Below are 56,414 nucleotides of genomic sequence, written 5' to 3'. Positions count from 1 at the left end.
GGCGCTGCTCCACGCCGCGGAGGTCGCCGACGCGGCACGCGACGCGAACGCCTTCGGTGTCCAGGCGACGTTCGAGGGCATCGACATGCCCGCGGTCCACGCGTACCGCGAGGGCGTCGTCGACCGCCTCTACCGCGGTCTGCAGGGCCTCATCCGCAGTGCCGAGATCGAGGTCGTCGCGGGCACCGGGCACCTGGTCGGACCTCGGTCGGTCGCCGTCGGCGACACCGTGGTCACCGGCAAGAGCCTCGTGATCGCCACCGGCTCGTACGCCCGCACGCTGCCCGACGTCGAGATCGGCGGCAGGGTGGTCACCTCCGACGGAGCGCTGACGCTCACGGAGGTCCCGCGGCGGGTGGTCGTCGTCGGAGGCAGCGTCATCGGCGTCGAGCTGGCCTCGGTCTGGCGCTCGTTCGGCGCGGAGGTGACGATCGTGGAGGCGCTCCCCCGGCTCGTTCCGGCGGAGGACGCGACGCTGTCGGCGCAGCTCGAGCGGGCGTTCCGCAAGCGCGGCATCGCCTTCCGGACAGGCACCGCCATCACCGGCGTCAAGCAGGACGAGTCGTCGGCGTTCGTGACCCTCGAGGGCGGCGACGTCCTCGAGAGCGACCTCGTCCTCGTCGCCGTCGGCCGCGGCCCGCGCACCGAGGGGCTCGGCCTCGCCGACCACGGGATCGCCCTCGAGCGAGGGTTCGTCGTCACCGACGAGCGTCTGCGGACGTCCGTCGAGGGTGTGTACGCCGTCGGCGACGTCGTGCCGGGCCTCCAGCTCGCGCACCGAGGGTTCGCGCACGGCCTGTTCGTCGCGGAGGAGATCGCGGGCCGCAACCCGCGGCCCGTCGTCGACACCGGTATCCCCCGTGTGACCTACTGCGAGCCCGAGCTCGCCTCCGTCGGACTGACCGAGGAGCAGGCCCGCGCCGCGTACGGCGACAGCATCACGACGTACGAGTACAACCTCGCGGGCAACGGCAAGACGCAGATCCTCCGGTCGGCGGGCCTCGTCAAGGTCGTCCGTGAGGCCGAGGGTCCGGTCCTCGGCGTCCACATGATCGGCTCCCGGATGGGCGAGCAGGTCGGTGCAGCGTCCCTGTGGGTCAACTGGGACGCGTTCCCCGAGGACGTCGCCGCCTACGTCCACGCCCACCCCACCCAGAACGAAGCCCTCGGCGAGGCCGCACTCGCGCTCGCCGGGTCACCACTCCACGCACACGCCTGAGATCAAGACAGGGGTCACCCATGGCAACGCCCGTCACGCTTCCAGAGCTCGGAGAGAGCGTCACCGAAGGGACCGTCACGCGCTGGCTGAAGCAGGTCGGCGACACGGTCGCTGTCGACGAGCCGCTGCTCGAGGTCTCCACCGACAAGGTCGACACCGAGATCCCCTCCCCGGTCGCGGGAACGCTGCTGGAGATCGCCGCGGCCGAGGACGAGACCGTCGAGGTCGGCGCCGTGCTCGCGACGATCGGTGAGGAGGGCGAGCCTGCGGGCGACGACGCGCCTCCGGCCGAGGAGCCCGCGGAGGCCCCCGCCGAGACGCCTTCCGACGCCACCGGTGGTTCGTCGCCCGAGGAGCCTGCAGGCGAGGCCAGCACCCCGCCCGAGACCGAGGCGACCCCGGCTGTCGCTGCCGAGCAGGAGCAGCAGCAGGAAGCCGCTCCGGCCGAGGAGGCGCCTGCCGAGGAGCCTGCCTCCGAGGAGCCGGCCGCCGAGTCGGCCCCCGCGGCGTCGGGTGACGCCACCCCGGTCACCCTCCCCGAGCTCGGCGAGAGCGTCACCGAGGGCACGGTCACGCGCTGGCTGAAGCAGGTCGGTGACGAGGTCGCTGTCGACGAGCCGCTGCTCGAGGTCTCCACCGACAAGGTCGACACCGAGATCCCCTCCCCCGTCGCGGGCACGCTGCTGGAGATCTCGGTCGGCGAGGACGACACCGTCGAGGTCGGAGCGCAGCTCGCGCTCATCGGCTCGGCCGGTGCCGCGCCTCAGCAGTCGAGCGCCCCCTCGCAGCCCGAGCCCCAGCCCGAGCCCCAGGCTGAGGCACAGCCGGCGCAGGAGGCGCAGCCCCAGGCTGAGGCACAGCCCGAGGCCGAGGCACAGCAGGAGCCGGCGGGCGAGGCGCAGCCCGCACCCCAGGCCGAGGCTCAGCCCGAGCCGCGCGAGGAGCAGGCCCAGCCCGAGCAGGCGCCGGCGGAGCAGGCCAGTGCTGCGACGACCGCGCCCAGCGCCGTCAAGCCGGACGGCCGCCAGTACGTGACGCCGATCGTCCGCAAGCTCGCCGAGCGTGAGGGCGTCTCGCTCGACGACGTCGAGGGCACCGGCGTCGGCGGGCGCATCCGCAAGCAGGACGTCCTCGACGCCGCAGCCAAGGCCAAGGAGGAGGCCGCCGCGGCCGCCAAGGCGAAGGAGTCCGCACCTGCTGCCGCCTCCGCACCGGCCGCCGCGTCGAGCGGGCCGGACATGTCCGGGCTCGCCGGGACGGTCAAGAAGGCGAACCGCATCCGTCAGCTCACCGCGATCAAGACCAAGGAGTCCCTCCAGGTCGCGGCACAGCTCACGCAGGTCCACGAGGTCGACCTCACGCGCATCGCCGCGTTGCGGGCGAAGCACAAGGCGTCGTTCGCCGAGCGCGAGGGCGTCAAGCTGACGTACCTGCCGTTCATCGCCAAGGCGACGGTCGAGGCGCTCAAGGCTCACCCGAACGTCAACGCGTCGTACGACGAGGACTCGAAGGAGATCACGTACCACGCCGCGATCAACCTCGGCATCGCCGTCGACACCGAGCGCGGGCTGCTGTCCGTGGTCGTGCACGACGCCGGCGACCTGAGCCTCGCGGGCCTGGCGCAGCGGATCAACGACCTCGCGAGCCGCGCCCGCAGCGGTGACATCAAGCCGAACGAGCTCTCGGGCGGCACGTTCACGATCACCAACATCGGGTCGTTCGGCGGGCTGTTCGACACGCCGATCCTGGTGCAGCCGCAGGCGGCGATGCTGGCGACCGGCGCGGTCGTCAAGCGCCCTGTCGTCCTGAGCGACGCCGACGGCAACGACACGATCGCGATCCGCTCCATGGCGTACCTGCCGCTCACCTACGACCACCGTCTCGTCGACGGTGCGGACGCGGGCCGCTTCCTCAGCACGGTCAAGCGTCGTCTCGAGGCAGGCGCCTTCGAGGACGAGCTGGGCTGACGACCTGATCAGACAGAACCGCATGCCCCCGACAGGATGGGGGCATGCGGTTCTGTCTGTCCGGCGCGTCCGGGTTCCTCGGTACGGCCCTCAAGGACCGGCTGGAGGCTGACGGCCACACGACCGTCACCCTCGTACGCCGTGAGCCGCGGGGCCCGGACGAGTCCCGCTGGGACCCCGACTCCGGTGAGCTCGACCAGGCGGTGATCGACGCCGCCGACGTCGTCGTGTGCCTGGCCGGCGCACCGATCGCGCACTGGCCGTGGACGTCGTCGTACCGTCGCGAGCTCGTCGACTCGCGGGTGGCGACCACCTCGACGATCGCCGAGGCGGTCGCGCGTGCGCCCCGGCCGCCGGTGCTGCTGGCCGGCAGCGGCATCAACGCGTACGGAGAGGACCGCGGCGACACGCTCCTCGTCGAGGGGACGCCCCGCGGGCCGGGATTCCTCGCCGACGTGGTCGAGGCGTGGGAGTCGGCCGCCGCTCCCGCGGTCGCAGCGGGGTCGCGCGTGTGCTTCCTGCGGACGGCGCCCGTCCTCGACGGCTCGGGCGGGCTGCTGCGGGTGATCGCGCTGCCCTTCAGGCTCGGCGTGGGTGGGCGGCTGGGCTCCGGCAAGCAGTACTTCCCGCTGATCAGCCTGCGCGACTGGCTGGAGGCCGTCGTGTTCCTCGCGGAGGACGCGGACGCCTCGGGCCCGTACAACCTCGTCACGCCCGAGCCGGCGACCAACGCCGACCTGACGCGTGCGCTGGCCGGCGCGCTCCACCGACCCGCGCTGGTCACCGTGCCCTCGCCCGCGATGCGCCTGCTGCTGGGCGGGTTGGCGTCGCTCGCGCTCGGCTCGCTGCGGGCGGCGCCGCGCAAGCTCGAGGAGGAGGGCTTCTCGTTCGCCGACCGCGACGTCCGCGAGGTCGTCGCGGCAGCGCTCGCGCGCGGCGGGGCCGACTGAGCCGTCCAGCCGCTGGTCATCCCGCGAGCCGGTGGACGGTCTGGATGCGCCAGCCGACGGGCGTACGGACGAGCACGACGCGCCGGTCGGTCGGACCGTCGCGAGGCAGCGTCCGCCAGGCCCCGCCCGGGTGCCGCACCCGTACGGGCTCGAGCCGGTCCACCACACGGAGCACCGTACGGCGCTGGGACACCCTCTCCACCCCCAGCCTCAGCACCTCGAACCGCACGTCACTGATCTCGAGCCCGCGCGCGGCGTACCTCTCGATCAGTGACGCGTCCTGCGCACGCAACCGGCTGCCGGGCGCGTAGACGTCGTCGAGCAGGCTCGGGTCGGCGCGGACGAAGGCGGACGAGCGCCCGTCGTCGAGGACCGCCAGGCGGTCCGACCACTCGACGTGCTGCGCGACCGCGCCGGCCGCCGCCACCGCGGCGCAGACCAGGCTCACCGGATCCATCGCGCCAGCATCGCGCGATCCACCCGCTCCCCGCTCGCGTCGTCCACAGGCGCGACGGGTCCGGTGCAGTCCGCGTTAGGGTGAGGTGGTGAGCACGCTGGAGGTCCGCAGGATCGGGCTCGGGTCCGAGGAGACCGACTACGAGGAGATGTGGGCGCTGCAGCGGGCCCTCCACGCCGACCGGGTCGCCGACGCCACCGACGACGTGGTGCTCTTCCTGGAGCACTCCCCCGTCTTCACCGCCGGCAAGCGCACCGAGGACTGGGAGCGTCCACGCGACGGCAGCAAGGTCGTCGACATCGACCGCGGCGGCAACATCACGTTCCACGGTCCGGGGCAGCTCGTCGGCTACCCGATCGTGAAGCTCCCTCCCCACGTCCTCGTCGTCGACTACGTACGCCGCGTCGAGGAGGCGATGATCCGTACCGTCGCCGACCTGGAGATCACGTGCGGGCGGGTCGAGGGGCGCTCGGGCGTGTGGGTGCCCGCCGACGAGCGCGGACCCGAGCGCAAGCTGGGCCAGATCGGCATCCGCGTCGCTGGAGGGGTGACCATGCACGGCCTCGCCCTCAATGCGTGCGTCGACATGAGCTGGTTCGACAAGATCGTCCCGTGCGGCATCGCCGACGCCGGTGTCACCTCCCTCTCGCTCGAGCTCGACCGTACGGTCACGACGACCGAGGTGGCCGACGTCCTCGAGCCTCACCTGCACGAGCTGCTGTCGTGGCAGCCGTACGCACCGAGCCCCGACCTCGCCCACGCCGTCCCCGCGGGCGGCGTCTCGTACGGACTCGCGCCGCACCTCGGTTGACCGCCCCGCACCGATCACCAGCGGGCGCGTAGGGTGAGTCACGTGACGATCGCACCCGAAGGACGCAAGTTGCTCCGGCTGGAGGCTCGCAACGCCGAGACCCCGATCGAGAAGAAGCCGGCCTGGATCAAGACCCGGGCGAAGATGGGCCCGGAGTACACCGAGCTCAAACAGCTCGTGAAGTCCGAAGGCCTCCACACGGTCTGCCAGGAGGCCGGCTGCCCCAACATCTACGAGTGCTGGGAAGACCGCGAGGCCACGTTCCTCATCGGTGGTGAGGAGTGCACCCGCCGGTGCGACTTCTGCCAGATCGCCACGGGCAAGCCCGCCGCGCTCGACCGCGACGAGCCGCGCCGCGTCGCCGAGAGCGTCCGCACGATGGGCCTGCGCTACGCGACGATCACCGGCGTCGCCCGTGACGACCTCCCCGACGGCGGCGCCTGGCTGTACGCGGAGACGGTGCGCAAGATCCACGAGCTCAACCCCGACACCGGCGTCGAGAACCTCATCCCCGACTTCAACGGCAAGCCGGAGCTGCTCGAAGAGGTCTTCGCCTCGCGCCCCGAGGTGCTCGCGCACAACGTCGAGACCGTCCCGCGGATCTTCAAGCGGATCCGTCCGGCCTTCCGCTACGAGCGCTCGCTGGACGTGCTCACCCAGGCCCGAGCGTACGGGCTCGTCACCAAGTCGAACCTCATCCTCGGCATGGGCGAGACCCGCGAGGAGATCTCCCAGGCGATGCAGGACCTGTACGACGCCGGATGCGAGCTGCTCACGATCACGCAGTACCTGCGTCCTTCTCCGCTGCACCACCCGGTCGAGCGCTGGGTCAAGCCCGAGGAGTTCGTGGAGATGGGCGCGGAGGCAGAGGAGATGGGGTTCGCCGGCGTCCTCTCGGGGCCGTTGGTGCGCTCCTCGTACCGCGCGGGCCGTCTCTACAAGCAGGCGATCGAGGCCCGCTCCGCCGCCTCGCGCTGACGCCGGACCGCGTACCCTGGTAGTCATGTCCACACCCGACGTGCCGCCGCAGGGCCGCATCGCCCAGATCCGGTCCGCCTACAAGATCACCAAGCGCTCCGACCGTACGATCGGGCTCCGCCTCTTGGCGTGGTTCCTGGTCGTGGGTGGCGCCGTGTTCGCGCTCGGCTGGTTCCTCGGGGGCGGCGGCGGGCTGCTCGGCATCATCCTCACCTCGCTCCTGTCGGTGCTCACCGGTGTCCTCGCTGCGCTGATCGTCTTCGGACGCCGCGCCGAGAAGGCCGCGTACGCCCAGGTGGAGGGGCAGGTCGGCGCTGCTGCCGGTGCCCTCGGCATGCTCAAGCGCGGGTGGAAGGTCGACCAGGCGGTCGCGTTCACCAAGAGCCAGGACGTCGTCCACCGCGTCGTCGGCCCGCCGGGGATCGTGCTCGTGGGCGAGGGCAACCCCGGTCGCGTCCGCAACCTCCTCAACACCGAGCGCAAGAAGACCGCGCGCATCGTCGGCGAGGAGGTCCCGATCACGGTGATCGTCGTCGGCAAGGACACCGACAAGGGCGAGGTGCCGCTGCCCAAACTCGTCAACACGCTGCGCAAGTCCAAGCGTGCGCTCAAGCCGGCGCAGATCACGCCGATCATCAACAAGCTGAAGGCGCTCGACGCGATGCGTCCGCAGGCGCCGCTCCCCCGCGGGCCGGTGCCGACCAGCGCCAAGGGCGCCCGCCGGATGATGCAAGGCCGCTGAGCCCTCTTTTGCCGGTCGAGTAGGGCGAAGCGCCAGCGGAGCCCGTATCGAGACCAAGCAGGTCTCGATACGCCCGCGCCCAGCGGCTCGGACTACTCGACCACCCACACACGGCTGGTCGAGTAGGGCGGAGCGCCAGCGGAGCCCGTATCGAGACCGAGCAGGTCTCGATACGCCCGCGCCCAGCGGCTCGGACTACTCGGCTACTCGGCGGTGGTACGCGGGTGGATGTAGGTGATGACGGAGCCTGCGACGACGTCGTGGAGGCCGCGTCCCTCCTTGTTCTGGAGGAGCGGCGGGAGCACGAGGCACACCAGCGCCGTACGGACGAAGGCGCGCAGGCCGATCGGACGCCCATTCGGGCCGACCACGCAGATGCCCACGACGCGCTTGCCGATCGAGAAGCCGAGCGTCGCGTCGAGCACCGAGACCTCGATCCAGAACGCCAGCAGGACCCACGCCGAGGCGGTCGCGTCCGGTCCGTAGATCGGGGTCGAGGTCAGGAGCGAGACCGACAGCATCGCCACGACCCAGTCGATCAGAAGGGCGACGAACCGACGCCCGAAACCCGCGATCTCCGGCATCGACGTGGCGGCTTGCTGAGCGTTCTGGGACACGGAACCAGGGTACGTGGGGGCGCGCCCCGGGTTTCTTCGCACCCCGACAACTTCGTAACATGGGAGAAACATTCGGGTCATGGCTGGGAAACTGGCCCTGCCTACCTTTCGGGGAGACACATCGACGTGCCCCAGTTCGACCCCCGTACACGACGGCCGGTCTGCGTCCAGTGCGCTCGGCCGAGGAGGCTTCATGTTCTCTAACCGCGACGAGCTCTTGGCCTACATCAGGGACGAGGGCGTCAAGTTCGTCGACGTCCGCTTCACCGACTTGCCCGGCATCCAGCAGCACTTCACGGTGCCGGTGTCGTCGTTCGACGAGTCGGTGTTCGAAGACGGCCTGATGTTCGACGGCTCCTCGGTGCGCGGCTTCCAGGCGATCCACGAGTCCGACATGGCACTGTTCCCGGACCCGCGGACCGCCTACATCGACCCGTTCCGTCCGGAGAAGACCCTCGCGCTCGAGTTCTTCATCCACGACCCGCTGACGGGTGAGGCCTACTCGCGCGACCCGCGCAACATCGCGCGCAAGGCCGAGGCCTACCTCGCGAGCACCGGCATCGGTGACACCGCCTTCTTCGCGCCCGAGGCCGAGTTCTACGTCTTCGACCGCGCGCGCTTCGAGACCACGGCCAACCGCGGCTTCTACGAGATCGACTCCATCGCCGGCGCCTGGAACACCGGCGCCGAGGACGAGGCCCGCGGCTACAAGGTCCGTTACAAGGGCGGCTACTTCCCCGTCTCCCCCACCGACCACTTCGCGGACCTGCGCAACGACATGGTCCTCCACCTCGAAGATGCCGGTCTGCAGGTCGAGCGGGCGCACCACGAGGTCGGTACGGCCGGTCAGGCGGAGATCAACTACCGCTTCGACACGCTGCTCAAGGCCGCCGACGATGTCATGAAGTTCAAGTACATCATCCGCAACACGGCGTGGGCTGCGGGCAAGACCGCGACCTTCATGCCGAAGCCGATCTTCGGCGACAACGGCTCGGGCATGCACTGCCACCAGTCGATCTGGAAGGACGGCGAGCCGCTGTTCTACGACGAGGCGGGCTACGGCGGCCTCTCGGAGACGGCACGCCACTACATCGGCGGCATCCTGAAGCACGCGCCGTCGCTGCTCGCGTTCACCAACCCCACGGTGAACTCGTACCACCGCCTGGTGCCGGGCTTCGAGGCGCCGATCGCCCTCGTCTACAGCTCGCGCAACCGCTCGGCGTGCGTCCGCATCCCGATCACCGGCTCGAACCCGAAGGCCAAGCGCATCGAGTTCCGCTGCCCCGACCCGTCGGCGAACCCGTACCTCGCGTTCTCCGCGCTGCTGCTCGCCGGCATCGACGGCATCAAGAACAAGATCGAGCCGCCGGAGCCGATCGACAAGAACATCTACGAGCTCCCGCCGGACGAGTACAACCAGATCGACTCGGTCCCGACCTCGCTCGGCGCCGTGCTCGACTCGCTCGAGGCCGACCACGAGTTCCTCACGCAGGGTGACGTCTTCACGCCGGACCTGATCGAGACGTGGATCGAGTACAAGCGCGAGAACGAGATCGCTCCGATCCAGCAGCGTCCTCACCCGCACGAGTTCGAGCTGTACTACGACATCTGATCCGCTGATCGCGCTCACCAGCGCGGATGGCAGTGAGCCGGCCCCTGGCCTGCGAGTTGACCTCGCGGGTCAGGGGCCGGTCGCATCTCCGCCCGCACCGGCTACGGTCGCGCCGACGATCGGAGCGAGCGCCACGCGCAGCGGGGCAAGCGCCTCGGCGTACGCGACGAGATGGTCGAGCAGCTCGATGACTGCGGGCGGCTGGTGGTCGCGCGGGGCGACCTCGAACGGGCTGGCTGGGTCGGTCATGTCGGTGTAGGTGAAGTCCTCGAAGACCGACAACGTCACCTCTCCCACAGGCACCGACTTGAGCTCGAGAAGGATCGTGCGCAAATGTTGCGCGGCCCGGGTGCCGCCGACCAGTCCGTAGCTGACGATCCCTGCGGGCTTGTGGTGCCACTCGGTGTAGAGGTAGTCGAGGGCGTTCTTCAGGGCAGCCGGGATCGAGTGGTTGTACTCAGGGGTGACGAACACGAAGCCGTCACACGCCCGGATCGTCTCAGCCCACGTACGGGTGTGAGGATGCAGGTAGTCGCCGAACGCCGCCGCTACCGGCTCATCGAGGAGCGGTAGCCCCACCTCGGCCAGGTCGATCGGTCGGAGTTCCAGCCTCCCCGCCTGGACCTGCGGATGGCGCGCGGCGAGGTCGCGCACCCAGGCGGCAACCTGAGCTGCCTTGCGCCCCGGTCGCGTGGCGCCCACGATCACGCCCAGCCGAAGCGGGGACGGCTCGCTGATGCTGGATCCGATGGTGTCGATAATCGTCATGCTGTGAGGGTGGCCGGGGAGCGCCTGGTGGCGGGTAGACCGTCGAAAGGGTGGCCCTCGCGGGGCCACCCGTCTCCCCTCGCGGCCGGGCAGACTAGGTCAGGTGATGACCAACGAGCTGGGGGACTTCCTCCGCGCCCGGCGCGAAGCGGTGAAGCCCGACGATGTCGGCCTCCCGAGCGGGGGCCGACGACAGACCCCTGGCCTGAGACGTTCCGAGCTCGCCACCCTGGCGGGGATCAGCGTGGAATACCTCACCCGCCTCGAGCAGGGCCGTGACGCCCGCCCCTCGACTCAGGTGCTGGGTGCCTTGGCCCAGGCGCTGCGGCTCACCGCGGCGGACCGCGACCACCTCCAACAGCTCGCCACGATCAGCCAGGGAACCGAGCTGTGCGCACACGCGCGTCAGAGGGCCGCCCAGACGGTACGACCCACGGTGCGCGCCATCCTCGACCAGCTGCATCCCGCGCCGGCCGTCGTGGTCAACCACCTGACCGACCTGCTTGCCTGGAACGACGCGTACGACCGTCTTGCCCGGCCTCTCGGTCTCCTCGATCTCGGCCGGGGCCACGAAACGCCGAACGTGCTGAACTTCTTGGTGGGCGACCCGCGCGCCCGAGACGCCTATCCCGACTGGTCGGCGGTCCTGGACGAGCAGATCGCTTTCCTCCACACCAACCGCCGCGGGGACCCCGCCGTGGACGCGCTCGCCGAGCATCTCACCGTCACCGGCGGCGAGACGTTCGCCGCCCGCTGGCGGCTGCGGCCTCTGACCTCGGGCCAGACCGGTCTGCACAGCATCGACCATCCCGCGGTAGGTCCGCTCCGACTCACGTTCGAAAGCCTCGACCTCGCCGACCGCGACCCTCAGCGCCTGATCACGTACCTTCCCGCCGACTCCGCTGCGAGCGCTGCTCTCGATCGGCTCGTCGGCCGCCAACCCCGCAACCTGCGCTCGACGACCGGGCGCTGAAGGAGGTCACGTTCGATGCACGCCCTGATGCGTTACACCGTGAAGCACGACGAGCTGGAGACCCATCTCGACCTGCTGCAGGACGTGTACCGCGAACTCGCCACCACCCAGCCCGACGGCATCGCGTGGACCACGTACCGGGTCACCGGCACCCGCACGTTCATCGAAGTCGTCGAGGGTGCGGACCTCCCGCAGCCCCTCCCCCGGCTCAGGTCCTTTCAGCGTTACCGGGTCGGGCTCGACGACCGCTGCGAAGGCGCCCGCGAGTTCCTCGAGATGGCACCGATCGCCAGTTTCGCAGCCTGAGCCGACCGCCCCGTGACTCAGCGGGAGATCACGACCTTCAGCGCCCCTGTCTCCGCGGCGCGGCCGAAGGTGTCGTAGGCGTCCATCATCTCGTCGAGCTTGAAGTGGTGGGTCGCGAACTTCTCGGCCTCCAGCTTGTGCTGGGCGACCAGCTTCAGCAGCATCGGCGTGGTCGAGGTGCTCACCAGACCCATGGTGATCGCGATGTCCATGATCCACAGGTCCTGCAGCTGCAGCTCCACCGGCGCTCCGTGCACGCCCACGTTGGCGATGGTTCCACCAGGCCGGATGATCGTGGTGCAGGCGTCGAACGTCGCCGGGATGCCCACGGCCTCGATCGCCACGTCCACGCCGAGCCCGTCCGTCATCGCGAGCACCTGCTCCCGCCAGTCCGGGTCGCCGCTGTTGACGGCGTCGGTCGCCCCGAAGCGCAGCGCCTGCTCCAGCCGGTTGTCGTCGAGGTCCAGTGCGATGATCCGGGCCGCGCCGTACAGGGTCGCGGTCATCATCGCGGCCAGGCCGATCGGCCCGGAGCCGACCACCGCGACCACGTCGCCAGGCTTCACCCTGCCGTACCTGACCCCGATCTCGAACGAGGTCGGGAGGATGTCGGACAGCATGACCGCGGCCTCGTCGCTGACGCCCTCGGGCAGCTTGTAGACGGAGTTGTCCGCGAACGGCACACGGACCAGCTCCGCCTGGGTGCCGTCGATAAGGTGACCGAAGATCCAGCCGATGCCGCTGGCGCCCTCGTCGGCCAGACAGTGCGCGTAGAGGCCCTGGTGACAGTACGAGCAGGCACCGCACGCGCTCACGCACGAGAGCAGCACCCGGTCGCCGACGGCCACCGTGGACACTGCGGAGCCCACCTCGGTGACGGTGCCGACCCCCTCGTGACCGAGGATCCGCCCACCCGTCACCGCCGGCACGTCGCCCTTGAGGATGTGCAGGTCCGTGCCGCAGATCGTGGTCGTGTCGATCCGCACGATGATGTCGGTCGGCTGCTGGATCTGTGGATCGGGAACGTCCTCCCAAGCCTTGCTGCCGGGACCGTGGTAGACCAGTGCCTTCATTTCTCCTCCTGAGATGTCGAGGCCGCCGGGTAGGGGCCGCGAGTGCAGCGGGCTCCCTGTCTCGACCGGCGACGGGCTCTAGGGGGATCTGATCTGGGATGGCGACTCACGCTCTACTCTCCCAGTTTCCTGCCTGGGACACCTCCCGGACGTCGTCAGCGGCGAGGATCCGTTCCGCGGAGAGCACTGGCACGGAGGCGGTCGGACAGGCTCACCACCTCGTCGCGGAGCGCGTGCGGTGCGAGGACCTCGAAGTCCCACCCGAGCCCTGCGAGCATGCGAGCCATGCCGTCGAGCTGCTCGGCGCGCGTCTCGAGGAGCACGCCGTCAGCGTGCTCGCTCAGGCGCCCGACGCTCTGGGGTAGCCGCTCGCCGGCCTCCTCCAGGCTGGTCCGTAGGACCACGGAGACCTCGTGCGACCACCTGACCGCCGCGATGCCCGACACGACCTGCGTCCTGGCGTCGAAGTCCGCCGGGACCTCGTACGAGCGGTCGCCCTGGTCGACCGAGGCGATGCGGTCCAGGCGGAAGGTCCGTACGGCGTCACGTCCGTGGTCGTACCCGCTGGCGTACCAGCGGCCGGAGTGGAAGACCAGCCCGTACACGTCGAGCTCGCGCCGCGACTCCCGTCCGTCCCAGGCCGTGTAGGTGAACGCCACCGTACGCCGTGCCCGCGCAGCCGAGGCGAGGTCGAGCAACGTGTCGGCGCCTGCGGGAGCGGTCGGGCGTACCGGGGTCGTGTACTGCGCGGTCGACAACAGGCTCTCGAGGCGCTCGCCCAGGGCACGCGGCAGCACGCGCGACACCTTCGCCAGCGCGCTGGCCGTGGCGGCCGGATCGGTCGTGGCGAGCCCCGCGCGATCGGCGGCGCTGAGCCCGAGGGCGACGGCGACCGCTTCGTCGTCGGTGAGCATCAGCGGCGGAAGCTTGTAGCCCGGCAGGAGCCGGTAGCCGCCGTACCTGCCGCGCTGCGCCTCGACAGGGACGCCGAGGTCTGCGAGATGCTCGGCATAGCGCCGGACCGTGCGTTCGTCGACCCCGAGGCGAGAGGCGAGCTCGCCGACCGTGCGCTGGCCGCCCGCCTGCAGCAGCTCGAGCATGGCGAGCACCCGGGCCGTCGGGCGCGTCATGGTTTCCCTTCGTCATACCGGGCGGATCCTGTCCACAATCAAGCCTAGTGTCGTCGTATGAACACCACCACCTACGTCCTCGTCCCCGGCTTCTGGCTCAGCGCCGCCGTCTGGGGCCCCGTCGCCGAGGCGCTGCGGGAGCGCGGCCACGTCGTTCACGCCGTCGACCTCCCCGGCATGGGTTCGCGCGCCGGCCTCGCGTCGCCCGAGACCGACCTGTCGAGCCACATCGCCGATCTCGTGGACATGCTCGAGGGGCACGACCTGCGCGACGTCGTGCTCGTCGGGCACAGCTACGGAGCGCTCGTGACGACCGGTGCGGCAGACCGCGTGCCTGAGCGCGTGACGCGACTCGTCTACGTCGACTCGGGTCCGCTGCCGAACGGCATCGCGCAGGCCGACTTCGAAGGGCCCGACGCCCGCGCAGCCAACGAAGAGCTCGTGAAGACCCGAGGCGAGGGCTGGAAGCTGCCACCCCCGCCGTGGGCCGAGCTTGCCGCGGACGTGCCCGAGGTCGACGACGACGCCGTCGCCGCGCTCGTCGAAGACTCCCGCCCACAGCCCTGGCTGACGGCCGCCGAGCCGGTCGCGCTCACCGGTGCCTGGCAAGACATCCCTCGCACCGGCGTGCTCTGCAGCTTTAGCCTGCACCAGCTGCAGGAGATGGCGCCGCACGTGCCCGTGTTCGCGCACATGGTCGGCGACGGCTGGACCTACGTCGAGCTTCCGACGTGGCACTGGCCGATGGTGAGCCGTCCGGCGGAGCTCACGACGGTGCTGGAGTCGGCCGGCCTCTAGGAGGACGCCCGGACCGGGTCCGCTGCCAGACCCGTGCGAGGACCAGACACGTGCTGCCGGTGCCCGCGACGAGGAGCAGCGTCATCGCCGCCGGCCAGAGCCCGAACGCATCCACCGGAGTGGCCTCGTTGGCGTTGACCCTCGGCAGCACGAAGTACACGCCGGCGACGGCCGTCACCACGAGCAGCTGAGGCAGGAGGCGCAGGGCGAACCGCCAGGTCGGGTGGCCGCGACGCTTCTCGGTCCACGCACGGGACCGGCGTACGCCGAGGACGAGGAGGCCCAGCGCCCCCACGGTCAGGACGCCGACCGCAGCGTCGATCAGGGTGGCCACCGGGGCTCCGACCGTGGGAGCGGAGCCCTCGGTCACCTCGATCACGCCGGTGCTGAGCGAGAAGGGGTGCTGGTAGGTCGGCGTGTAGCTGTTGAGCAGGACGACGACACCGTAGCCACTCGACGCCACGAGGTCGGCCCGCGCGCTGTAGCGGGTGAGCGAGCCGTCGTGCCCCACCCTCGCCGGGTCCGCGGTGCTCGTGTGCTGCCACCCCAAGCCGTACGTGCGCGCACCGGGCTGACGACGGAGGGACTCCTCCACCAGCTGCTCGGAGAGGAGGCGGCTCCCGTCCTCGGCCACCCCGCCGCGCTGGTACATGCCGAGCCACCGCCCCATGTCGCGCGCGGTGCTGACCACTCCCCCGGAGCCGCCGACGACCGCAGCCATCTCCCGCAGCGGCAGAGCGAGCCCGTACGCGGTGACGTGTCCGTCCTCCATCCCGGCCACCGCGGCGCCGCTGCGGACGACCGCGTGCGTGTCCGTCATGCCGAGCGGCTGGAAGACGTGCGCTTCCAGGTACTCGGCGAACGTCCGACCGGAGACCACCTCCACCAGTCGCGCCGCCGTCCAGTAGTTCAGGTTGCTGTACGCGTACGCGGCGCCTGGGTCGGAGGCCAACGTGGTCTCGCCGATATTCGCCACCGCCTGCTCCAACGAGCCGGCCGGGGGTACGAGCACGGGGTTGGGAAGGCCGGAGGTGTGGCTGAGCAGGTGGCGGACGGTGACGTCGCCGACGCGGGCGTCGTCGACGGCGAACTCCGGAAGGTGTGTCCGCACAGGGTCGTCGAGCGCCAGCTCACCGCGGTCGACGAGCTGCAGGACAGCGAAGGCGGTCATCGTCTTGCTGACCGACCCGATCGCCATCGGCGTGCGATCGGTGACTGCCTCAGTACCTCGGATGGTGCCCACCGCGGTCGTGTGGACGGTCTGGCCGTCCTTGACCACCGCCACCGCCGCAGCCGGAAGACCGTGGCGTCCGGCGTAGTCGCGGACCCACCCGTCGATCGCCTCGCGATCCAGTCGCTGCTCCGACGCGGCCGCCGCGCCAGTCGGCCAGAGCATCACCGACACGACGCACGCGAGCAGGAACGTCAGGAGAGGGTTCTTGGTGGGCACCCGAGGACGCTATCGGCGGGGCGCAGGAGCGCGGTATGGGTGACGCCCCTGAGCGACCCCGGACGGGTCCTTTAGCCGGCTCAGGCCGCGGCCGGGCTCTGGCGGGCGTCACGGCGGCCGACGGCGCGGTGGACGGTCAACGCACGCAGCGCGCACGCGATGGCCAGCAGGTCGACGACCTCCTGCAGCAGCGCCCCGACCACGGCGGGCAGGTAGCCGAAAGCGGCGACGAGCATGAGGCCGATCGAGATGGCGATGCCGAGCCAGATCGCCTGGAGCGCGATGGAGATCGTGCGCCGCGACACCTCCATCGCGTCGGCGACCCGTCCGACGTCGTCGGACGTCACGACCGCCGACGCGGACTCGCTCGCGGCGGTCGCTCCTCGGCCGGCCATCGCGATGCCTGCGTCCGCCACAGCCAGCACGGGCGCGTCGTTGATCCCGTCGCCCACCATCAGGGTCGGCCGGGGCTCCAGGCCGCGGACGATCTCGACCTTCGTCTGCGGCGTGGTCTCGGCGTGGACGCGGGTGATCCCGACCTCGTGCGCGATCGACTCCGCCGTGGGAGCGACGTCCCCGGTGATCATGACGATCTGATCGACGCCCGCGTCCCGCATCCGGGCGACGGTCTCAGCCGCGTGGGGCCGTACGGGGTCGGACAGCACGATGACACCGGCGAGCGCGTCGTCGATCGACACGTAGACGGCCGTCTCGCCCGGTGCGAGCGCGGTCCTCTCCAACGTGCCGACCGCGTCCTCGATGAACGCGGGCTTGCCGACGCGTACGCGTGAGCCGTCACCGATGACCGCCTCGACGCCCTGGGTCGCGACCTCCTCGGCCGACGTGACCGCCCAGAGGTCAAGGCTCTTGCGGAGGGCGACCTCGACGATCGGCTGGGCGAAGACGTGGACCGACTGCTGCTCGGCGGACGCCGCGAGTCTCAATGTCTCGTCCGCCGACCGCTCGGCCGCCCGGATCTCGACGACCTCGGGGCGGCCCTGGGTCAGGGTGCCGGTCTTGTCGAAGGCGGCCGACCGCACCTTGGCCAGGACCTCCAGGACTCCACCATCCTTGATGATGACGTTGAGCTTCGCGGCAGAGCTCATACCGCCCATGAATGCCACCGGCGCCGCGATCAGCAGCGGACAGGGTGTCGCGACGACGAGGACCTCGGCGAAGCGGACAGCGTCCCCGCTGACGTACGCGGCGACGGTGGCGATGAGCAACGAGACGAGGGTGAACGGGACGGCGTATCGGTCCGCGAGCCGGACCATCGGAGCGCGCGACTCGACGGCGGCCTGGACCAGCTGAACGATCGTCGCGTACTGGGAGTCGGCGGCTGACTTCTCGGCCCGCATCCGGAACGTCGTGGTGCCATTGGTCGTACCGGACAGCAGGGTGTCGCCCGCCACGTACGACACAGGGACCGGCTCGCCGGTCACCGACGACTCGTCGATGAGGGCGTGGTCGGAGAGCAGTGTGCCGTCGACCGGCAGGATCTCGGAGGAGCGGACGAGCAGCTCGTCGCCGACGGCCACGTCCTCGACCCGGACCTGCTCCGTGTCTCCGGTGCGCGGGTCGATGCGCTGGGCGAAGACCGGCGCCCGCGTGAGCAGAGCATCCAGCTCGCGTGTGGCCCGCCGGGCCGCCCACGCCTCGAGCGTCTCCCCGCCGGTGAGCATGAGCGCGATGATCAGGCCGGCGACGTACTCGCCGACGACCAAGGTCGCGATCATCGCGACCACGGCCAAGATGTCGAGCCCCCAGCGCCCGGACATGAGATCCCGGACCATGCCGACGCCCGTCTGGAGGATCACCACCCCGAGCACCACGTACGCCGTCACCGCCAGCGCGGCCGTCTCGCCGAGAGCCCAGAACAGCAGGCCGAGCGCGAGTCCGCCGAGGGAGAGGAGAAGGAGGGGCCGCTGGCGCAGGAAAGCCAGGGTGTCGCTCATGTCTCGATCATCGCAGGAGCGCTGCCTCGCCGCGCTCGCGACTCACGCTCCCTACCGATCGGTCGGTAGGCTTGCCTCCATGACCCCTCTCCTCCCCACCGAAGGCCTCACGCGGACGTACGAGTCCGACCGCGGCGTCACCGACGTCGAGTTCTCGTTGGACCGCGGCGAACGGCTGGTCGTCCTCGGACACAACGGCGCAGGCAAGTCGACCCTGCTCGAGCTCGTCGCCACCCTGCGCAAGCCCACGCGCGGCACGGTCTGCATCGACGGCCTCGACGCGGCCCGCGACCCGCGAGGCGCCCGCCGACTCCTTGCCCTGGCGCCGCAGACGAACGCGCTCGACCCGACCGCGGCTGCCTTTGCTCATGCACGGAGGACCCGATGACCCCCCGCGACACCGACACGAAGACTGCCCTCCTCGACGCCTTCGCGGACGCGCTCGCCAGGGTCGGATACCCCGGGATCTCCATGAGCGAGGTCGCCGCGGTCGCCGGCATCAAGAAGCCCTCGCTCTACCACCACTTCCCCGGCGGGAAGGAGACGCTGTACGCCGAGGTCGCGGCGCGCTACACCGACGACCTCGGGACCCGCATCGCCCAGGGCTTGGCGTCCGGCACGACGTTCAGCGAGCGCCTCACCGCGCTCGCCGAGGTCTCCGCGAGCCACACCCCGGCCGCGATCTCCTTCGAGCAGCGCGTCTACGACGCGCTGGACCACGTCGCCGACGAGATCCGCACCGAGGTGAACACGGCGTACGGGGAGAAGATCCTCAACCCCGTCATCGCGTTCTTCGCCGACGCCGTCGAGATGGGCGAGGTCCAGGGCGACGCCAGCTTCTTGGCCATGTCGTTCCTCGACCTGACCCGAGGCACCTCGGACGTCGGCAGCGCGGTGCGCCTGTTCCTCGACGGCGCACGCGCTCGCCGGTGATGCCCGGCAGAGCTAGCTGCTGGGCGTCGACGGCGTCGCGTTGAAGAGCACGTCGCGGTACTCCGGATGCTTGCGCATCCAGCTGAGGATGAAGGGGCAGACCACCAGCGCCTTCAGCTCGCGCTCACGGATGTCGTCCAGCGCGGCGCGGGCGAGGGCGCTGCCCACTCCTCGGCCCTCGAACGCCGGATCGACCTCGGTGTGGGTGAGGACGACCATCTCGCTGGTCTCCTGGTAGTCGACGAACCCCGCGACCTTGCTCTGGTCGTCTGTGGCCTCGTAACGGTGCTGGTGCGGGTCTCGGGTCACGGTGAAGTCGGTGGACATGCTGGTGGAGCCTCTCTCTTGTCGGGTAGGTCAGTGCTGGGCAGGCGTGGTCCGAAGCCGGTCACGTCCAACGGCGTCGAGGTCACCGACGACGACCACACGGCCACCGTCGCCCGGGTCGGGATCGGGAAGGATCGTCTCTGGGTCGACGAGGTAGACCTCGTGACCGTCGAGGGTGAGCCGCCGCGCGACCTCGAGCAGCATGCGCCGTGCCACGTCGTCGATCGACGAGACCCTCGTGAGGTCCAGGGCGACCGTGGCCTCCGCGCCCACCGTCTCCACGGCCTCTCGTACGACCCGCTCTCCCCCGGCGAAACGGATCCCGCCCTGGAACTCGAGCACCCTGACCGCGTCCGGACCGGCGCCGACGACGTGGTTCGCGCGCACGACCGCGCGCGCAGCCGGTGGGACCGCCATCACGTGCAGACCCATGTCGGACGAGAACCGTTCGAACAGCGACACCCCCCGCACGCTGTTCCCGTGAGGGTCGAGGCGAGGCGAGAACGTGGCGATGCCGATCTGGCCAGGGAGGGCACCGATGAGCCCGCCGGAGACCCCGCTCTTCGCCGGGATGCCGACCTGGGTCGCCCAGTCGCCCGCGGCGTCGTACATCCCGCAGGTGGACATGACGCTGAGGACCTGACGGATCACCGGCTCGGCGACCACCCGCTCGCCGGACCGAGGGTTGACTCCCCCGTTGCCCAAGGTCGCGGCCATCACGGCGAGGTCGTGAGCGGAGACCAGCAGGGAGCACTGGCGTGTGTAGCCGTCCACGACGGTGTGCGGATCCTCGGCGAGGATGTCGTGGCTGCCGAGCATGTGCCCGATGGCGAGGTTGCGGTGCGCGTTCTCCATCTCCGAGGCCCACACCGACTCGTCGGTCTCCAGCCGACGACCGGCGAACGCCGAGAGTCCGCTGACCACGCGCTCCATACGCTCCGCCGGGTCCAGCCCCTCGGGGCCGGTGAGCGAGTGAGCAGTGATCGCACCGGCGTTGATCATCGGGTTGAACGGACGTCCGGAGCCGGGTTCGAGGGAGATCTCGTTGAACGCCTCCCCGGAGGGCTCGACTCCCACCTTGTCCAGGACGGCGTCGAAGCCTCGATCGGCGAGGGCCAGCGCGTACACGAACGGCTTGGAGATCGACTGGATCGTGAACTGGGCGTCGACGTCGCCGGCGCCGTAGACCTCGCCGTCGACCGTGGCGAAGACCGCGGCGAGACGCTCAGGATCCGCCGTGGCCAGCTCAGGGATGTATCCGGCCGGCGCGCCGGTCCTGTCCGAGACGACGCGGTCGAGCGCCTCGGCGATGTAGTCAGGGATCGGTGACCGCATGCGTGCTCAGCCGAGGAACGTACGGAGGGCGGCGTTGACCTCGTCGGCGGCCTTTCGAGAGTCGGTGTCGTGGTTTCGGTGCTGAGGGCACGGAAGACGTCGTCGAGGCGGGTGGCGCCGGCCTGCAGCTCCCGCAGCTCCACCCCGGCATCGTGCGCCCAGGCCAGCAGCCGGTAGAGGTCCTCCTGGAGCCCGAACGTCTCGACGCGCACGGTCCCGTCGACGTGCGCGACGGCGAGGGGCGGCTCGGGTGCGCCGGCAGGAAGGGTGAAGCTGATGACGGACGGGAGACTCTGGGTCAGCTCGACGAGCGTCCCCTCCCGGCGCAACGTCCCCTGGTGCATGACGCCGATGCGGTCTGCCCGCTGCTGCGCCTCCTCCAGATAGTGGGTGGTGAGCACGATCGTGGAGCCCTCCTCGCGCAGGCGGTCCACCGCGGTCCAGAGCGCGTCGCGGGACTGGATGTCCAGACCTGTCGTCGGCTCGTCGAGGATGACGAGCTCGGGCCCGCCGTACACGGCGGTGGCGAAGTCGAGGCGTCGCTTCTCCCCACCGGAGAGCTGCGCGACCTGGGTGTCGGCCTTGTGGGTGAGGCCGGAGATGTCGAGGACGCGATCGACGTCGTCGTGCCTCCCGCTCAGCGTGCCGAGAAGACCCACTGACTCCCGCGCCGTGAGATCCGGGGAGAACCCGCTCTCCTGGAGCATGATCCCCATCCGGGGCCGTACGGCACGACGGTTCGTGGGACGTTCGCCGAAGATCCGTACGCTGCCGGCGGTGGCTCGGCGGTGGCCTTCGACGACTTCGAGGGTGGACGTCTTGCCGGCACCGTTGGTGCCGAGGAGGGCGTAGAGCTCACCGTGCTGGACGTGGAACGAGAGATCTCGAACGGCGGTGAAGTCGCCGTACGTGATGCTCAGGCTGTCGACCTCGATGACAGGACTGGTAGCCATGGCGGTGCTTTCGTGTCGGGGTTCTTGCCGGGTCCTCAGACTCGCAGCGGTCAGCGGCACTTCGCGTCGGTGAAAACCCCTGATGTCCCCGCACCTGCGCCGAACCGCTCGCCCTTCTCTTCACCCACCGATGACGACCCGGTCTGGTGCGCCCCGTTCGCATCGGTAAGGATTACCTAGAACTTCACCGAAGTGACGACGCTGGGAGTGCACACTGACGACGCTTCTGGGCCGGCGCGAGGAGTGCGAAACGGTCGCGCAGCTGCTCGACCAGGCGCAGTCCGGTCGCAGCGGCGTGCTCGTGCTGCGCGGGGAAGCAGGCATCGGCAAGACGGCGATCGTCAAGCATGCCCGCGACCGTGCGCTCTCCCAGGGATTCCGCGTGGAGTGCTCTGTGGGGGCGGAGTCCGAGACCCAGTTCGCCTTCGCTGGTCTGCACCAGCTGTGCGGGCCGTTGCTGGACGGCGTGGACACGCTGCCCGAGCCGCAGCAGAGCGCCCTCAGCGTGGCGTTCGGAGAGCGCGCCGGTGCCGCACCAGACCTCTTCTTGGTCGGGCTCGCCGTCCTCAACCTTCTGGCCGAAGCCGCCGAGAAGGCCCCGCTGCTGTGCCTCATCGACGATGCGCAATGGCTCGACCAGGCATCCGCGCAGGTCCTGGCCTTCGCTGCGCGACGGGTCGACGCCGAGAGGGTGGCACTGCTCTTCGCGGTGCGCGATACCGACGCGGACGGTGGTCATCGGTTCGCCGGACTGCCCGAGATTCGGCTGGCAGGGCTGTCCGAGACGGAGGCTCGGTCGTTGTTGGCCACCGCGGTCCCCGTGCCGCTGGACGAGGACGTGGCCGAACGGATCTTCGCCGAAGCGCGGGGCAACCCGCTCGCCTTGCTGGAGCTCCCCCGCGGCGTCGACGCCGCACACCTGGCCGGCGGGTTCGCGTTGCCCGATGCGCGGGGCGTTCCACGCCGTGTCGAAGACAGCTTCCAGCGGCGCTCAGCGGGGTTGCCGGTCGCCACGCAGCTGCTGCTGCTGGCCGCTTCGGCCGATCCGACCGGTGACGTCGAGCTCCTCTGGCGCGCCGCGGCGCGGCTCGGGCTCGATCGCGAGGCGGCCGCACCGGCCGAGGCCGCAGGTTTGCTGGAGATCGACGGTCAGGTGCGATTTCGTCATCCTCTGGTGCGATCAGCGGTCTACCGGTCCGCCACGCCGCCTGACCACCGCCGCATCCACGGCGCGTTGGCGGCCGCCACCGACCCGTTGTCCGACCCCGACCGGCGCGCCTGGCACCAGGCTCAGTCGGTCCTGGGCACCGACGAGCAAGCCGCCGCGGAGCTGGAGCGTTCTGCAAGCCGGGCGCGCCGCCGCGGCGGGCTCGCCGCCGCCGCAGCATTCCTCCAGGAGGCGACCACCTTGTCTCCTGACCCCGCCCATCGGGCCAGAAGGGCGCTGGAAGCCGCGCAGGCCAAGCACGAGGCGGGCGCCTCCGGCGCCGCTCTGGAACTGCTGGAGATCGCGGAGGACGGGCCGCTGGACGACCTGCAGCGCGCTCGACTCGCACTGCTGGACGCCCAGATCGCGTTCCACCTGACCCGGAGCGGCGACGCCCCCGGGATGCTGCTGGACGCGGCCAAGACGATGGCTCCGCTGGACGCCGCACTGTCCCGCGAGACCTACCTGCATGCGCTCGACGCAGCCGTCATCAACGGGAGCGACGCGCTGCCTACGGCCGAGGCGGCTCTCACCGCGCCTCCGTCCGGGGGACCGGCGCGACCGGTAGACCTGCTCCTCGACGGCCTCGCGACGAGCTTGACGAGAGGGTACGCCGCAGGAGCGCCCGGGTTGCGGCGCGCCCTGGAAACCTTTCGAGACTGCCCGCGTGCAGGCGCCGCCCACGACCCTCAGACCGAGCGCTGGTTGTGGCTGGCTGCTCGCAACGCGGTGGGAATCCTCGACGACGAGCTGGCCTACACCCTGGCCAGCCGCAACGTGCAGCTGGCTCGTGAAGCCGGCGCACTCGCGACGCTTCCCGCCGCACTGAGCTTCCTTGCCATCACGTCCGTCCTGAGGGGCGAGCTCGCCCGAGCCAGCGAGCTCGCCGCAGAGGCGACAGCGATCACCCGGGCCACCGGCGGCGTGCAGATGCGTCACGCTGACGTCATCTTGAGCGCCTGGCGCGGTGACCAGACAGCGACCACAGCGCTCACCGCCAGCACCGCCCTCGATGCCGCGCACCCGGACGAGGGCGCCGACGCCACGCTTGGTCAGTACGCGACGGCGGTGCTGCACAACGGGCTGGGCAACTACGCGGTTGCGCAGGAGGCGGCGGCGCGGGCGTGCGAGTCCCAGGAGCTGTCGCTCAGCAGCGCCGGTCTGCCAGAGCTCGTCGAGGCCAGCGTTCGCGCCGGTGACCCCGACCGCGCTGCCGTCGCACTCGAACAACTCAGCTCGCGCGCCGAAGCCACCGGTACGGCGTGGGCGATCGGGCTGGCGGCCTGTTCGCGAGCCCTGGTCAGGACGGGACCCGCTGCCGAAAACGACTACCGCGAAGCGATCGAACGGCTAGCTGACTGCCGGATGACCGTCCATCTCGCCCGCGCCCACCTCCTCTACGGCGAGTGGCTGCGCCGCGAAGGCCGGCGCCAAGACGCTCGCGACGAGCTCCGCACCGCGCACGAGAGGTTGTTGAGCATGGGCGTGGAGGCGTTCGCCGAGCGCGCCGCCCGCGAGCTGCGCGCCACCGGCGAGCATCCCCGCAAGCGGACCGCCCAGCCGACCGACTGCCTCACCCCCCAGGAGCTGCACGTCGCACGGCTCGTGGCCACCGGGGCGACCTCCCGTGAAGTCGCCGCGCAGCTCTTCTTGAGCCCCCGCACGATCGAAGCCCATCTGCGGAGCATCTTCCGCAAGCTGGACATCACCTCGCGCCGGCAGCTCAGAGAGTTCCCGCTGCCCTGAGCCGGTGGCTCGTCGAGCTCGCTCACGCAGGCTCGACGAGCCCGGTCTGGTAGGCGATCACCACGAGCTGAGCCCGGTCGCGCGCGCCCAGCTTGCCCATCGCGTGGCTGACGTGGGTACGGGCGGTAGCGGGGCTGAGGAACAGCGCGGCACCGATCTCGTCGTTGCTCATTCCCTGGCCGACGAGCGCGAGCACCTCGCGCTCGCGCTCGGTGAGGACGGCGAGGCGCCCCTTCGCGCCCTCGACCGCCGTACGGCGTGCCGTGAACTGGGCGATGAGGCGGCGCGTGATGCGGGGCGCGAGCAGGGCGTCGCCCGCGGCGACGACACGGATGGCGTGCAGCAGCTCGGCGGGGCCGGCGTCCTTCAGCAGGAATCCGCTCGCACCGGCCTGCAGGCCCTCGAAGACGTACGCGTCGGTGTCGTAGGTCGTCAGGATCAGCACCTTCACGTCCTCGAGCCCGGGGGTCGTGGCGATCGCGCGGGTGGCATTGATGCCGTCCATGACCGGCATCCGGATGTCCATGAGGACGACGTCGGGCTTGGTCGCCCGCGCCTGCTCGACGGCCTCCGCGCCGTCCGCCGCCTCCGCCACGACCTCGATGTCGTCCTCGACCTCGATCAGGAGGCGGAAACCCGAGCGGACAAGACCCTCGTCGTCGACGAGGAGCACGCGCACCGGCCCTCCCCCGCTCACGACACGACCGACTCGCCGGGGACGAGCGGCAGCCGCGCGGTGACCTCGAACCCGCCCTCCGAGGTACGCCCGGCTGCGAGGTCGCCCCCGAGGAGGTGGCACCGCTCCCTCATGCCGAGCAGCCCGCGCCCCGGAGGTCCCGACGCCGGCCGCCGCACTGCCGCGGAGTCCACCCCGGGCCCTGCGTCGGTGATCCGTACGGCGACGGACTCCGCGTCGTACGACAGCAGGACCCGCACCTGGGTCGGGCCGGCGTGGCGGAGCACGTTCGTGATGGACTCCTGCACGATCCGGTAGACCGCACCCCCGACCGCGCTGGGCACCTCCGGAGACGCCGGTGGCGCGTCGAGCGCGATCTCGAGCCCGGCCTGGCGCGCCCGGTCCGCCAGGTCGTCGATCTGCGCGAGCCCGGGCTGGGGACCCCGCCCGTCGTGGTCGTCACGCAGCACGCCGAGGATCGTCCGCATCTCGTCGAGCGCACGCGAGCTGGTCCGCTCGATCTCCTCCAACGTCTTGCGCGCCTGGTCCGGGCGCTGGTCCAGCACGTGGGCGGTGACGCCTGCCTGCACGTTGATGACGGCGATCGCGTGCGCGACGGTGTCGTGCACGTCGCGGGCGATCCGGAGCCGCTCCTCGTCGACCCGCGCCCGCGCTTCCTCCTCCCGGGTGCGCTCGGCCTGCTCGGCCCGCGCGACCGCCTCAGCCGCGATGACACGTCGCGACCGCACGGACTCCCCCAGGGCTGCGCTCATCACGGTCGCACCGATGCGGAAGAAGACCCAGCCGATCGCCGCGCGGGGTTCGACGTCGGCGGCGGCGACCAGCCAGACGGGCGCGAGGACGGCGAGGGCGGCCCCGGCGAGGAACAGGGAGCGGCGTCCGTCACCGCGTTCGGTCAGGGTGTACGTGGCGATGAAGAGTGCCAGCCAGCCGGGGCCGTCCGGGAAGTCGAGCACGTAGTAGACCAGGCTGCACGCCACGGCGACACCGAAGACCGCGACCGGCCACCGCCGGCGTACGGCGATGACGAGACCGCTGACGACCAGCAGCGCGTAACCCAGGTACCCCAGGTCGCTCAACGGGCGCAGGACAGGCTCGCCCTCGTTGCGGGCGATCGTCCCCTGCACCTGCATCACGGTCACGAAGACCGCCAGCAGGAGGTCGACGGCGAGAGCCGGGAGGCGGAGTCCGCGGGCGCGCGACATGGCCTCGATCTTAGGGCGGGAGGGCCGCGCCCGGCTCGGTCGAGAAGCGCGACCCCCTACGTCGAGGAGCGTAGACGTGCCGCCCGCAGGAGCGCCGTACGACGTGGATGCCCGCGACCCTGGCCCGACGACGCGGCCCGTCGTCGCGACCGACGATCGGGAGGTCATCGGAACCGACAGGAGCCTCGCCAATGTCTGCACCGCCTCTCGCCCCCACCCGTCGCCGCGCCAGCGCCATGGAGCGGCTGGCCACCGTCGCCCAACGGCACCACTGGGCCGCGCTCGTCCTCTGGCTGGCCGTGCTCGTGGCGGCCGTGTGGACGGGACAAGCGGTCGGCGCCAGCTACGACGACAACTTCTCCCTCCCCGGCACCGAGTCCCACGAGATGGCGACCCTGCTGGAGGAGCATGCTCCCGCCCAGTCCGGAGACACCGTCACCGTGGTCCTCCACGACGAGCGAGGGTGGGCGACGGACATCGACCTCGAGGCCCTGACGTCGGACCTCACCGCCCTGGACCACGTCGAGCAGGTGACGCCGCCGCGTGCCGAGAGCGGCACCGTCTCCAGCGACGGGACCACGGCGCTCGTCGACGTCGCCTTGGAGGGCGAGCAGGGCGACACGCCCGCCTCGACGTTCGAGGAGCTCATCGCACTCGCGGACTCGTACGAGGGAGCAGGGACCCAGGTCGAGCTCGCGGGCAACGGCATCCGCCAGGTGGAGGGCGAGACCGGCAGCACCGCGGAGGGTGTGGGCCTGCTGGCCGCACTCGTGATCCTCGTCGTCATGTTCGGCTCGTTCCTCGCGGCGAGCCTGCCGATCATCACCGCTGTCGTGGCCGTCGGCTCCATGTTCGGCGTCGCCGCGCTGCTGTCGAACGTCCTGACGCTGCCGACCTTCTCGACCGCGCTGCTCGCGCTCGTCGGGCTCGGGGTGGGCATCGACTACGCCCTGCTGATCTTCAGCCGTTACCGCGGCGAGCTGCTGGCGGGCGCCGATCGTGAGGAGGCGACGCGCCGGGCTCTCGACACGGCCGGGCGCTCGGTGCTCTTCGCGGCAGGTGGCGTCGTCCTCGCGCTGGGTGGTCTGTTCACCCTCGGCGTCGACGCGTACGAGGGGTCCGTCACGGCCGTCGCGCTCACGGTGCTGATGACGATGGCCGCGTCGCTCACGCTGCTGCCCGCGTTGCTGAGCCTGTTCGGGGCCCGGCTCGAGAAGCAGGTGCGTAAGCACGCCGCGCGGGCACGCCGCGAGTCCGGGACGCGGTGGCGGCGCTGGGCGGTCCTCGTCCAACGTCGCCCCTGGCTCGCCCTGACCTCCTCGGTCGTGGTGCTCGGGGCGCTCGCGGTGCCGGCCCTCGGCATGCACCTCGGGTTCAGCGACGCCGGGACCGATGGACGAGAGACCACCTCGCGCGCGGCGTACGACCTGGTCAGCGAGGAGTTCGGGCCGGGGGCGAACGGCCCGCTCCTCGTGCTCACGCGCGGGACGGAGGCGGAGGCCGCCGCGACCGTCGAGCAGCTGCGCGCCGACCCGGGCGTCGTGCCCGACAGGGTCAGCACCCCGGTTCCGCTCGGCGACGACCTCTTCCTCGTCCGCGCCGAGCCGACGACAGGACCGCAGGACGAGGCGACCTCCGCCCTGGTCACGCAGCTGCGTGAGGACCTCGGTGACGATCGGCTCGTCGGCGGTGCGACCGCGGCGTACGTCGACTTCTCGGCGACCATGGCCGAACGGTTCCCGGTCTTCCTCGTCGTCGTGCTCGGTCTGTCGGGGCTGCTGCTGATGGCCGTCTTCCGCTCGGTCTGGATCGCGCTGAAGGCGGTGGCGTTCAACGTCTTGTCGATCGGAGCCGCGCTCGGGGCGATGACGCTGGTGTTCCAAGAGGGCGTCTTCGGTGCGCAACCCGGCCCGGTCGAGGCCTTCCTCCCGGTCTTCGTGTTCGCCATCGTCTTCGGGCTGTCGATGGACTACGAGGTCTTCCTGATCTCCCGGATGCGCGAGGAGTGGCTGCGTACGGGCGACGCGCAGGCGGCCGTACGAGAAGGGCTGGCGCACACCGGCGGAGTCATCACGGCGGCGGCCTCGATCATGGTCGTCGTGTTCGGGTCGTTCATGCTGGTGCCCGACCGCATGCTCCAGGAGATGGGCTTCGTGATGGCGGTGGCCGTCCTGCTCGACGCCCTCGTCATCCGGTGCCTGGCCGTACCCGCCGCGATGCGGCTGCTCGGGGAACGGGCGTGGTGGCTGCCGCCGGCGCTCCAGCGCGTCATGCCGTCTCGGACGGCAACCGTGTGAGCTCGCGGTAGCGCTCGAGATACAGCGGCCACCCGGTCTCCTGGTCGAGCGTGGTGAAGCCCTCCCAGCCCTCTCCGTGGCGGTCGAGGTGGCGGTGCTCCAGCACGACCCGGGTGCGATCAACACCCTCGGCGTCGAAGCGCACCTCGACCTCGCTCGTACGCTCGGGGTCGGTCTCGACCTCCCACCGAGGACTGATGTCCCAGCTGAAGACGAGCCGTCGGGGAGGCTCGTACGCGAGGACCCGCGCCCACGCGCACGTGCTGCCGTCGACACCGACGTCGTGGATCGTCCCGCCGACGCGGGGCTCGAGGACCGTGCGCGCGATCGGGACGGCGAGCAGGTTGTGGTCGCGCGGTTTGATCTCGTCGAAGTGCTCGGTGAACACGCGGAAGGCGTGCTCGAGCGGCACGTCGACGACGATCGAGACCTCCAGTGTGGTGCGGTCGTGCGGTGCTGCGCTCATGTCGGATCTCCTTGCGAGCCGGGCGGGCCCAGGTAGGTCTGCTCGGCGACGGTCTTGAGGTGGGTGAGCGTCTGGGCCCAGAACGTCTCCAGCTCCTGCCGCAGCTGCTCGAGGCCTTCGGGACGCGGACGGTAGACGTGCTCGCGGCCCTCGCGTCGTACGTAGACGAGCCGTGCGTCGAGCAGGACGCGGAGGTGCTGCGAGACGGCAGGCCGGCTCACGGGCAGACCGCGTGCGATCTCGGTGACCGAGCTGGGCGCCTGGGCCACGCGGGCCAGGACCCGGCGGCGGGTCGGGTCGCTCAGGGCGTGCCAGGGGTCTGCGGTGCTCGTCGGCATAATGCGTAAGTTAACACTTACGCGTCAAGGATGTCCATGAGGCGGTTCTCTGTTCGTCAGGGGGACAAAGACGCGAAGGAGATCGCCATGTACCTCTACCTCCCTGCCGCACCAGACACCTACCCGGAGCTGGTCCTGTCCGAGGCCCAGCGCCGGATCGCCCGCCTGGAGCGCGACCACGCCCGCCGGGCCGAGCGGCGCGCCCGCCGCCGCGGCCTCGTGTCGTTGCGTCGTCGGCGGGCTGCGGACTACGCTCCGCCGCAGGAGGGCCGATGAAGTACCTCATGTTCATCTGCGGCGACGAGAACCTCGCGCTCTCGCCCGAGGAGACCGCGGCGATCAACACCGCGACCGACGCGTGGGTCCGCGAGGCGACCGCGCGCGGCGTCCGCCTCGACGGCAACCGGCTGGCGCGTACCGACGCCGCCACCACGGTCCGCGCCCGCAACGGCGAGGTGCTCGTGACCGACGGGCCGTTCGCGGAGACGAGGGAGCAGGTCGGCGGGTACGACGTGCTCGAGTGCGCCGACCTCGACGAGGCGCTCGAGATCGCCGCGGCGCACCCGGTCGCGAAGATCGGGACGATCGAGCTTCGACCGTTCTGGGGACAGTGACCGTCGACGACGCCGTCACGCAGGCGTTCCGGTCCGGGTGGGGGCGGATCGTCGCCACCCTCATCCGGACCACGGGCGACTGGGACCTGGCGGAGGAGTGCACGCAGGACGCCTTCGCCCGCGCCCTCGAGGTCTGGGCGCGCGACGGGGTCCCGGACAGCCCGGTCGCCTGGCTGACCACGGTCGCCCGCAACCGTGCCCTCGACCGCCTGCGCCGGGCGACGACCGAAGCGAAGAAGCTGAAGGAGGTCGCGCAGGCCCCGACGCCCGAGGAGGTCGAGGTCGACGTCGACGGCGACCTGCCGGACGACCGGCTGCGCCTGATGTTCACCTGCTGCCATCCGGCGCTCCCGTTGGAGGGCCGCGTCGCTCTCACGTTGCGGACCGTCGCCGGCCTCACCACGGCCGAGATCGCGCGGATGTTCCTCGTCCCCGAGCCGACGATGGCCAAGCGGCTCGTCCGCGCCAAGCACAAGATCCGCGCGGCCGGCATCCCCTTCCGGGTGCCACCGGCCCACCTGCGGGCCGAACGGCTCGGCGGCGTGCTCGCCGTGGTCTATCTCCTCTTCACCGAGGGGTACGCCGCCACCAGCGGCGACCACCTCCTCCGCCGAGGGCTCTGCGACGAGGCGATCCGCCTGGCACGCGTGCTGACCACCCTCGAACCGGACGAGCCGGAAGTCCGCGGGCTCCTCGCTCTCCTGCTGCTCCAGGACTCCCGCCGTGACACGCGCACCGACGGCGGCGGACGGATCGTCACCCTCGACGAGCAGGACCGCACGCGCTGGGACTCGCGCGAGATCGAGGAAGGGCTCGCACTCCTGGCCCGCACGCCGACCACGGGGCCCTACGCCCTGCAGGCGCAGATCGCGGCCTGCCACGCCGCGGCGCCGACGGCGGCGAGCACCGACTGGGGGCGCGTGGCCGGCCTGTACGCCCAGCTCGGCGCACTGACGGACTCCCCCGTCGTCGCCCTCAACCGCGCTGTCGCCGTCGGCATGGCCGAAGGCCCGCAGGCCGGCCTGACCCTGGTCTCCGACCTGGAGCAGAGCGGCGCCCTGCGGGGCAACCACCTCCTGCCTACCGTCAAGGCCGACCTGCTGGACCGGCTCGGACACGCCGACGAGGCCCGCGCGGCGTACGCGGAGGCACACGCCCTGGCCCGCAACGAGCCCGAGCGCGACCACCTCGCCAGGAGACTGGCAGCGCTCCGCACCCCGCCCTGAGACCGACCGGCCGACGCTCGAGCCTGCGTGATGCGGCAGGCTTTGCCCCATGTACTTCGTCGGAGTCGACCTCGCGTGGGGTGAGCGCAAGCCGACGGGCCTCGCGGTCGTCGACGCCGCCGGACAGCTGGTGCACGTGTCGGCGGCGCAGACGGACGACGACATCGTCGCCGCGCTCGAGCCGTACACCGCGGGCAGATGTCTCGTCGCGATCGACGCCCCGCTGATCGTCACCAACGCCACCGGGAACCGTCCGGCCGAGGCGGCGCTCAACCGCGACTTCGCCCGCTTCGACGCCGGTGCCCACCCGTCCAACACCGGCAAGGCCGAGCTCGCCGACAAGCCACGCGGCGCCCGGCTCGCGGCGCGGCTGGGGCTGGACATGAACCCTCGTTCGAGGCGCCCCCGCCGGGCGATCGAGGTCTACCCGCATCCCGCGACGATCGCGCTGTTCCGGCTGGGGCGGACGCTGAAGTACAAGAGCAAGTCCGGGCGCGACCTCGAGCAGCTCCGTGGCGAGCTGATGGTGCTGCTCGGACTGGTCGAAGGGCTGAGCGCGGCGGACCCGCGCCTCGTCGTCGACACGTCCGAAGCCGGTGACACCTGGCGCGCAATGCGCGCCGCGGTCGAGTCGGCCGGGCGCAAGAGCGAGCTGCGGGTCGTCGAGGACCAGGTCGACGCGGTCCTGTGCGCGTACGTCGGGCTCTTCGCGACCCGCCATCCCGAGCAGACGACGACGTACGGCGACGTCGAGACGGGCTACATCGTCACGCCCACGCTCCCCGACGGGCTGACCCCCGCTCCACGGGCCAAGCGCGTCGTCGCGTCGTCGCGCGACCCTCGGTCCGCAGTTCGGGAGTACGCCGAGCGGCAGCCTCGCCTGCAGGCGAGCGCGGTTGAGTTCGTCCGCCTGGTGACCGAGATCCTCGACGACGCCGGCATCAACTACCTGACGGTGGCGGGACGGGCGAAGTCGGTCGCCTCCTTCGCCGAGAAGGCGGCACGGACGGCCGACGGCGCGCCCTTGTACCCCGACCCGCTGCGCGACATCACCGACCAGATCGGGCTCCGGGTCATCACGTACGTGCAGAGCGACGTCCAAGCCGTCGTCGACCTCCTGGACGACCAGGTGGTCGTCCACGACGACCGGGACATGGGCATGGAGACGGCGAGCGAGGGCCGCTTCGGCTACGCGAGCCGACACCTGCTGATCGGGCTGGACCGTGCCGGCGAGGCCGAGCATCCTGGGCTCGCCGGCCTGCGTGCGCAGGTCCAGGTCCGGACGGTGCTGCAGCACGCGTGGGCGGAGTTCGAGCACGACATCCGTTACAAGGGCACCGTCCCCGACGAGCACGTCCCCGACCTCGACCGCCGGTTCACCCTCGCGGCGGGACTGCTGGAGCTCGCGGACCGGGAGTTCTCCTCGATCCGCGACCGCCTCAGCGGGTCCTTGACCGCGCCCGGCGGGGACGACGGCAGCGAGGATCCGCGCATCCCCCCGCGCGAGCTCGCGGCGTTCCTGGCCGGCCAGTACCCCGACGCGGGATGGTCGCGCACCGACCACTACGACTGGATCGCGAGCGTGGTCCTCGAGCTCGGGATCACCTCGCTCACCGAGCTGGCCGACGTCCTGCGCGCGGTCGACGCCGACGACCTCGCCGCACGGATGGGTTACCGCTATCCCCCGGGTGCGGTGCGCCGGCTCGACGACGCGCTGCTGTGGGCGCGCGGCGACACGTACGTGAACCTGCGCGCCAACGCGCACCGCGTGCCGCTGCTGCAGGCCCGGCTGGCCAAGATGCGCCCGGCAGAGGCGCCTTAGGCGCCTACACGACCAGCGCGAGCACCAGGTGGCCGGCAGCCCCCGCCAGCAGGGCAGGCACCAGCCACCGCAGCATCGCCCCGAGCTGGCCGCGATGCCTGCCGAGCCCGACGGCCAGCCCGACGGCGACGACCAGGAACAGCACCGCCGACGAGGTGTAGCCGAGGCGCAGCTCGTACGAGACGAGAGCCTCGCTCGCGTACGCCGCCACGAGCGCCGCAGCCCCCAGGCCCGCGGGCGCCGCGCGCCGCCACGAGAACCCGGCAGCGCCGAAGACCGGCCCACCGACGACCGCGCACACCGACCACAGCACGACGTAGGTCATCGAGGCGTCGTAGCCGCGCAGCTCGGCCGTCGCGTAGTAGCCGACCACCTGCATCGCCGTCGCCACCGCACCGACCCACAGGGCCGTCCGCAGCCGCTCCTGCAACGCGCCGGCGACGAACGCGGTCGTCAGCCACGGGCTCACGGCGTTCACCAGGGCCAGCCACGGGAAGTCCAGGTGGGCCTGGAGCACCGAGGTGAGCGCCCCGACGCACAGCCCGAGTCCGAGGGCGACGAGCGGCATGCGGAGCGAGGCGCGTCGGATCACCCGGCGAACCTACCGGGCGGCGGAGCGGCGCGGCTCAGCGGTCTGTGGTCACCGCGGCGCGGCGGTCTCCCGGCACCTTCGTGATCAACGTGAGGGCCACCGCGACGAGCGCGATGATGCCGATCGTCGTGTAACCGAGGGTGTAGTCCGGGTCGCCCGTGTCGCCGAGCAGTGCCGAGATCACCAGCGGTCCGATGACGCCGCCGATGCTCCAGCCGATGAGCATCAGCCCGTAGATCGCCCCCGCGTACCGGACGCCGAAGTAGTCCCCAGCTGTTGCGGGCATCGTGCCGAAGCCGCCGCCGTAGCAGAGGTACACGACGGCCGCGAGGACGAACCACAGCGCCGCGTTGCTCGCGTGCGGAAGGACGATGAGGCAGATCCCCTGGAGCGCCAGCATCCCCGCGAACGCCGGCATCCGCCCGATGTAGTCCGACGCGGCCGCCCAGACGATCCGCCCGCCGCCGTTGAAGATCGCGAGCACGCCGACGACCGTCGCCGCGCCCGCCGTGCTGTAGCCGGCGATGCCCTCCGCGCTGCCTGCCGCCTGAGAGATCAGCGCGATGCCGGCGGTGACGTTGAGCGTGAGGATGGCGGTCAGCAGATACCACTGGGGCGTCCGCAGCGCCTCCTTCTCGGTGTACTCCTTGGTCGTGGGGCCGTTCGCCGTCGGCGTCGCCGCCTCGTACCCGGGGACGACGTAGCCCGCCGGCGGGTTGCGGAAGACTGCGGCCCCCGCCAGCGACATCACCAGGTAGGCGAGGCCGAGCCAGAGGAACGCCTTCGACGGCTGGTCCTCGTCCTGGCGGATGAGCCACTGCGCGACCGGCGACGTGAGCACGGCTCCGAACCCGAAGCCGCCGACCGCCAGCCCGGTGATGAGGCCCTTCTTGTCGGGGAACCACTTCTGGAGCATCGCGATCGGCACGATGTAGGCCACACCGAGCCCGAAGCCGCTGATCACGCCGTACCCGAGGATCAGCAGCCAGAGGTCCTCCGAGCCTCGTGTGAACGACGCGATGACGATGCCGACCGCGTAGATGACGCCGCCGACGAGCGCGACCACCCGCGGGCCGCGCCGGTCCTGGACCCGCCCGCCGGTGTAGCTGCCGAGGAAGATCATCGCGATCGTGACCGTGAACGGGAGGGACGCCTGGACCTTCGTCAGCTCCCAGGGCTCGGCCTCCTGGTACGCCTTGGCGAAGACCGACCACGCGTACACGGCACCGATGGAGAACTGGAGGAGAAGCCCTCCCCCGACCAGCACCCACCTGTTGAAGGGGGCACCCGCGCTGCTGTTCACCGACGCGGCGCGACCGGTCGACTCGCTGGACGGATCAGACATCGCGGGGCCCTCCTGCTCGTTCACGGGTGGTAGCGCACGGGTCCTTCTCGCTCGAGACGCTCTCGCTGCGGGACGACGGTGTACTTCGGGTCCTTCGCGGACTCCTGACCGGCCTCGAACACGCCGAAGCGCGTGCAGGCCGAGCCCAGCAGGAGCGCCGCGCCGGAGGCCGCGGCGACGACGCGGCTCCGCCCGGCCAACAGTGCGCCGGCGGCACCGGCGGCCGTGAGCACCTTCGCGGCCCGCATGAGACGGCCCACCTTCCCCTGGTGCAAGGTCTCGGCGGTGACGCCCATCGAGCGTTCCATGCGGTGCTCCATGGCCAGCTCGGCGAGCGCACCGGCCACCGCCATCCGACGGACAGGGGCGGTCTCGGCCGTCGGGGCAGCGATCATGCCGAGTCCGGCCGCCGCCGCGCTGCCCGAGGCGACGAAGACGAACGGGAGCTCCTTGTACGCGCTGTGCCACGCCGGGGTCGCCGTGTCGGCGAGGAGCACCGCGGTGTACGCCGCGACCGGCGGCGCGGTCAGCGCGGCCACCAGTCCTGCGGGGCGGCCCAGCCAGCTGACCAGCGGCAGCGGGCTCGTACGTCCGTAGCGCTCGGGGAGCAGGCCGGTGACCTCCGCCGCTGCGGCGGCGCCGGCGAACGGCCCGTACGTCGAGAGGATCCAGGTGCCGACCGACATCGGCGAGGTGAGCTTGACGGTACGGAGCATGTTGAGGAAGCGCGACGGCTTGCCGAGGTCGTGCACGAGCGCCGCCATCGAGAAGCCGAGCGCGCCGACGGCCGCCAGGCGTCCGGCACGCCGCAGCGTCGGCCGGCCGGTGAGGTCGGCGCCGGCGGCGATCAGGGACGAGCCGGCGGCGAGCCCGCCGGCGAACAGGTACGCCGGGATGTCGGCCTCCCACGGCGAGGGCTTGACGATCGGCCGTCCGTAGTACGAGGTGAAGTCGGCCTCCGGCACCATGCTCCGCTCGGCACCGCGGCGACGTCGCCCCTGCTGCACGTGGGTCATCGACGCCTCCCGAGGAACGACACCACGGCTCCCGCGAGCATGAACGCCGCGGCCGTGGTGGCGCGGTGGAACATGCGAGAGAGGTCGTGGGTCGTCACGACCGGGTCGGGCGGGAGGCCGTAGACCTCGGGCTCGTCGAGCAGCAGGAAGAACGCGCCCGCCCCACCGATGCCGTCGTCGGGGTCGTTCCCGTACAGACGGGCGTCCATGATGCCCGCTTCGTGCAGCTCGGCGACGCGGGCGTCGGCGCGCTCGCGCAGCTCGTCCACGTCCCCGAACTGGATCGACTGGGTCGGGCACGCCTGTGCGCAGGCAGGGGTCATCCCCGCCCCGAGGCGGTCGTAGCAGAGCGTGCACTTCTGCGCGATGCCGACGTTCTTGTCCCCCTCGGGAGCGCGGCGCCGCTCGATCACGCCGTACGGGCAGGCGGCCACGCAGTAGCCGCAGCCGTTGCAGATGTCGTCCTGCACGACCACCGTGCCGAACTCCGACCGGAACAGCGACCCGGTCGGGCAGACGTCGAGGCAGGCGGCGTGCGTGCAGTGCTTGCAGACGTCGGACGACATCAGCCAGCGGAAGTCCGGCTTCTCGGCGTCCTCGCCAGGCTCCTCCTCAGGCGGTCGGCTCGGCGCCCTCACCGGCATCCCGAGGTCGACGGTCTGACGCGGCTCCGCGCGCGTGGGCTGCTCGATGAAGGCGACGTGGCGCCACTGGTTCGCGTTGAGCGAGTGGCTGTTGTCGTACGACGAGCCGAGCATGTCGAAGTGGTCGGCGGGCACGTCGTTCCACTCCTTGCACGCCACCTCGCACGCCTTGCACCCGATGCAGATGCTCGTGTCGGTGAAGAACCCCTTGCGTTTCGGGCGGTCCTCGCCGTAGCCCGCGTCCTTCGTGGGATCGAGCGGTCCCCACAGGTCGTTCTCGCCGAACAGGCTCGTCATCGCTGGGTCTCCTCGAGGTAGTCGCGCACCAGCTGTCGCAGCGCGGGCCCGGTCGGCCGGCGCCCCGGTCGTACGTCGCAGGTGCCCACCTTCGACTCCTGGATGAGGACGTTGGGATCGAGGTTGATCCCGATCAGGTCGTTCGCGGAGTCTCCGGTCACCAGCCCACCTTCGCCCCAGTGGTAGGGGAGCCACACCTGGTGCACGGTGCGGCCCTCGACCTTGAGCGGGGTGAGCCGGTCGGTCACCAGCACGCGGGCCTCGATCGCGGAACGAGAAGTGACGATCGTGGCCCAGCCTCCCGCCTCGAGCCCGCGCTCGCGCGCCAGCTCGGGAGAGACCTCGATGAACATCTCCGGCTGCAGCTCTGCCAACCGGGCGACGAAGCGGCTCATGCCACCGGCGGTGTGGTGCTCGGTCAGCCGGCTGGTCGTGAACACGTACGGATAGACGTCGCTGTGCTGCGGCGGCGACGGGTTCATCGGGTTGTCCGGACGCAGGTACACCTTGCTGGTCGGGTTGGCCTGCTGGGCGTACAGCGGGTTGCCGAACGGCGACTCACCCGGCTCGTAGTGCGTCGGCATCGGCCCGTCGATGAGTCCCCGCGGGACGTACAGCGCGCCCTTGCCGTCGCCCTGCATGATGAACGGGTCGTTGCCGGCCAGCGCCGCCACACCGTCGGCGTCCTCGGGCGGCTCGTACGACGGGGGCTTGGTCTTCTCGAAGTCCGGGACGTCGAGCCCGGTCCACTCGCCGGTCGCCTCGTCCCACCAGACGTAGGCCTTGCGCTCGCTCCACGGCTTGCCGTCGGGGTCGGCGGACGCCCGGTTGTAGAGCAGGCGACGGTTCGCCGGCCAGGCCCATCCCCACTCCGGGGCCACCAGCGACTGCTCGCGCGCAGGCTTGCGACGCGCTGCCTGGTTGACGCCGTCCTTGAAGACGCCGGTGTAGATCCAGCACCCGCCGAGCGTCGACCCGTCGGCCTTCATCTCGGTGAACGCCGACAGCGGACGCCCGGACTCGACCTCGTACCCGTTGATCTCCTTGAGGACCGCCTCGGCGCTCGGCTCGCGGTGCGGCCCGTGCGTCGGGTAGTCCCACGCGAGCTGCTGCACGGGGACGTCGCGCGCGTCGGTGGAGTCGGCGTAGCGCTCCTTCACCATGCGTCCGAGGTGGTAGAAGAACCACAGCTCCGAGCGGCAGTCGCCCGGCGGGTCGACGGCCTTCTGACGCCACTGCAGCATGCGCTGGGTCTGGGTGAAGGTGCCTTCCTTCTCGACGTGCGAGGCCGCTGGCAGCAGGAAGACCTCGGTCCGGCACTCCTCGGGCACGATCTCTCCGGTGGCTACCTCCGGCGAGCTCTTCCAGAAGGTGGCGCTCTCGATCTCGAAGAGGTCACGGACGACGAGCCAGTCGAGGTTCGCCATGCCGAGGCGCTGGGCCCGCCCGTGCGCCGACCCCACGGCGGGGTTCTGGCCGAGCAGGAAGTAGCCCTTCACCTTCCCGTCGATCATGTCCAGGACGGTGCTGTACGTGCCGTGGTCGCCGGTGATCTTCGGCAGGTAGTCGAAGCAGAAGTCGTTCTCCGACGTCGCCGCCTCACCGAAGTACGCCTTGAGGAGGTTGATGGCGTACGCGGAGGCGTTCGCCCAGAAGCCCTTGGAGCCCGGCTGGCTGATCGCCTCGATCCACTGCTCCAGGCTCTGATGGTCCTTGGCGTTCGGCATCGGCAGGTAGCCGGGGAGCAGGTTGAACAGGGTGGGGATGTCCGTCGAGCCCTGGATGCTCGCGTGGCCGCGCAACGCCATCACGCCACCCCCGGGGCGGCCCATGTTGCCCAGCAGCAACTGGAGGATCGCGCCGGTGCGGATGTACTGCACGCCCACGCTGTGCTGGGTCCAGCCGACGCTGTAGACGAGTGCAGTCGTCCGGTCGGGCGTGGAGTTCTCCGTCCACGCCTGGCAGACCTCGAGGAACTGCTCCTCGCTGACCCCGCACGTGCGGGCGACCATCTCCGGCGTGTAGCGCGCGTAGTGGCGCTTGAGGATCTGGTAGACGCACCTCGGGTCCTGGAGCGTCTCGTCGCGTGGCGGATGGGCCTCGACACCGCTTCCGTGCGACTCGTGCTGCAGGGCGCTGGCGGTCTCGCGCTGCATCTCGTGGTCCTGCTCCTCGTCACCTTCGGACTCGGCGCCGGCGTACTGCCACGACGTGGGGTCGTACGTGCGGGTCTCGGGGTCGTAGCCGGAGAACAGGCCGTCCAGGTCGTCGGTGTCCTGGAAGTCCTCGCTGACGAGCGTGGCCGCATTCGTGTAGTTGACGACGTACTCGCGGAAGTCGAGCTCGTTCGCGAGCACGTAGTTGACGATGCCGCCGAGGAAGGCGATGTCCGAGCCCGCACGGATCGGCACGTACGAGTCGGCCAGCGCGCTCGTGCGCGTGAACCGCGGGTCGACGTGGATGACCTTCGCTCCGCGCGCCTTGGCCTCCATCACCCACTGGAAGCCCACGGGATGGGCCTCGGCCATGTTGGAGCCCTGGATGATGATGCAGTCAGCGTTGGAGAGGTCCTGGAGGTAGGTGGTGGCGCCTCCACGCCCGAACGAGGTCCCCAGACCGGGGACCGTGGCGGAGTGTCAAATGCGCGCCTGGTTCTCGATCTGGATGGCGCCCATCGCGGTGAACAGCTTCTTGATGAGGTAGTTCTCCTCGTTGTCGAGGGTCGCTCCTCCGAGGCTGGCGATGCCGAGGGTGCGGCGTACCCGGCTCCCGCGGTCGTCGATGTCCTGCCAGGTGTCGTTGCGCGCCTTGACGACGCGGTCGGCGATCATCTCCATCGCGGTGCCGAGCTCGAGGTCGGTCCACTCGGTCGCGTACGGCGCGCGGTACTTGACGGTCGTCTGGCGCAGCGGGCTGGTCACGAGGTTCTTGCTGGCCGAGCCCTTGGGGCACAGGCGGCCGCGGTTCACCGGGCTGTCCGGGTCACCCTCGATCTGGATGACCTGCTCGTCCTTGACGTAGACGTTCTGCGCGCACCCGACGGCGCAGTACGGGCAGACGCTCTTGGCCACCCGGTCGGCGGCCTCGGTGCGTGCCGCGAGCTCGTCGGTCTGGCGCGACCGGACGGCGGTCCCGCGGCCGAGCTTGTCGGGACTCCTGAGCTGTCGCAGCACCGGCCACGAGAGGAACGTCCGCGCCACCCGCCTCACCTCCTGATGTGAGGCACGTTACCCCCGAGGGCGGGGGCTCACACCTAGGCGAGCCGATCGGCGCGGCCTCACCGCACCACCACGACGGCGCCCTGACGCGCCACGACCTCGCCGACCACGGGGTAGCCGGGAACCTCCCCCGCCACCAGGAGCCCGCCGGAGGTCTGGGCGTCGGCGAGCAGGACCAGCTCGTCGTCGTCGACGCCGGGGTCGAGGTGCGGGCGAACCCACTCAAGGTTGCGCCGGCTCCCGCCCGGCACGAACCCGTCCCGGAGCGCCTCGCGCGCGCCCTCGACGTACGGGACCGCGGCCGCGTCGACGACCGCGCTCACCCCGCTCGCCCGCGCCATCTTGTAGAGGTGGCCGAGGAGGCCGAACCCGGTCACGTCGGTCGCCGCCCGGCAGCCGTTCGCGAGCGCCGCGCGCGAGGCCTCGCGGTTGAGGGACGTCATCGTCTCGACGGCCTCGGCGAACCGCTCGCCGGTGGCCTTGTGCCGGTTGTTGAGCACCCCGAGCCCCAGGGGCTTGGTCAAGGTCAACGGGGTCCCCGGCGTCGCCGCGTCGTTGCGGAGCAGCCGGTCGGGATGGGCCATGCCGGTCACGGCGAGGCCGTACTTGGGCTCCTGGTCGTCGATGCTGTGGCCGCCGGCGAGGTGGGTCGAAGCCTGCGCGCACACGTCGGCACCCCCACGGAGCACCTCGCTCGCGACCTCGAACGGGATCCGGTCGCGCGGCCAGGCGAGCAGGTTCAGCGCGACGATCGGTTCCCCACCCATCGCGTAGACGTCGGAGAGAGCGTTGGCCGCGGCGATCCTCCCCCAGTCGTACGGGTCGTCGACGACCGGCGTGAAGAAGTCCGTGGTGGCGATGATCGCGCGCTCGCCGTCGATGCGGACAGCGGCGGCGTCGTCTCCGTGATCGAGCCCCACCAGGAGGTCACCCGACTGCTCACCGAGACGCAGGCCTCCGAGCACCCGCTCGAGCTCGCCCGGCGGCACCTTGCACGCGCACCCTCCCCCAGAGGCGAACTGGGTGAGGCGCAGGTCCGGTCCGATGGCGGTCATGGCGCCAATCTAGGCGGCGGAGTGGCGCGACGGCATCCGCTGGACGAGCGGTGGCGGAGGCGGACGGGAATCGAACCCGCCGGACCCAGCGACTGGGTCCCTACGGTTTTGAGGACCGCGCCCGTCACCAGACGAGAAACGCCTCCCCGCTCACCGCGACCACAGTATCGGCCTCCGGCGCAGAGTTGGGACACAATGCGCAGCAGGGTGAACCGTCGACATGCCGGGAGGGCGGATGGAGAGCGACCCGCGGCGCCGCACGCCACGGACCGACGCCGTCCTCGCCGACGAGCGGATCCGCAAGGCTGCCGACCGGCTGGGCGAGCGCCTGGTCAAGCAGGTCGTGCGCGCGGAGCTCACGCGGTGCCGCGCGGGCGAGCTCGCTCCCGAGGAGGTGCCCGACGCGGTCCTGGCCGCGCTCCCTCACGCCGCCACCCAGCTGCGCCGGGTGGTCAACGCCACGGGCGTCGTCGTCCACACCAACCTCGGCCGGGCGCCGCTCTCGGCCGCGGCCGTGGAGGCGCTCGGCGTCGCCGCCGGCGCCACCGACGTCGAGCTCGACCTCACCACGGGACGCCGAGGGCGGCGGGGCAGGTCCGCCCTCGCAGCGCTGCACGCGGCCGTGCCGGAGGCCGAGACGGTGCACGTGGTCAACAACGGCGCCGCGGCGCTGGCACTCGTCACCTGCGCGCTCGCAGCCGGCGGACGGTCGGTCGTGGTGGCGCGCGGAGAGCTGGTGGAGATCGGGGACGGGTTCCGGATCCCCGAGCTGCTCGAGTCGGTCGGGGCGGTGCTGCGCGAGGTCGGGACGACCAACCGCGTACGGCTCGCCGACTACGAGGCCGCCGTCGCCGCCGACCCGGAGGGGACGGCGTTCGTGCTCAAGGTGCACCCGTCGAACTTCGTCGTCTCGGGCTTCACCTCGTCGGTGTCTCCCGAGGAGCTGGCGACGCTGGGGCGCCCTGTCGTCGTCGACATCGGCTCGGGACTCCTGCAGCCCCACCCGCGCCTGCCCGACGAGCCGACCGCGGCCGGAGCGCTACGGGCGGGGGCCGACCTCGTGACGGCGTCGGGCGACAAGCTGCTGGGCGGACCCCAGTGCGGCCTGCTGCTGGGCCGCTCGGAGCTCGTGGAGCGCCTCCGGCGCCATCCGTTCGCTCGGGCACTGCGGGTCGACAAGCTCACCCTGGCCGCGCTCGAGGCCACTCTCGTCGGTCCTCCCCCGCCGGTCGCGGAGGCGCTGTCCGCCAGCGCTGCGCAGCTGCACGCCCGTGCGCGCCGCCTGGCGGACGAGCTCGCCTATCTCCCGTTGGACCCTCCGGCCGAGGCCGTCTCGACGGTGGCGGCCGTCGGGGGCGGAGGCGCTCCTGGCGTCGACCTTCCCAGTGCCGCGGTGGCGCTTCCGACGGTGCTGGCCGAGCGCCTGCGCACCGACCCGGAGCGGCCCGTCGTCGGCCGGATCGAGCACGGCCGCCTCCTCCTCGACCTCATCGCCGTCCCCGAGGCCGAGGAGGGGCACCTCCTCGCCGCCGTACGCCGCGCCGCGCGCTGAGGGTCCAAGACCTGCCAGAGTGGTCGCGTGCACGTCGTCGCCACCGCCGGCCACGTCGACCACGGGAAGACCACGCTGGTCGACGCGCTCACGGGCATGCGGTCCGACCGGCTCCGTGAGGAGCGCGAACGCGGTCTGTCGATCGAGCTGGGGTACGTCTGGACGGCCCTGCCGGGTGTCGGCGACGTGGCGTTCGTCGACGTCCCCGGCCACGAGCGGTTCGTCACCACGATGCTCGCCGGGGTGGGGCCGGTCCCGGCGGCGCTGCTCGTCGTCGCCGCCGACGACCCGTGGATGCCGCAGGCCGCCGAGCACCTCGCCGCGCTCGACGCCCTCCAGGTCGCGCACGCGGTGGTGGCGGTCACGCGCACCGACCTCGCCGACCCTCATGCAGCGGTCGAGCGCGCGACGGCAGAGATCAGCCGGACCGCGCTGCGCGACGCGCCGGTCGTCCCCGTCAGCGCGGCGACGGGTGACGGCATGGACGCGCTGCGCTCGGCGCTGACGACCATGCTGGCGCAGGTCCCCGCGTCTCCCGCGCACGCGGACGTTCGGCTGTGGGTCGACCGGCGGTTCACGATCCGCGGGGCGGGGACGGTGGTGACGGGCACCCTTCCTGCGGGCACGCTCGCCCCGGGCGACACGCTGCAGGTCCAGGGCGCGGAGGGGACGAGCACCGTGCGCGTACGAGGGGTGCAGGCGCTCGGCCGCTCCGTCGACCACGTACGAGGCACCGCGCGGGTCGCCCTCAACATCGTGGGGGACGACGTCGAGCACGTCGACCGCGGCACCGCGCTGACCACTCCCGACGCCTGGCAGCCGGCTTCCATCGTGGACTGCCGCCTGCGCGGCGAACGCGGCCCGCTCCCCGAGCTCCCTCTCCTGCACGTCGGCGCCACCGCGGTCACCGTCCGCACGAGGCTCCTGGCCGGTCAGGGCAGCGATCTGGTCCGCCTCAGTCTGCGGACACCGCTCCCGCTCCGGGTCGGCGACCGTGCGCTGCTGCGAGACCCGGGGAGCCGGCGGATCTGGGGTCTCGAGGTGCTCGACCCGGCCCCTCCGCCGCTGCGCCGCCGGGGTGCCGCCGCCGCCCGCGCCAAGGCTCTCGCCCCGCTGTCGGGAGTCCCTGACGTCGCCTCCGAGCTGGACCGGCGCGGGCTCGTCGAGGCAGCCCTGCTGCACCGCATCGGTGTCCCCACCGAGGACTGCCCGGTCGGCACGGTGGAGGCCGGCGGGTGGCTGCTGTCGCGACAGCGGGCGGACGCGCTCACCGAGGCGATCGTCGACCTCGTGTCGGCGCACGACGAGGCCCACCCGCTCGACCCGGGGGTGACGACGCCGGCGCTGGCCGAGCGCCTCGACCTCCCGTCGCCGGAGCTCGTACGCGCGCTGGCCGGGACGGCCCCGCTGCACCTGCGCCACGGCCGCGTCGTCCTCGGCAGGTCCGCGCCGGACCTGCCTGCCGACCTGGAACGCGCGCTCCGCGCCGTCGAGAGCGACCTCGCCGACTCGCCGTTCGCCGCACCGACCGCGGCGCGCCTCCGCGAGCTGGGGCTGGACGACCGTCGGACGGCCGCAGCGTCCAAGGCGGGTCGGCTGCTCCGCCTGGCACCTGGGATCGTCCTCCTCCCCGGAGCCGCGGAGCTGGCGGCTCAGCGACTGGCCGAGCTCCCGCAGCCCTTCACCACCAGTCAGGCCCGGCAGCGGCTCGAGACCAGTCGACGGGTGGCGCTCCCGCTGCTCGAGCACCTCGACCGCCTGCGTCTGACCCGGCGGCTGGCGGACGACCGCCGCGAGGTCCTGCCGTCACGCTGACCGAGCGCCCACGATAAGTGAACGTTCATCTGTTGCGACGCGGTGTCACCTCCTTGCCAGCCCACGGCAGTTTGCCCTTGTGAAACATGTCCTTCACATAGGGTTGCGTGATCTGCCTCACATCCCTATGTTAATGAGAAATCACATGCACGGTGGATGGGAAGCAGGTGGATCACGTGGTCGAGATGAACAGACGCGGCGTACTGACGCTAGGTGCCGCGCTCGGACTGGCAAGCGTCGTCAGCCCCACGAAGGCATGGTCGTGGTCACCGTCGGGCTCCATCGCCGGCACCGGCGCCGGCGTCGATCCCCAGTGGATCTGGGACGACAGGATCGACGAGATCATGGCGTCCGTCGTGCAGAACGGACAGGTCCCCGCGGTCAACACGGCGATCGGCTCGTGGGTCGACAACAACGACCCGATCCCTGCGGGTCTGCCGCCCGAGCTCCGCGCGTTCCTGACGGAGTCCACGCGGCTCCCCTCCTGGGCCGACATGACGAAGCTGCGCCGCGCGGCCGACTTCAACCGCCGCAAGGACAGCTACCTCTTCTTCATCTACGGCATCGGCGGCGGCATCATGAGCACCGTCATCCCGCGCGAGGCCCGCTCGGTCTACTGGTCCAAGGGCGGCGCCGACATGCAGGACCGTGCGGCCAAGACCTTCACCTTCGGGTACGACCTCTCCGACCTCAACGCCTTCGAGTCGAGCGGCCAGTTCCTCGTCACGGCCAACAAGACCCGCATGGTGCACGCGGCCGTCCGCCACCTGCTCCCCCAGTCGCCGTACTGGCAGGCCGTCGCTGACGAGGAGATCCCGATCAGCAACGCCGACATCCTCGTGACGTTCCACAGCACGGGGACGTTCGCCCACAAGAAGATGAAGGAGTGGGGCGTCCGGATGTCGGCGGCCGACGAGGAGGCGTTCCTCCACTCCTGGCAGGTGGCGCTCCACCTGCTCGGCGTCCGCGACGAGTACATCCCGGCCTCGTGGGCCGCCGCTCACGCCCAGGCCGCCCAGGTGCTCACGCCGATCCTTGCTCCCACACCCGAGGGCAAGGTTCTCGCCGAGGTGCTGCTGGGCCTGACCGCGCAGGTCGACCTCGGCGTCACCCGCGGGTTCCTCAACGAGTTCGCGCGCTACCAGCTCGGCAACGACGTCGGCGACTGGCTCGGACTCAAGCGGGACTACGTCTCCGCAGGCATCATCAAGACCGGGTGGCCGGCGTACGTCGCCTTCCGCGAGGGCCTCATCCCGATCATGCCCGCCACGTTCTGGATGTTCGACCAGTTCATCAAGGCGCTCGCCATGGCCTTCCTCAACCGGGGAGAGTCCGGCACCACCACGCCCATCACCATCCCCGACATGAACCGCCCCGGGGTCTGATCACCTGTTCGGCGAGGAGGGTCCGGGCATCGCGCCCGGGCCCTCTTCGTGCGTCCCCTCGGTGTCCACCACGCCCAGCGCCCCGGCCATGAGCGTCGCGACGGCGCGACGGTGGTCCGGTGTGTCCTCCCAGCGGAGCCGCCGCCCCGCCTCCATGACGACGCCGAAGCCTGCGTGGACGAGCACCCTGGCCTGCCGGTCGTCGAGGTCCGGGCGGAGCGCCTTCAGCTGCTGCTCCCAGACGGCGATGTGGTCCCGCTGCGCCAGGACGAGCGGACGCTGGAGACTCGCAGGCAGGCCCACGAGCTCAGCTTCGGCGACGCTCGTGAGCGCACGGTGCTCGAAGCTGTACGCCACGTACGTCGACGCGAGGACGACCAGCGCGTCGTGCGGGTCGCGGCACCCGACCAGTGCCTGGTCGACGGCCTGCGACAGCAGCCCCGCCGCCTGCAGGCAGGCCGCGGCGAGGATGTCGACCTTGCCGGGGTAGTGGCGGTAGATGGCCGACGGGCCGATCCCCACCACCTCGGCGATCCGGCCGAGGGTGACGTTCGCGAACCCGTCGCGCTCGAAGAGCGGGATCGCTGCCGCGAGGATCTCCGCGCGCCGCGTACGGGGCACCGGCGGGGCCGGCACGCTGACGGGACTCTCCGAGACGGCGTGCACCGGCTCGGTCGCGACCACGCGCAGCGCGGAGGCGACCAGCAGCTCCTCGGCACGCGGCAGGGAGATCCGCGTCCGGTGCATGGTGATCGAGCCGATGGCGCCCAGCGCCGCCGCTGCGCGTACCGCCGGGTCACCCGCTCCCCCCTCGGCCCGGACCGCCTCGGCGACCCGGTCGACGACGTGGGCGAACTTCGCCCTCAGCAGCACGCGGTCGTCACGGTTGAGATAGCGGGCCTCCCAGCGGTACACGCCACCGGAGGCACGGTGGGCGAGCGTCACGCGGCTCGCGGCCGTGAAGAGGTCCTCGAGGCTCGCCTCCGGCGGGAGCACGTCCAGCGCCTCGACCAGCCCGTCCGCCATGAAGTTCACGCACTCGGCGAACAGTGCGTACTTGTTGGGGAAGTGCCGGTAGAGCGCGGGCGCGGTGATGCCGACGCGCTCGGCGATCTCCTCCATGGAGGCCGCGTGGTAGCCCCGCTGGTTGAAGACCCGGCCCGCGGCGTCGACGATCAGCTGGCGGCGGTTGCGCGGTCGGGTGCCTGCGGTCGGAGGCGCAGCCGGCGCCTGACCCACAGGATGGTGGGTCCCCGGCAGCAGTTCCATGCCGACCAGTCAACCACCCCGCCGAGGGCACCGGCGAGAGAACCGCGGACGAGGGACGTGCTCAGAGGTGGTCGGGCACCGTGAGCGCGTCGGGGTCCGAGCGGGGCGGCACGAACGACAGCGCGACCTGGACGAGCGCGGTACGCGCCTTGAGCACCGCCTTGCGACGGATGCCCCGCTCGTCGCCGAGACGTTCCTCGACCGCCGCGACGATCTGCTCCTCCGTGAAGGTCGGGCGGGTGCCGGCCTCGACCTCGACGTCGGGGAGGCTGACCAGCACGGGGAGAAGCTGGTCGCCGAGGCCGCTCATCAGCTGGTAGCGCTCGTAGCGCGACAACGCCTCCCACGCCTCGTCGACGCTGCGGCGCCCCTTGCGCACATCCTTGCTCTGCGCCGCCATGACGGTCTTGGCCGCCCCGGTGACTGCCGCGGTCAGCTCGTGCTCGGTGAACCTCATGGCCCGATCATGCCGGGCGGTCAGGACGCCCCGAACAACCGCTCCACCGCTGCGGAGTCGGCGTACTCCTCGAAGCGTGCGATCCGCCCCTCGTGGAGGGTCACCACCAGGCACGACGGGATGCGGACCGGCTCTCCGTCCGCGCTGGTCCCGACGGTCACCGCCTGCACGACCCACCCCCCGTCGAAGACCTTGACCCGTACGTCCTCGACGCGCAGGTCGGCCCCGGCCTGCACCTGCCTGGTCCGCGACGGCGTCCGCTCGATCTCGGCCTCGCGCTCACCGACGTTGTGCCAGGTGCTCACTCCCGGGGCGTAGACGTCGTCGTCCGCGCGTCGCCCGGCGAGGAACGCCGGCAACCACCGTCGCGCCAGCTCGGCCGTCCGCTCGACCCCTCCGGGCGTCGGGGTCTCGATCAGGGGCTCGGTCACATCTCCTCCAAGGGCCAGCGGCGGGTCGTCCGAATCTCTCGCACCGCGAGGCCCGGGCGCCGACGCACCGCGCAATCGAAACACGCCCGTAACACGGGGATGCCACCGTGTTACGGATCGCCGCGTCGGCGGTCCCCCGAGACGCTGAGGGGCGGTCGACCCCGCTTGCTCCTCAGCCACGAGCGGCCCCGGAATCCCCCGATCCGGGGCCGTTCTCCGTTTGTCCCACCCCCCTGCAACGTGACGGCGACCACCCGCTAGGCTTCCGGCAGCCAGAACGACGAAACGTCGCTGGGGAGGGCTCGCCTCCCTCAGCCTTGAACGGCCTCGGATTTCCCCCGATCCGGGGTCGTTCGCCGTTTCGGCGGCTCTGACCGCACCGCGCGCAGGGCCTCGATCCAGTCCGGGTTCCTCGCGTACCACGAGTGCCCGAGGATCTCCGCGACCGCGCCGTCCTGCATCCCCGGGTCGTAGGCGACCGGGTCGGCGAGCCGCCAGTCGGCACCGCAGCGCCGAGTCTGGTGGGACCCCTCGTACGTGTCGGGCTTGGCCTGGTCGTACGGAGCCGGGAAGTGCCACGAGCTCGCCGGCGGCTGCCCCGCGTGCGCGCTCGTGTCGATCTCGCGCCACCACGACAGCACCGGGCCCGCCAGCTGGTCGGTGACGCGGTAGAGGTTGATCCACGCCCCGCCCATCTGGTCGTACAGCCAGGCGATCGACGCGAAGCTCACGTACTCAGGGAACGCGCGGGGGAAGATCACGCGCAGCTGCGAGCCGAACGTCAGCAGCGCCACGCGGTCGCGCTCGGCCTGCGGCAGCGTCATCAGAGTCGCGAAGCTCACGAGGCTGCCCTGGCTGTGCCCGCAGAGCACGACGGTCCGTCTGTCGTCGCGCACCGGATGTCGCGCGAGGTGCCAGCGCACCCGCTCGCGCAGGTCCTTGATGCTGCGCTGGGAGTACGGGCGCGGCGCGAACGGGTGGACCGCGTGGGGCCAGAACCCCAGGACGTCCCACGCGACGTTCAGACCGCGGCGCTTGCCCTCCTGCGCCACCGCCTTGCGGCTCGCCGCGAGCAGAGCACCCGCGGCGGCCAGCAGCACCCACGCCCCGAACAGCGCGACCACGTTGGAGCGGGCGAGGCCGCCTTCGGCGATGACGTACTTCGGCTGGCTCGCCAGGTCGAGGAGCCCCCACGCCTCGCGGCACTGGCCGATCTCGCTGGCGTTGCGGCACGGCCACAGCTCCCACGCCAGCACGGCGGCGAGCACCATGCCGAAGGCGACGAACGCCGCGCAGCAGATGCCGATCGCGTTCTTGAGACGCGAGAGGTGCACCGCCTTGCGCACGCGCTTCTGCCAGCGGTCGGTCAGCAGGGGGTCGTCCGAGCCGCGGTACATCGCCCCGACCCGGTCGCGGACGGCGTGCCGGACCTTCGGCCGCATGCGCCACACAAGCAGAGCGAGCGCGATGAGCGCGAACACCGCGACGTTGAGCCCCCAGGCGTACGCCACCCGGTCGAGCATCGGGGTGGTGCCGACGTTGAGGTCGCCGGCCATCGGGTTGTCCGACGGCGACTGCGACAGGTCGAGCAGCGACGACAGCCCTGTCGCCACCGCTGCGGAGAACCCGACGCCGACGAACGTCCCGATCGCGGCGACGACCGAGGCGGCCATGCCCCCGGCGTACGGCATGAACGCGCGGGCAGCAGTCCCCTTGGCCGGACGGTCGCGCCACAGCGTGGCGACCAGCAGCGCGTTGGCGAGGAGCAGCGCGACGAGGACCACGACACCGATGACGAGGAGCCAGTTGGCGATGTAGTCGAACGACGCAGGACGGTCGAACACCTTGGTCCACTCCGTCTCGCTGATGCCGTTGGTGGTGGCGACGACCCAGACGAGGAGCGCACCGCTCGCGAGGACGAGCAGCGGCGACACGACCCCCATCAGCCAGTGCCAGAGGCGCCGCGCGTGGACCAGGGCGGACGGGAGTCGCGCGCTGCGCGGGCTCTCGGGCTCCCCGAGCAGGGCCGCGAGCGCGACCACCACCACCCATGACCCGATCGCCAGCCGCAGCGCGAGGTCGTCGTGGCGCCACGCGGTCGGGTGCGGGGCCCACACGCCCATCGCGCAGACGACCAGCCAGCCGGCCACGAGGTGCAGGTCGCGCAGGACCGGCGCGTCGGAGTCGCCTGCGTAGAACGCGTCGTCGCCCAGGGGCGTCGGCGCGTCGGCCCCCGGCGACGGACCGGACAGCCCGACGTGCGAGGTGCGCGAGCCGGGCGAACGCACCAGCTCCCACCATCGCGCGACGCGGCCGCCCTCGTACCCGCGGCCGAGGATCGGCAGCATGAACACCACCACGCCGCTGAGCGCGGTGGCCGCACCGACGACGAAGTTCGGGTCGAGGCTGCCGAGGAACCGCACGTCCGGCGCCCAGCGCCACGCGAGCAGGTCGATGAGGATGAGCCCGGTCGTGAAGGCGAACAAGGAGGTCAGCAGGATCGCGAGGAGCCGGAGCAGGCAGCGGCAGAGCCACTGCACGAACGCGGCGAGCCGGTTGTTGCCCACCGGCAGGAGCATGAACTGCGCCGCGTTGACCATCCCGAACGGCAGCAGGACCAGCCACAGCGCCTTGACCCTGCTCCCCGACGTGAGCCGACCCCAGTGGTACGCCTCGAGGATCTGGCCGTCGTCACCGGGAAGCTCTGCTCCCGCGGCGTCGGTGGAACGGAAGTAGCGAGACTCGTCGTCGCCTCCGACCTGGACGACGTGAGGACGATCGAGCATCGAGCCCGGCGGCGTACCGCTGACCCCGTGCACCCGCAGCTCGACCCAACGGTCGGGATCGGTGTCGCCCACGTGGACCACCCCCTTTGGCGCAATGTAGCCCCGCCCCGGGGTCCCTCGAGCCGTGCTTGTCCACCTCGGCCGTGCCATCGTGGGGCATGACCTCGAGCGCCCTGGACGTCGACGGACGGTCGTTGAAGGTGAGCAACCTCGACAAGGTGCTCTATCCCGACGACAAGACGACCAAGTACGACGTCATCCGGTACGTCCTGTCCGTCGCGGAGCCGCTCCTCGAGCAGCTCGCCGACCGGCCGTGCACGCGCAAGCGGTGGCCGAACGGCGTCGAGGCGGACGCGTTCTTCGAGAAGAACGTCCCCCGGGGCACGCCCGACTGGGTCCGTACGGTCGAGATCGCGACGCCGGGCAGCTCCACGGGGCGCGAGACGCTCGTGTTCCCCGTGGTCGAGCACCGCTCCGACCTCGTGTGGCTGGCGAACCTCGCGGCGCTCGAGCTCCACACGCCCCAGTGGACGGTCGGGCCCCGTGGCGGCATCCGCGACGCCGACCGGCTCGTGATCGACCTGGACCCCGGAGCGCCTGCCGGCCTGGAGGAGGCCGTCCGGGTCGGGCACCTCGTACGGGACCGGCTCGAGGCGGACGGATGGGCCACGGTCCCCGTCACCAGCGGCAGCAAGGGACTGCACCTGTACGCGTCCCACGGCCGCGAGTCCTCGCCCGACGCGCTGCGCGACTACGCACGCGCGATCGCCGACGAGCTGTCCGGTGAGCACCCGGACCGCGTCCTGTCGGCGATGAAGCGCTCCGACCGCAAGGGCAAGGTGTTCTTGGACTGGAGCCAGAACGTCCGCGCGAAGACCACGGTGACGCCGTACTCGCTGCGTGGCCGCTCTCGCCCGTGGGTCGCTGCCCCGCGCACGTGGGAGGAGCTCGACGACCCCACCAAGGTCCGGCAGGTGCTGTGCACCGAGATGACCGACCGGCTCGAACGCTACGGCGACCCGATGCAGGCGCTCAGAGTGCCGCCGTCGTCCCCTGCATGAGCCCGAAGAGCCGGTCCGCGGTGGACAGGAGCTCAGGTGCCGGCATGAGCTCGACGTCACCGGTGAACCCGCTCGTCTCCCTCAGGACTGCCGCCCACCCCGTGCCGCCGAGCAGCACCGGCGCGGACCGACCGACCTCCACGACGGCGTCGACCACCTCGCGGGCGCTGTCGACGTCCGCGCTGGCCCAGAGGTAGACGGCCGACGGCGAGACACGGCGCAGCAGGCCGGCGACCGCCTCCTTCGTGACCTCGAACCCGAGCGAGAAGACCGCGACGCCCTTGCCGGCGAGCGCGGCCTCGAGGGCGAGGACGGCCAGCGACTCGGCCTCGGCGTCGACCGACGCGAGTACGAGCGGGCGGGCACCGACGTAGCGAGGCGCGTACGTCCGCGCAACCGAGCGCAGCTCGACCTCGAGGCGTTCGAGGACGATGCGCTGCGACTCCACCCCGAGGACACCGGACTCGACACCCTCGGCCACCTCGCGCAGCGCGGGCGCGAGGACGTTCACCCAGGCGCCGAGGACACCCCAGTCGCGCACGGCGTCGGACAGCACGGAGGTCAGGCCGACGACGTCGAGGGACGACCCGGCGCCCACGATGCGGGTCACCGACTCGTCCGGGGTGGCGATGACGTGGCCGGGCGCGTTGTAGAGCGGGTCGTCAGAGGCGAGGGCCGCGACGAGTCCGCCGCCGTCGAGCGAGAGCGCGACGCGGGCGGCCGACTGCGCGGAGACCCCGCTGGACACGATGCGGTTCATCAGCTGGACCCGGCGGATGTCGGTCTCGGTGTAGCGACGGTGCCCTCCCCCGGTGCGCTGGCTCGGGCCGATGCCGTACCGGCGCTCCCAGGTCCGCAGCGTCGGGGTCGCGACCCCGACGCGCTCGGCAACCGCACCGACGCCCCAGAGGAGCTCAGTCTCGTCGCCCATTCTCGTCTCCAGCGCCGCCTCGCAAGGCTCGTTCGGTTCTTCTGGGTTCGAGACGCGCAGGACCGCCCGCGCGTCTGTGGAAGGAGTATCTCGTCATCGAGTGTCCCGTGTGCACGTGGCTCGCGCCACATGGGATCTTGTGCGTTGAATCAGATTTGGATAAGTTCTGAACCAGTTGCATGCCGCGTTGATTCATAGGGGGTACCAACATGGCAAGCATTGCCCGCCTTCCAATGCCTCTGATGGAGGCGTACGAATGGCAGTACGAGGGAGCCTGTCGTGAGGCAGACCCTGAGACGTTCTTCTCACCGGAGTCAGAGCGCGGCCCTCGGCGGCACGCTCGGGAGCACCTGGCCAAGACGTACTGCGCGCGCTGCGTAGTCCGTGACCAGTGCTTGCAGCACGCGCTCAAGGTGAAGGAGCCTTACGGCGTCTGGGGTGGTCTGACGACAGGGGAAAGGGCCGCCCTTCTCACGGGCGAGCGCACCGCAGGGTAGAGGCAACACGAGATGGCCGGCCGGTCCCCGCAACCGGCCGGCCATGACCTGCTCAGGGGCGCTGCGCGCTCCTAGCCCCAGAACAACCGCTCGACGACCTGACGTGCGCGCCGCGTCGCCCGCAGGTAGTCGTCGACCATCTGCTCACCACCGTCGATCCCGTACCCGAGCAGCCACGCCACGCCAGCCCTGTCGTTGGCGTTGTCGGGCAGCGACACTGCAGGACGGTTGCGCAGCAGCACGTACGCGTTGCGGACCCGGCTCGCGAGCCGCCACGCGGACTCGAGCACCGCGGCGTCGTCCGCCGCGAGGAGGCCGGCGTCCACGCCTGCGTGCAGGGCGGGGAGCGTCTCGGTGGTCCGCAATCCGTCGACCGCGTGGGCGTACTGCATCTGCATCAGCTGGACCGTCCACTCGACGTCGGCGATGCCGCCCCGCCCGAGCTTCAGGTGCGTCGCCGGGTCGGCTCCCCGCGGCAGCCGCTCGGAGTCCACGCGCGCCTTGATCCGGCGGATCTCGCGCACATCCTCCTCGGAGACACCTTCGGCGGGCCACCGCAGCGGGTCGATGAGGTCACGGAACGCGGCGTTGAGGTCGGGGTCTCCGACGATCGGCGCCGCGCGCAGCAACGCCTGCGCCTCCCACACCATCGACCACCGCTCGTAGTAGGCACGGTACGAGGCGAGAGACCGCACGAGGGGTCCCGAGCGACCTTCGGGACGCAGGTCGGCGTCCACCTCCAGCGCCGGGTCGGGTCCGGCGCCGGCGAGGACGCGACGCAGCTCGGTGGCCACAGCGGTCGCGAACTGCGACGCGGCCGAGTCCTCTGCTCCGGGCACGGGGTCGTGCACGAACATGACGTCGGCATCCGACCGGTACCCGGCTTCCCGCCCTCCGAGCCGCCCCATGAGCACGACCGACATCCGCGTGGGGACCTCTCCCCCGCGCTGCGACGCCACGGTCCGTGTCGCGACCTCGAGCGCCGCCTCCAAGGTGGCGATGCTGACGTCGCTCAGCGCGTGGCCGACGTCGACCACGTCGAGCCTGCCGAGGACGTCGGCGGTGGCGACACGCGACAGCTCGCGCCGGCGGACCCGCCGCACCGTACGGATCGCTTCGGTCGGGTCCTCGCGGCGCCGGGCGGCCGAGCGGGTCTCGGTCGCGATCCGCTCGAGGCTGCGTGGCACGAGCTCGGCGTCGTCGCCGAGGATCGCGACCGCCTCCGGTGCCCGAAGGATCAGGTCCGTGACGTACGCGCTGCCGGCGAGCAGCTTGGCCAGCTGCTCGGCCCCCTCGCCCTCGTCGCGCAGCTTGCGCAGGTACCAGTGGGTCGTCCCGAGGCTCTCCGAGACCTTGCGGAACGCCAGCAGCCCCCCGTCGGGGTTGGGCGACTCCGCGAACCACGCGAGCATCGCCGGCATGAGCTGGCGCTGGATCGCCGCCGACCTGCGGACGCCGGTGGTGAGCGCCGCGATGTGGGTGAGCGCGGCGCGCGGGTCGTCGTACCCGAGCGCCTCGAGCCGGGCCTGCGCCGCCTCCGGCGTGAGCCGCAGCGCGTCGGACGGCATCGCCGCGACCGCGTCGAGCAGCGGACGGTAGAACAGCTTCTGGTGGAGGCGCAGCACCTCCCGGCGCTGTGCCTGCCACTCCTTGAGGAGGTTGGTCTCCGGGTCGGACCGGAACGCCATCGTGCGCCCGATCATGCGCAGCGTGTGCGGATCGGTCGGCACGAGGTGGGTACGCCGCAGACCGTCGAGCTGGATGCGGTGCTCGAAGGTCCGCAGGAACGTGTATGCCTCGGTCATCGCCGCGCCGTCCGTACGGCCGACGTACCCACCGTCCACGAGCGCCTGGAGCGCCCCGGTCGTCGAGCGGACCCGCAGGCGCTCGTCCGTACGCCCGTGGACGAGCTGGAGAAGCTGCACCGCGAACTCGACGTCGCGAAGCCCGCCCGGGCCCAGCTTGAGCTCCCGGTCGAGCTGCTGAGCGGGGATGTTGTCGATGACGCGCCGGCGCATGGCCCGGGTGTCCGCGAGGAAGTGCGGCCGGGTAGCCGCCTGCCACACCTGCGGCATCACGGCGTCGAGGTACTCGCGCCCGAGGTCGGCGTCCCCGGCGACCGGTCGCGCCTTGAGGAGCGCCTGGAACTCCCACGTGCTCGCCCACCGCTCGTAGTAGGCGGCGTGGCTGGAGACCAGGCGGACGAGCGGACCGTCCTTGCCCTCCGGACGGAGGTTCGCGTCGACCTCCCAGATGGTGCCCTCACGGGTGTGGTCGCTGCAGATGCGCATCAGCGTCGATGCCAGCCTCGTGGCGATCCGGGTCGCCCGCTGCTCGTCCGCGCCCTCGGCAGGGGCATGGACGAACACGACGTCGACGTCGCTGACGTAGTTCAGCTCACGGCCGCCGCACTTGCCCATCGCGATCACGGCGAGACGCGCCTGCTCGGCTCCCTCGACCTCCTCGCGGGCCAGCCGGAGCGCCGTCGCCAGCGTGGCGCCCGCGAGGTCGGAGAGCTCCGCCGACGTCTGGTCGTAGCTGCTGCGACGGGTGAGGTCGCGTGCGGCGATCTGCACGAGCTGACGGCGGTAGGCGACGCGCAGCGCGTCGGGATCGGCGACGTCGGCGAGCACCGCCTCGAACGCCGCCTGGTCGCGGGGTTCGAGGGGCATGGTCGTCGCGCGCAGGTCCAGCACGACCGCGGGGTGGCGGACGAGGAACTCGCCGAGCGCCTGGCTCGCCCCCAGCACCGCGACCAGCCGCGTGAGCAGCTCGGCATCTGCCTCGAGCTGCGCCTCGAGCGGCTCGTCGGCCTCGTACACGTCCGCGATCGCGCACAGCGTCCGCAGCGCGAGGTCGGGATCGGCTCCCTGGGCCACACGCTCGACGACCGCGGCAGAGGTGAGGCCGCAGGCGTCGAGCAGCCCGGCGGCAGCGTCGGCGTCTGCGAAGCCGAGCCGCGCGAGCCAGCCCGACGTCGTCCGCAGCCGCTGCGGCCTTCGCTCGTCCGCCACGCTCAGACCCGGGTCACCAGCCGGTCGAGCTCGAACTGCGTCACCTGTGAGCGGTACTCGTGCCACTCCGCCCGCTT

The 56,414-nt window shown here is 71.4% G+C and carries 48 protein-coding genes, 1 tRNA gene and 3 pseudogenes (2 of these 52 cut by a window edge); 23 read left to right on the top strand and 29 right to left on the bottom strand.

Annotated elements, in window-relative coordinates; translation table 11 throughout:
* The 3 genes in view from lpdA to NYZ95_RS13525 are tightly spaced (at most 44 nt apart) and all read left to right on the top strand, a layout consistent with a single transcriptional unit that may run on beyond the window.
* Positions 1-1,219: the 3' portion of a dihydrolipoyl dehydrogenase gene (gene lpdA, locus NYZ95_RS13535; protein ID WP_262851839.1), read on the top strand. It extends 164 nt beyond the left edge of the window; the window shows 1,219 of its 1,383 coding nt (coding positions 165-1,383); its start codon lies beyond the left edge, outside the window; the stop codon is at positions 1,217-1,219.
* 20 nt (positions 1,220-1,239) lie between these two features.
* Positions 1,240-3,186: a 2-oxoglutarate dehydrogenase, E2 component, dihydrolipoamide succinyltransferase gene (sucB, locus tag NYZ95_RS13530; RefSeq protein WP_262851838.1), complete on the top strand. Its 1,947-nt coding sequence runs from the start codon at positions 1,240-1,242 to the stop codon at positions 3,184-3,186.
* A 44-nt stretch (positions 3,187-3,230) separates the two neighbouring features.
* Positions 3,231-4,136 (top strand): TIGR01777 family oxidoreductase, encoded by a 906-nt coding sequence (locus NYZ95_RS13525; protein ID WP_262851837.1) that lies wholly within the window; start codon positions 3,231-3,233, stop codon positions 4,134-4,136.
* A 16-nt stretch (positions 4,137-4,152) separates the two neighbouring features.
* Here NYZ95_RS13525 and NYZ95_RS13520 read toward each other — a convergent pair whose 3' ends face one another.
* Positions 4,153-4,593, bottom strand: coding sequence for a hypothetical protein (locus tag NYZ95_RS13520; protein WP_262851836.1), 441 nt, complete (start codon positions 4,591-4,593; stop codon positions 4,153-4,155).
* An 88-nt stretch (positions 4,594-4,681) separates the two neighbouring features.
* On the opposite strand from NYZ95_RS13520, the gene lipB reads away from it, so the two are divergent.
* Genes lipB through NYZ95_RS13505 form a run of 3 tightly spaced genes read left to right on the top strand, consistent with a single transcriptional unit; the run spans position 4,682 to position 7,124 of the window.
* Positions 4,682-5,404: a lipoyl(octanoyl) transferase LipB gene (lipB, locus tag NYZ95_RS13515; RefSeq protein ID WP_262851835.1), complete on the top strand. Its 723-nt coding sequence runs from the start codon at positions 4,682-4,684 to the stop codon at positions 5,402-5,404.
* 42 nt (positions 5,405-5,446) lie between these two features.
* Positions 5,447-6,382 (top strand): lipoyl synthase, encoded by a 936-nt coding sequence (lipA, locus tag NYZ95_RS13510; RefSeq protein ID WP_262851834.1) that lies wholly within the window; start codon positions 5,447-5,449, stop codon positions 6,380-6,382.
* A gap of 25 nt (positions 6,383-6,407) precedes the next feature.
* The gene (locus tag NYZ95_RS13505) at positions 6,408-7,124 is read left to right on the top strand and encodes a DUF4191 domain-containing protein (RefSeq protein ID WP_262851833.1); all 717 of its coding nucleotides are present in this window, start codon (positions 6,408-6,410) and stop codon (positions 7,122-7,124) included.
* A 203-nt stretch (positions 7,125-7,327) separates the two neighbouring features.
* On the opposite strand, the gene NYZ95_RS13500 is transcribed toward NYZ95_RS13505, so the two are convergent.
* Entirely contained in the window at positions 7,328-7,741 is a 414-nt protein-coding gene (locus NYZ95_RS13500) for an RDD family protein (protein ID WP_262851832.1), read from the bottom strand.
* A gap of 193 nt (positions 7,742-7,934) precedes the next feature.
* On the opposite strand from NYZ95_RS13500, the gene glnA reads away from it, so the two are divergent.
* A complete protein-coding gene (gene glnA / locus NYZ95_RS13495; protein ID WP_262851831.1) occupies positions 7,935-9,353 on the top strand; it encodes a type I glutamate--ammonia ligase in 1,419 nt (472 codons plus the stop codon).
* Positions 9,354-9,422: 69 nt separating this feature from the next.
* Here the strand turns inward: glnA and NYZ95_RS13490 are convergent, their stop codons facing one another.
* A complete protein-coding gene (locus NYZ95_RS13490; protein WP_262851830.1) occupies positions 9,423-10,121 on the bottom strand; it encodes an NADPH-dependent FMN reductase in 699 nt (232 codons plus the stop codon).
* Between the two features lie 106 nt (positions 10,122-10,227).
* On the opposite strand from NYZ95_RS13490, the gene NYZ95_RS13485 reads away from it, so the two are divergent.
* Both NYZ95_RS13485 and NYZ95_RS13480 read left to right on the top strand, forming a co-directional pair.
* The gene (locus NYZ95_RS13485) at positions 10,228-11,094 is read left to right on the top strand and encodes a helix-turn-helix transcriptional regulator (RefSeq protein ID WP_262851829.1); all 867 of its coding nucleotides are present in this window, start codon (positions 10,228-10,230) and stop codon (positions 11,092-11,094) included.
* A gap of 15 nt (positions 11,095-11,109) precedes the next feature.
* Entirely contained in the window at positions 11,110-11,400 is a 291-nt protein-coding gene (locus NYZ95_RS13480) for a sporulation protein YqfD (RefSeq protein ID WP_262851828.1), read from the top strand.
* Between the two features lie 17 nt (positions 11,401-11,417).
* Here the strand turns inward: NYZ95_RS13480 and NYZ95_RS13475 are convergent, their stop codons facing one another.
* Both NYZ95_RS13475 and NYZ95_RS13470 read right to left on the bottom strand, forming a co-directional pair.
* On the bottom strand, positions 11,418-12,473 hold the full coding sequence (locus NYZ95_RS13475; protein ID WP_262851827.1) for a zinc-dependent alcohol dehydrogenase family protein: 1,056 nt from the start codon (positions 12,471-12,473) through the stop codon (positions 11,418-11,420).
* A 155-nt stretch (positions 12,474-12,628) separates the two neighbouring features.
* Positions 12,629-13,603 carry a helix-turn-helix transcriptional regulator gene (locus tag NYZ95_RS13470; protein ID WP_262851826.1) on the bottom strand — a complete coding sequence of 325 codons (975 nt, stop codon included), beginning with the start codon at positions 13,601-13,603 and terminating at the stop codon, positions 12,629-12,631.
* 57 nt (positions 13,604-13,660) lie between these two features.
* On the opposite strand from NYZ95_RS13470, the gene NYZ95_RS13465 reads away from it, so the two are divergent.
* On the top strand, positions 13,661-14,401 hold the full coding sequence (locus NYZ95_RS13465) for an alpha/beta fold hydrolase (protein WP_262851825.1): 741 nt from the start codon (positions 13,661-13,663) through the stop codon (positions 14,399-14,401).
* Here NYZ95_RS13465 and NYZ95_RS13460 read toward each other — a convergent pair.
* Both NYZ95_RS13460 and NYZ95_RS13455 read right to left on the bottom strand, forming a co-directional pair.
* A complete protein-coding gene (locus tag NYZ95_RS13460; protein WP_262851824.1) occupies positions 14,370-15,851 on the bottom strand; it encodes a serine hydrolase domain-containing protein in 1,482 nt (493 codons plus the stop codon). The genes NYZ95_RS13465 and NYZ95_RS13460 overlap by 32 nt on opposite strands.
* An 80-nt stretch (positions 15,852-15,931) precedes the next feature.
* The gene (locus NYZ95_RS13455; RefSeq protein WP_262851823.1) at positions 15,932-17,806 is read right to left on the bottom strand and encodes a heavy metal translocating P-type ATPase; all 1,875 of its coding nucleotides are present in this window, start codon (positions 17,804-17,806) and stop codon (positions 15,932-15,934) included.
* A gap of 79 nt (positions 17,807-17,885) precedes the next feature.
* On the opposite strand from NYZ95_RS13455, the gene NYZ95_RS13450 reads away from it, so the two are divergent.
* Positions 17,886-18,194 carry an ATP-binding cassette domain-containing protein gene (locus NYZ95_RS13450; RefSeq protein ID WP_262851822.1) on the top strand — a complete coding sequence of 103 codons (309 nt, stop codon included), beginning with the start codon at positions 17,886-17,888 and terminating at the stop codon, positions 18,192-18,194.
* Positions 18,191-18,739 (top strand): TetR/AcrR family transcriptional regulator, encoded by a 549-nt coding sequence (locus tag NYZ95_RS13445; RefSeq protein ID WP_262851821.1) that lies wholly within the window; start codon positions 18,191-18,193, stop codon positions 18,737-18,739. The genes NYZ95_RS13450 and NYZ95_RS13445 overlap by 4 nt, the downstream gene beginning before the upstream one ends.
* A gap of 12 nt (positions 18,740-18,751) precedes the next feature.
* Here the strand turns inward: NYZ95_RS13445 and NYZ95_RS13440 are convergent, their stop codons facing one another.
* The 3 genes and pseudogenes from NYZ95_RS13440 to NYZ95_RS13430 all read right to left on the bottom strand — a co-directional run.
* Positions 18,752-19,066 (bottom strand): GNAT family N-acetyltransferase, encoded by a 315-nt coding sequence (locus NYZ95_RS13440; RefSeq protein WP_262851820.1) that lies wholly within the window; start codon positions 19,064-19,066, stop codon positions 18,752-18,754.
* A 30-nt stretch (positions 19,067-19,096) separates the two neighbouring features.
* On the bottom strand, positions 19,097-20,401 hold the full coding sequence (locus tag NYZ95_RS13435) for a glutaminase (protein WP_262851819.1): 1,305 nt from the start codon (positions 20,399-20,401) through the stop codon (positions 19,097-19,099).
* 179 nt (positions 20,402-20,580) lie between these two features.
* Positions 20,581-21,354, bottom strand: a pseudogene (locus NYZ95_RS13430) (ABC transporter ATP-binding protein); the annotation flags it as partial.
* 214 nt (positions 21,355-21,568) lie between these two features.
* On the opposite strand from NYZ95_RS13430, the gene NYZ95_RS13425 reads away from it, so the two are divergent.
* On the top strand, positions 21,569-24,307 hold the full coding sequence (locus NYZ95_RS13425; protein ID WP_308212250.1) for an ATP-binding protein: 2,739 nt from the start codon (positions 21,569-21,571) through the stop codon (positions 24,305-24,307).
* Between the two features lie 22 nt (positions 24,308-24,329).
* Here NYZ95_RS13425 and NYZ95_RS13420 read toward each other — a convergent pair whose 3' ends face one another.
* Positions 24,330-24,986, bottom strand: a complete 657-nt coding sequence (locus NYZ95_RS13420; protein ID WP_262851818.1) for a response regulator transcription factor — start codon at positions 24,984-24,986, stop codon at positions 24,330-24,332.
* A gap of 14 nt (positions 24,987-25,000) precedes the next feature.
* Entirely contained in the window at positions 25,001-26,209 is a 1,209-nt protein-coding gene (locus NYZ95_RS13415; RefSeq protein WP_262851817.1) for a sensor histidine kinase, read from the bottom strand.
* Between the two features lie 191 nt (positions 26,210-26,400).
* On the opposite strand from NYZ95_RS13415, the gene NYZ95_RS13410 reads away from it, so the two are divergent.
* Positions 26,401-28,506: an MMPL family transporter gene (locus NYZ95_RS13410; RefSeq protein WP_262851816.1), complete on the top strand. Its 2,106-nt coding sequence runs from the start codon at positions 26,401-26,403 to the stop codon at positions 28,504-28,506.
* Here the strand turns inward: NYZ95_RS13410 and NYZ95_RS13405 are convergent.
* Together NYZ95_RS13405 and NYZ95_RS13400 are read right to left on the bottom strand one after the other, a co-directional pair.
* Positions 28,478-28,972, bottom strand: a complete 495-nt coding sequence (locus tag NYZ95_RS13405) for an SRPBCC family protein (protein ID WP_262851815.1) — start codon at positions 28,970-28,972, stop codon at positions 28,478-28,480. The genes NYZ95_RS13410 and NYZ95_RS13405 overlap by 29 nt on opposite strands.
* The gene (locus NYZ95_RS13400) at positions 28,969-29,310 is read right to left on the bottom strand and encodes an ArsR/SmtB family transcription factor (protein WP_262851814.1); all 342 of its coding nucleotides are present in this window, start codon (positions 29,308-29,310) and stop codon (positions 28,969-28,971) included. Before NYZ95_RS13400 ends, NYZ95_RS13405 begins: the two co-directional genes overlap by 4 nt.
* An 87-nt stretch (positions 29,311-29,397) precedes the next feature.
* Here NYZ95_RS13400 and NYZ95_RS13395 point away from each other — a divergent pair, with 87 nt between their 5' ends.
* From NYZ95_RS13395 to NYZ95_RS13380, 4 genes are read left to right on the top strand one after another with little or no spacing between them, the layout of a single operon-like run.
* A complete protein-coding gene (locus NYZ95_RS13395) occupies positions 29,398-29,586 on the top strand; it encodes a hypothetical protein (RefSeq protein ID WP_262851813.1) in 189 nt (62 codons plus the stop codon).
* Positions 29,583-29,924, top strand: a complete 342-nt coding sequence (locus tag NYZ95_RS13390; RefSeq protein ID WP_262851812.1) for a YciI family protein — start codon at positions 29,583-29,585, stop codon at positions 29,922-29,924. Before NYZ95_RS13395 ends, NYZ95_RS13390 begins: the two co-directional genes overlap by 4 nt.
* Positions 29,921-31,150: an RNA polymerase sigma factor gene (locus NYZ95_RS13385; protein ID WP_262851811.1), complete on the top strand. Its 1,230-nt coding sequence runs from the start codon at positions 29,921-29,923 to the stop codon at positions 31,148-31,150. Before NYZ95_RS13390 ends, NYZ95_RS13385 begins: the two co-directional genes overlap by 4 nt.
* 49 nt (positions 31,151-31,199) lie before the next feature.
* On the top strand, positions 31,200-32,972 hold the full coding sequence (locus NYZ95_RS13380; RefSeq protein ID WP_262851810.1) for a DUF429 domain-containing protein: 1,773 nt from the start codon (positions 31,200-31,202) through the stop codon (positions 32,970-32,972).
* Positions 32,973-32,976: 4 nt separating this feature from the next.
* On the opposite strand, the gene NYZ95_RS13375 is transcribed toward NYZ95_RS13380, so the two are convergent.
* From NYZ95_RS13375 to NYZ95_RS13345, 8 genes and pseudogenes are all read right to left on the bottom strand, one after another.
* Positions 32,977-33,564: a DUF6518 family protein gene (locus NYZ95_RS13375; protein ID WP_262851809.1), complete on the bottom strand. Its 588-nt coding sequence runs from the start codon at positions 33,562-33,564 to the stop codon at positions 32,977-32,979.
* Positions 33,565-33,598: 34 nt separating this feature from the next.
* On the bottom strand, positions 33,599-34,909 hold the full coding sequence (locus NYZ95_RS13370; RefSeq protein ID WP_262851808.1) for an L-lactate MFS transporter: 1,311 nt from the start codon (positions 34,907-34,909) through the stop codon (positions 33,599-33,601).
* Positions 34,910-34,929: 20 nt separating this feature from the next.
* Positions 34,930-35,925 (bottom strand): NrfD/PsrC family molybdoenzyme membrane anchor subunit, encoded by a 996-nt coding sequence (gene nrfD, locus NYZ95_RS13365; protein WP_262851807.1) that lies wholly within the window; start codon positions 35,923-35,925, stop codon positions 34,930-34,932.
* Positions 35,922-36,866: a 4Fe-4S dicluster domain-containing protein gene (locus tag NYZ95_RS13360; protein WP_262851806.1), complete on the bottom strand. Its 945-nt coding sequence runs from the start codon at positions 36,864-36,866 to the stop codon at positions 35,922-35,924. The genes nrfD and NYZ95_RS13360 overlap by 4 nt, the downstream gene beginning before the upstream one ends.
* Positions 36,863-39,490 (bottom strand): annotated as a pseudogene (gene fdh, locus NYZ95_RS13355) (formate dehydrogenase); the annotation flags it as partial. The gene NYZ95_RS13360 and the pseudogene fdh, both read right to left, overlap by 4 nt.
* Positions 39,491-39,502: 12 nt before the next feature.
* Positions 39,503-40,066, bottom strand: coding sequence for a hypothetical protein (locus tag NYZ95_RS20605; protein WP_504923906.1), 564 nt, complete (start codon positions 40,064-40,066; stop codon positions 39,503-39,505).
* A gap of 37 nt (positions 40,067-40,103) precedes the next feature.
* Positions 40,104-41,139, bottom strand: a pseudogene (gene selD / locus NYZ95_RS13350) (selenide, water dikinase SelD); the annotation flags it as partial.
* 51 nt (positions 41,140-41,190) lie between these two features.
* A tRNA-Sec gene (locus NYZ95_RS13345) sits at positions 41,191-41,285 on the bottom strand.
* An 89-nt stretch (positions 41,286-41,374) separates the two neighbouring features.
* Between NYZ95_RS13345 and selA the strand changes: the two genes are divergently transcribed.
* The 3 genes from selA to NYZ95_RS13330 all read left to right on the top strand — a co-directional run bounded on the left by selA (position 41,375) and on the right by NYZ95_RS13330 (position 45,891).
* A complete protein-coding gene (gene selA / locus NYZ95_RS13340) occupies positions 41,375-42,691 on the top strand; it encodes an L-seryl-tRNA(Sec) selenium transferase (RefSeq protein ID WP_262851803.1) in 1,317 nt (438 codons plus the stop codon).
* A gap of 27 nt (positions 42,692-42,718) precedes the next feature.
* Positions 42,719-44,506 (top strand): selenocysteine-specific translation elongation factor, encoded by a 1,788-nt coding sequence (gene selB, locus NYZ95_RS13335; protein WP_262851802.1) that lies wholly within the window; start codon positions 42,719-42,721, stop codon positions 44,504-44,506.
* Between the two features lie 185 nt (positions 44,507-44,691).
* Positions 44,692-45,891 (top strand): oxygenase MpaB family protein, encoded by a 1,200-nt coding sequence (locus NYZ95_RS13330; protein WP_262851801.1) that lies wholly within the window; start codon positions 44,692-44,694, stop codon positions 45,889-45,891.
* Here NYZ95_RS13330 and NYZ95_RS13325 read toward each other — a convergent pair whose 3' ends face one another.
* The 4 genes from NYZ95_RS13325 to NYZ95_RS13310 form a co-directional block, all read right to left on the bottom strand.
* Positions 45,892-47,160 carry a TetR/AcrR family transcriptional regulator gene (locus NYZ95_RS13325; protein ID WP_262851800.1) on the bottom strand — a complete coding sequence of 423 codons (1,269 nt, stop codon included), beginning with the start codon at positions 47,158-47,160 and terminating at the stop codon, positions 45,892-45,894.
* A 61-nt stretch (positions 47,161-47,221) separates the two neighbouring features.
* Positions 47,222-47,617: a hypothetical protein gene (locus NYZ95_RS13320; protein WP_262851799.1), complete on the bottom strand. Its 396-nt coding sequence runs from the start codon at positions 47,615-47,617 to the stop codon at positions 47,222-47,224.
* A gap of 20 nt (positions 47,618-47,637) precedes the next feature.
* Positions 47,638-48,048 (bottom strand): nuclear transport factor 2 family protein, encoded by a 411-nt coding sequence (locus NYZ95_RS13315; protein ID WP_262851798.1) that lies wholly within the window; start codon positions 48,046-48,048, stop codon positions 47,638-47,640.
* 311 nt (positions 48,049-48,359) lie between these two features.
* The gene (locus tag NYZ95_RS13310; RefSeq protein WP_262851797.1) at positions 48,360-50,906 is read right to left on the bottom strand and encodes a hypothetical protein; all 2,547 of its coding nucleotides are present in this window, start codon (positions 50,904-50,906) and stop codon (positions 48,360-48,362) included.
* Between the two features lie 86 nt (positions 50,907-50,992).
* Between NYZ95_RS13310 and ligD the strand changes: the two genes are divergently transcribed.
* Positions 50,993-51,895, top strand: coding sequence for a non-homologous end-joining DNA ligase (gene ligD / locus NYZ95_RS13305; RefSeq protein ID WP_262851796.1), 903 nt, complete (start codon positions 50,993-50,995; stop codon positions 51,893-51,895).
* Here ligD and NYZ95_RS13300 read toward each other — a convergent pair.
* On the bottom strand, positions 51,867-52,826 hold the full coding sequence (locus tag NYZ95_RS13300; protein WP_262851795.1) for a MerR family transcriptional regulator: 960 nt from the start codon (positions 52,824-52,826) through the stop codon (positions 51,867-51,869). The two genes, ligD and NYZ95_RS13300, sit on opposite strands and share 29 nt — an antisense overlap.
* A 209-nt stretch (positions 52,827-53,035) precedes the next feature.
* Between NYZ95_RS13300 and NYZ95_RS13295 the strand changes: the two genes are divergently transcribed.
* Entirely contained in the window at positions 53,036-53,323 is a 288-nt protein-coding gene (locus NYZ95_RS13295) for a WhiB family transcriptional regulator (RefSeq protein ID WP_167008119.1), read from the top strand.
* 71 nt (positions 53,324-53,394) lie between these two features.
* Here the strand turns inward: NYZ95_RS13295 and NYZ95_RS13290 are convergent, their stop codons facing one another.
* Entirely contained in the window at positions 53,395-56,337 is a 2,943-nt protein-coding gene (locus NYZ95_RS13290) for a bifunctional [glutamine synthetase] adenylyltransferase/[glutamine synthetase]-adenylyl-L-tyrosine phosphorylase (RefSeq protein ID WP_262851794.1), read from the bottom strand.
* 2 nt (positions 56,338-56,339) lie between these two features.
* Positions 56,340-56,414 carry the 3' portion of a glutamine synthetase family protein gene (locus NYZ95_RS13285; RefSeq protein WP_262851793.1) on the bottom strand. The gene runs 1,263 nt beyond the window's last position, so the window shows 75 of its 1,338 coding nt (coding positions 1,264-1,338); its start codon lies off the right edge, out of view; its stop codon occupies positions 56,340-56,342.

The sequence above is a fragment of the Mumia quercus genome (genome assembly GCF_025506335.1).
GTDB lineage: Bacteria > Actinomycetota > Actinomycetes > Propionibacteriales > Nocardioidaceae > Mumia > Mumia quercus.
This window is presented reverse-complemented; position numbering and strand designations above follow the sequence as displayed.

What these genes read in the sequence shown, in the direction of transcription:
- sucB (WP_262851838.1), top strand. Translation starts at nt 1,240, where the DNA reads ATGGCAACGCCCGTCACGCTTCCAGAGCTCGGAGAGAGCGTCACCGAA.
- NYZ95_RS13525 (WP_262851837.1), top strand. Translation starts at nt 3,231, where the DNA reads ATGCGGTTCTGTCTGTCCGGCGCGTCCGGGTTCCTCGGTACGGCCCTC.
- NYZ95_RS13520 (WP_262851836.1), bottom strand. Translation starts at nt 4,593, where the DNA reads ATGGATCCGGTGAGCCTGGTCTGCGCCGCGGTGGCGGCGGCCGGCGCG.
- NYZ95_RS13505 (WP_262851833.1), top strand. Translation starts at nt 6,408, where the DNA reads ATGTCCACACCCGACGTGCCGCCGCAGGGCCGCATCGCCCAGATCCGG.
- glnA (WP_262851831.1), top strand. Translation starts at nt 7,935, where the DNA reads ATGTTCTCTAACCGCGACGAGCTCTTGGCCTACATCAGGGACGAGGGC.
- NYZ95_RS13490 (WP_262851830.1), bottom strand. Translation starts at nt 10,121, where the DNA reads ATGACGATTATCGACACCATCGGATCCAGCATCAGCGAGCCGTCCCCG.
- NYZ95_RS13485 (WP_262851829.1), top strand. Translation starts at nt 10,228, where the DNA reads ATGACCAACGAGCTGGGGGACTTCCTCCGCGCCCGGCGCGAAGCGGTG.
- NYZ95_RS13480 (WP_262851828.1), top strand. Translation starts at nt 11,110, where the DNA reads ATGCACGCCCTGATGCGTTACACCGTGAAGCACGACGAGCTGGAGACC.
- NYZ95_RS13475 (WP_262851827.1), bottom strand. Translation starts at nt 12,473, where the DNA reads ATGAAGGCACTGGTCTACCACGGTCCCGGCAGCAAGGCTTGGGAGGAC.
- NYZ95_RS13470 (WP_262851826.1), bottom strand. Translation starts at nt 13,603, where the DNA reads ATGACGCGCCCGACGGCCCGGGTGCTCGCCATGCTCGAGCTGCTGCAG.
- NYZ95_RS13465 (WP_262851825.1), top strand. Translation starts at nt 13,661, where the DNA reads ATGAACACCACCACCTACGTCCTCGTCCCCGGCTTCTGGCTCAGCGCC.
- NYZ95_RS13455 (WP_262851823.1), bottom strand. Translation starts at nt 17,806, where the DNA reads ATGAGCGACACCCTGGCTTTCCTGCGCCAGCGGCCCCTCCTTCTCCTC.
- NYZ95_RS13450 (WP_262851822.1), top strand. Translation starts at nt 17,886, where the DNA reads ATGACCCCTCTCCTCCCCACCGAAGGCCTCACGCGGACGTACGAGTCC.
- NYZ95_RS13445 (WP_262851821.1), top strand. Translation starts at nt 18,191, where the DNA reads ATGACCCCCCGCGACACCGACACGAAGACTGCCCTCCTCGACGCCTTC.
- NYZ95_RS13440 (WP_262851820.1), bottom strand. Translation starts at nt 19,066, where the DNA reads ATGTCCACCGACTTCACCGTGACCCGAGACCCGCACCAGCACCGTTAC.
- NYZ95_RS13435 (WP_262851819.1), bottom strand. Translation starts at nt 20,401, where the DNA reads ATGCGGTCACCGATCCCTGACTACATCGCCGAGGCGCTCGACCGCGTC.
- NYZ95_RS13415 (WP_262851817.1), bottom strand. Translation starts at nt 26,209, where the DNA reads ATGTCGCGCGCCCGCGGACTCCGCCTCCCGGCTCTCGCCGTCGACCTC.
- NYZ95_RS13410 (WP_262851816.1), top strand. Translation starts at nt 26,401, where the DNA reads ATGTCTGCACCGCCTCTCGCCCCCACCCGTCGCCGCGCCAGCGCCATG.
- NYZ95_RS13405 (WP_262851815.1), bottom strand. Translation starts at nt 28,972, where the DNA reads ATGAGCGCAGCACCGCACGACCGCACCACACTGGAGGTCTCGATCGTC.
- NYZ95_RS13400 (WP_262851814.1), bottom strand. Translation starts at nt 29,310, where the DNA reads ATGCCGACGAGCACCGCAGACCCCTGGCACGCCCTGAGCGACCCGACC.
- NYZ95_RS13395 (WP_262851813.1), top strand. Translation starts at nt 29,398, where the DNA reads ATGTACCTCTACCTCCCTGCCGCACCAGACACCTACCCGGAGCTGGTC.
- NYZ95_RS13390 (WP_262851812.1), top strand. Translation starts at nt 29,583, where the DNA reads ATGAAGTACCTCATGTTCATCTGCGGCGACGAGAACCTCGCGCTCTCG.
- NYZ95_RS13380 (WP_262851810.1), top strand. Translation starts at nt 31,200, where the DNA reads ATGTACTTCGTCGGAGTCGACCTCGCGTGGGGTGAGCGCAAGCCGACG.
- NYZ95_RS13370 (WP_262851808.1), bottom strand. Translation starts at nt 34,909, where the DNA reads ATGTCTGATCCGTCCAGCGAGTCGACCGGTCGCGCCGCGTCGGTGAAC.
- nrfD (WP_262851807.1), bottom strand. Translation starts at nt 35,925, where the DNA reads ATGACCCACGTGCAGCAGGGGCGACGTCGCCGCGGTGCCGAGCGGAGC.
- NYZ95_RS13360 (WP_262851806.1), bottom strand. Translation starts at nt 36,866, where the DNA reads ATGACGAGCCTGTTCGGCGAGAACGACCTGTGGGGACCGCTCGATCCC.
- selA (WP_262851803.1), top strand. Translation starts at nt 41,375, where the DNA reads ATGGAGAGCGACCCGCGGCGCCGCACGCCACGGACCGACGCCGTCCTC.
- NYZ95_RS13330 (WP_262851801.1), top strand. Translation starts at nt 44,692, where the DNA reads ATGAACAGACGCGGCGTACTGACGCTAGGTGCCGCGCTCGGACTGGCA.
- NYZ95_RS13325 (WP_262851800.1), bottom strand. Translation starts at nt 47,160, where the DNA reads ATGGAACTGCTGCCGGGGACCCACCATCCTGTGGGTCAGGCGCCGGCT.
- NYZ95_RS13320 (WP_262851799.1), bottom strand. Translation starts at nt 47,617, where the DNA reads ATGAGGTTCACCGAGCACGAGCTGACCGCGGCAGTCACCGGGGCGGCC.
- ligD (WP_262851796.1), top strand. Translation starts at nt 50,993, where the DNA reads ATGACCTCGAGCGCCCTGGACGTCGACGGACGGTCGTTGAAGGTGAGC.
- NYZ95_RS13300 (WP_262851795.1), bottom strand. Translation starts at nt 52,826, where the DNA reads ATGGGCGACGAGACTGAGCTCCTCTGGGGCGTCGGTGCGGTTGCCGAG.
- NYZ95_RS13295 (WP_167008119.1), top strand. Translation starts at nt 53,036, where the DNA reads ATGGCAAGCATTGCCCGCCTTCCAATGCCTCTGATGGAGGCGTACGAA.